The following is a 56,870-nucleotide window of genomic DNA, read 5'->3' as shown; positions in this document are numbered from 1 at the left end:
TGCTGATCCTCGATGTGCCGGGCGCGGTCGGGCTCGCCGCGCTCGTGTTCGTCGGCGCGTACATCCCGTATCTCGGCGCCGTCGTCTCGGGTGGGGTGGCCGTGCTCGTGGCCCTCGCCGACCGGGGAGCCGTGATCGCGCTGTGGGTCCTCGGGATCGTGCTCGCCGTGCAGCAGTTGGAGGGACATGTGCTCATGCCGATGATCCAGAGCCGGACGGTGCAGATGCACCCGGCGGTCGTCATGATCGCCATCACCGCGGGCGCATCGGTCGCCGGCGTCCTCGGCATGCTCCTCGCGGTACCGCTGACCGCGGCGGCCTTCGGAGTCGTCCACGAGCTTCGGGACCGGTTCGCGAAGGAGGGGGTCGCCTAGCGGCGGCCTGGCCGGGACTGTCCGTGCCGGGGCATCCTCGGCCGGGGGCAAGGGGGCAAGGGGGCAAGGGGGCAAGGGGGCAAGGGGGCAGGGGGCACCCGGCGGTGGGGTCACCTCGCCGTCTCGCCCGGCGGGCCCGCCGGCTTCGAGGGCTCGTGGAGTTCGAACCAGATGCTCTTGCCGTCGCCGCGCGGGTCTACGCCCCAGGCGTCCGCGAGCACGTCCATGAGGACGAGACCGCGTCCGGAGGAGGCCAGTTCGCCGGGGCGGCGCTTGTGCGGGAGGTCGTCGCTGGCGTCGGTCACCTCGATCCGCATCCGCCGCTTGCCGCCGGCACCGGTCATCTCGACGACGAGGAGCGCGTCGGCGTCGGTGTGGACGAGGACGTTGGTGAGCATCTCGGAGACCAGCAGGACCGCCGAGTCGACCTGGTCGGGGCAGGTCCAGTCGTGGAGCAGTTCGCGGACCTGCTGGCGGGCCCCGGCGATGCGCTCCGGCTCGGCCTGCGCGACGGTCAGGGCGGTGCGGCGCATGGGAGGCCGTACGCCGACGGTGGCATCGCGGCCGGCACCCTCGGCCGCGCGGGACAGCAGCAGCATCGCTATGTCGTCCTCGCGCCGGTCGGCCAGCGGGCCGGGCGTGTGATGGGACGACGGCCCGTGCACGCCTTGGACCAGCGCGTCGGCCAGTGCCTCCAGCCGCCCGGGAGCGAGCCCGTTCGCCACGGGGAGGTCCCCGGGCAGAGTGACGGAGGTCGGACCGGCACCGGAAGGCGCCGAGTCGGCCACGAGGGAGGCCGCGCCCGCCGCCATGGCCACCGGATCGTCAGCCATGGCCACCGGTTCCACCGCTGCGGTCACCGGTTCGGCCGCTCCGGTCACCGGTTCGGTCGCCACGGCTATCGGTTCGGTCGCCACGGCTGCCGGTTCCACCGCTGCGGTCACCGGTTCGGCCGCTGCGGTCACCGGTTCGGTCGCCACGGCTATCGGTTCGGTCGCCACGGCTGCCGGTTCGGCCGCCACGGCTACCGGTTCGGTCGCCGTCGACGCCGAACGCGCCCCCAGCTCACCGGCCGCTGAGGCCGAGCGGGGCCCCAGTCCGCCCGCTTCCTCAAGGCTCTCCCCCGGCTCTCTCAGCGTCTCCGGGCCCGCGGCGCCCGAACCCGCCGCCCTCGGCACCCCGTTACCCGCGCCGGCACCCCCGACAGCGTTGCCATCCGTCTCGCGCCTGACCCGGACCGGGCCCGGGGCCGGGGCATCAGGTTCCGCGTCCGGGCTCGTGTCGGCGGTCGCGCCCGCGCCGACGTCCGCGCCCGCGTCGAAGGACTCCAGGATCGTCCTGATGCGCCGCCAGCCCGTGTCGAGGTCGTGGCCGCCCGTTTCGATGAGGCCGTCGGTGCACAGGAGCATCGTCTCGCCGGGTTCGAGGACGAGCCGGGTGGTGGGGTAGTCGGCGTCGGGGTCGATGCCGAGGGGCAGGCCGCCCGGGGTCGGCCGGACCAGGACCGTGCCGTCGGCCATGCGGATCGCCGGGTCGGGGTGCCCGGCGCGGGCGATGTCCAGCACCCCGGTCACCGGGTCGACCTCCACGTACAGGCAGGTCGCGAAGCGCAGGTCGGTGTAGGTGTCGCCGGAGGTGTCCGCGGTGACGCCGTGGAGGAAGCGGGACGCGCGGGAGAGCACCGCGTCCGGCGGGTGGCCCTCGGAGGCGTAGGCGCGCAGCGCTATGCGGAGCTGGCCCATGAGCCCGGCGGCGCGTACGTCGTGGCCCTGGACGTCGCCGATGACGAGGGCGAAGCGGCCGCTGGGCAGGGCGATCATGTCGTACCAGTCGCCGCCGACCTGGAGTCCGCCGCCGGTGGGGACGTAGCGCGCGGCGACGCTCATGCCGGGTATCTCGGGGCCGAGCGTGGGCAGCATCGTGCGCTGGAGGCCGTCGGTCAGTTCGCGTTCGGTCTCGGCGGCGCCCGCGCGGGACAGCGCCTGGGCGAGCATGCGGGCCACGGTGGTCAGGACGGAGCGCTCGTCGGGGGTGAAGGTGACCGGGTAGGTGAAGCCGGCCATCCATGCGCCCATGGTGCGGCCGGCGACGATCAGCGGCAGGAAGGCCCACGACCGGCGGTCGAACTGTTCCGCGAGCGGCCAGGCGGTGGGGTAGCGGGACTTGTAGTCCTCGGGGGAGGAGAGATAGACGGCGCGGCCCGTGCGGACGACCTCCGCTGCCGGGTAGTCCGTCTCCAGCGGCATATGGGTGAACGGGCCCTCGTCGCCGTGGTTGTGCCCGTGGTGCCCGATGACGGTGAGGCGGTCGCCCTCCACCCCGAACACGGCGAGCCCGTCCGGGGAGAAGCCCGGCATCGCGAGGCCCGCCGCGACCCGCAGCACCTCCTCCGTGGAGCGCGCCTCGGCCAGTGCCCGCCCCGCGTCCAGCAGGAACGCCTCGCGGGAGCGCCGCCAGTCACCGGTGACGGCCGCCGGGGCGCGCGCCGCGGTCTGCGGCGAGGGTTCGGTGACCTCCTGGATGGTGCCGATCAGCTCCACCGACCTGTGCACCGGATCCAGGGTCGGCTTGGAGCGGCTGCGGACGGTGCGGATCACCCGGCCCTGCTCGTCCATGACCCGGATCCGGACCTCGGCGAGGGTGTCCTCCGCGACGGCGAGCTGGACGACCGAGACGATCTCGTTCCAGTCGACGGGGTGGAGTCTCGAGCGCGCGCCGGCCTGGGTGAGGGTGGTCGGTTCCGGGGGCAGCCCCAGGAGTCGGGCTGCCTCGGCGTCGACGGTGACGGTTCCGGCAGCGCTGTCCCAGGTCCACAGTCCCGTCGCCAGGGCGGACAGGACGTCCTCCACGGTGGGCGGGGGCTCACCAGTGCGCATTGACCCACTCTAAGAACAGCTGATCGGACCGTGCCACCGAAGCTGTGCCGGGCACCGAGCGATGTCCGGAAGTAACCGCGATCGGCGGCGACGGCGGTGACAGCGGTTGACGTTAGCGACAGAAACCGCTTGCGGTCCTGGCTATGGCTGTGACGGTGAGTATCCGTGCGGGGAAAGGTGTCCGCGTCGGGGAGAGCGGTGTCCAGGTGTCCGTAGGACGCGGTTGCCCCCGCGGGCGGCGGTTAATGGTGGGGAGGCGATCTTGGGGTGCCCGGTACCCTTGGCTGTGTTTCACGTGAAACACGGACAGTGAACCCGTGTGACACGGTCCCAGACCCCGATCAGCGAAGACTGGATGAACGACGATGCATCGGTACAGGTCCCACACCTGCGGCGAGCTCCGCGCCTCTGACGTCGGCACCGACGTCCGGCTGAGTGGCTGGCTGCACAATCGGCGCGACCTGGGTGGCATCCTCTTCATCGATCTGCGCGACCACTACGGCATCACGCAGCTCGTCGCCCGTCCGGGCACCCCGGCGTACGAGGCCCTGGACAAGATCTCCAAGGAGTCGACCGTCCGCGTCGACGGCAAGGTCGTCTCCCGTGGCGCCGAGAACGTCAACCCCGACCTGCCCACCGGCGAGGTCGAGGTCGAGGTCGGCGAGGTCGAGCTGCTCGGCGCGGCCGCCCCGCTCCCCTTCACCATCAACGCCGAGGACGGGGTCAACGAGGAGCGGCGCCTGGAGTACCGCTTCCTCGACCTGCGCCGCGAGCGCATGCACCGCAACATCATGCTGCGTACGGCCGTGATCAGCGCCATCCGTCACAAGATGACGGCCCTCGGCTTCAACGAGATGGCCACGCCGATCCTGTCCGCCACCTCCCCCGAGGGCGCCCGCGACTTCGTCGTGCCCTCGCGACTCAACCCGGGCAAGTTCTACGCGCTCCCCCAGGCTCCGCAGCAGTTCAAGCAGCTGCTGATGATCTCGGGCTTCGACCGCTACTTCCAGATCGCGCCCTGCTTCCGTGACGAGGACGCGCGCGCGGACCGTTCGCCGGGCGAGTTCTACCAGCTCGACGTCGAGATGAGCTTCGTGGAGCAGGAGGACGTCTTCCAGCCCATCGAGAAGCTCATGACCGAGCTGTTCGAGGAGTTCGGCAACGGCCGTCACGTCACCTCCCCGTTCCCGCGGATCCCGTTCCGTGAGGCGATGCTCAAGTACGGCTCCGACAAGCCGGACCTGCGCGCCCAGCTGGAACTGGTGGACATCACCGACATCTTCGAGGGCTCGGAGTTCAAGGCGTTCGCCGGCAAGCACGTGCGTGCGCTGCCGGTGCCGGACGTCTCCGGCCAGCCCCGGAAGTTCTTCGACCAGCTCGGCGAGTACGCGATCGAGCAGGGTGCGAAGGGCCTGGCCTGGGTGCGCGTCGGCGAGGACGGTGCGCTGTCCGGCCCGATCGCGAAGTTCCTCACCGAGGAGAACGTCGCCGAGCTGACCAAGCGTCTGTCGCTGGCCGCCGGTCACGCCGTGTTCTTCGGCGCGGGCGAGTTCGACGAGGTCTCGAAGATCATGGGCGCGGTGCGGGTGGAAGCCGCCAAGCGCGCCGGGCACTTCGAGGAGGGCGTCTTCCGGTTCTGCTGGATCGTCGACTTCCCGATGTACGAGAAGGACGAGGAGACCGGGAAGATCGACTTCTCGCACAACCCGTTCTCGATGCCGCAGGGCGGGCTTGAGGCCCTGGAGACCCAGGACCCCCTGGACATCCTCGGCTGGCAGTACGACATCGTCTGCAACGGCGTCGAGCTGTCCTCCGGCGCGATCCGGAACCACGAGCCCGAGATCATGCTCAAGGCCTTCGAGATCGCGGGCTACGACCGTGACACCGTCGAGGAGCAGTTCGCGGGCATGCTGCGCGCCTTCCGCTTCGGCGCGCCGCCGCACGGCGGTATCGCCCCGGGTGTCGACCGGATCGTCATGCTCCTCGCCGACGAGCCGAACATCCGCGAGACCATCGCCTTCCCGCTCAACGGCAACGCCCAGGACCTGATGATGGGCGCGCCGACGGAGCTGGAGGAGGCGCGACTGCGCGAGCTGCACCTCACGGTGCGGAAGCCGCAGCCGAAGTAGGGCAGCGCGTGAGGCGAGCTTGCTGAGGGCAAGTCTGCCGAAAGCTTGAAACGAAAGGGTCCTGAGATCGTCCGCCGATCTCAGGACCCTTTCCTGTGCGGGGAGGGGAACAGGGGGAAAGCCACAGCGCCTTCCCATCGTGCTGACAGTGTCCGTGCCTAACTTCCTCGTCCATGACGGGAAATCAGAACGGACACGACACGGCCCCCGAACTCCGGGGTCCGAAACACAAGAAGGACATGACGCGCCGCAAGGTCATGGTCGCGGGAGCCGGCGCCGTGGCCGCGGTGGCCGCGGGCGGCGCCGTCGTCGCGACCGCGAGCGCGGACACGACCGGAGGGACGAAGGCCACCCCGGCCGGCTCCGCGACGGCGAGCACCGGTGAGGAGTGCTACCGGCTCACCTCGGAGACCACCGAGGGCCCGTACTACATCGACGCCGACAAGATCCGGCAGGACATCACCGAGGACAAGGAGGGCATCCCCTTCACCCTCCGGATCAAGGTGATCGACTCCGAGAGCTGTGCGCCGATCCGGAACGCGGCCGTCGACATCTGGCACTGTGACGCGCTCGGCCTCTACTCGGGCTACGAGAGCCTCTCCGAGGGCGGCGGCACCGCCCCCACCGACGCGCCCTCCGGCACCCCCTCGGACGCACCGTCCGGCGCCCCGACCGGCGAACCCCCGTCCGGGGGCGGCGGGGGCGGCGGAGGCGGCGGCGGGCACGAGGAGCCGACCAGCGACACCCGCTATCTGCGGGGCACCTGGAAGACCGACAAGAAGGGCTTCGTCACCTTCCGGACGGTCTTCCCGGGCTGGTACCGGGGCCGTTGTGTGCACGTCCACACCAAGGTGCATGTCAACGGTGAGTGGACCGACGCCGGTTACGAGGGCGGTACCACCTGCCACACCGGGCAGTTCTTCTTCGACGAGGAGGCCGTGCTCGCCTCCGCCGAGGTCGAGCCGTACTCCACCTCGACGACCGAGCGCACGACCCTCGACGAGGACACCATCTACGACGGGAGCGGCACCCAGGGCGGTCTGCTCAAGCTGAAGTACCGAAAGAACGACATCGCCAAGGGCGTCACCGGGACCATCACGGTCGGCGTCGACCCGGACGCGACGAACACCGGAACCGCCGGCTGACGCGTTCCCGCGTGGCTCGGCGCGAGGCCCGGAACCCCACCCCCTCGGGTTCCGGGCCCTTCGGCGTGCCTGTACGCACTCGGCGGGCCGGGCACCGGGGACGGTCATCAGGGGACGCACAGGTTGCTCGACGGAGGCGCACAGAGGACGCGGGTGTGATGGACGCAGAGAGCGAGGAACCCGTAGGGGACGGAAACGCCGGAGAACCTCGGAACGTGGAGGAGGACATGGAATTCGCCGTGCTGCTCGCACTGCTGCTGGCCCTCGGGGCGGTGGTCGCGGTCATCGCCCTGCGGCTCCATGACGAGGGGCGGGAAGCGCAATCCGACCTGGACGCGGAGGCCGACGCCAACCGCTGGGTGGTCCGGCTCGGCGGTGGCCTGGCCGGGATCGACGTACGGGCGCAGGCCGGGGCGGACGGCGACGCGGCCCGTGCGCTGGCCGACGCCGCCGAGCGCCTCCGTACCGCACGGGCGCGGCTGGCCTCCGCCCGTACGCCCGACCAGTACACGGCGGTCGTCCGCACCGCGACCGAGGGCCTGCGCCATGTGCGGGAGGCCCGCAGGGCGTTGGGGCTGGACCCGGCCGCCGAGGGTGAGCGGAGGGAACTGTCGTACGGGCTCGACGCGTCCTACCGATCATGACCATGTCGTCCGCTGCCTCCGGCCCCGTCCCCACGACCCTCGGTGAGGAGATCCTCCTACTCTCCCTCGACGACTCCACGGGTGAGGCGAAGTTGCCGCTGCGGACGCCGTACGCGATCGCGGCGGCGGCCCTGCTGGAACGGGTGCTCGCCGACGGCCCCGAGGCCGCGGCGCTCCCGGACGACGCCGAGAAGTGGATCAACGACCGGAGGAACGAGGAGTACGAGAAGGCCCTGCGAGGGCTGCTGGACAAGGGCCTGATCCGCAAGGAGAAGCGCCGGCTCCTTCTCGTCTTCCGCACCACCGTCCACCCGGAGGTCGACGGCACGGTGGAGGCCGCGCTGCGCGGGCGACTCGCCGACGTCGTCCTGGAGGGAAGCGAACCCGACCACCGCACCGCCGCCCTGATCACCCTGCTCCACCACGCCGACCTGCGGGAACTGGCCTTTCCCGACCTGGGGAAGGAGCAGGCCGCGGCGGTCGAGCGGCGTATGACGGACATCGCCGAACGCCACTGGGCCGACCCCGCCCTGCGCCGCATGGCCGAGACGGCCGCCGCGACCTCGGCCGCGCTCACCGCCGCGACGATGGCGACCACGGTCGTGATCATCACGACGTTGACCTGAGCCGTGGTTGTGGTCCTCCTGCGAAGGGTGTCCGACTCGTGAGCCGCACCGAAGCCGAGTTCAGCGAGGCGCTGGCCGCCGTGCTGCGGGATCTGCGCGCGCAGTGTTCCGTGCGACCCGAGGTGCGGGAGGACGAAGACGGCTCCGGTGTGGTGCTCTACGCGCCGGACGGGTCGGGCCAGGGGGTGTGGGCCGAAACCGACGGGCGACCGGGGGTGTTGACGGCCGAGGTCGCGGACCAGGTGCAGGGCTGGGCGGTGGAGGCACTGTGGGCGGCCGGGGAGCCCGCGGTGTGGCCGCGCTGCCCGGCGCACCCGGACACGCATCCGCTGGAGGCGGCCGTCGACAGGGGCACAGCCGTGTGGCGCTGCCCGCGCGGCACCGCCACGACCGTCCCCGTGGGGGAACTCGCCTCGACGGACTGACTGGGGGCGCCTCCCGACGCCCAACGCTCAGGGGTGCGGCTGACTACGCCCCGGTGCCCGTGCCGTCGGCTCCCGTACCGCGGGCCTGCGTGCTGTCGGCTCCCGCACCGCGGGCCTGCGTGCTGTCGGGTCCCGAGCCGTCCGCCTGCGTGTCGTCGGGTCCCGAGTCACCCCTCCTGCGGGTCGTTGGCTCCCGAGTCACCCGCCTGCGGGTCGTCGGCCTCCCCGATCCCCGCGCCGCTGCCCGAGTGCCCGGCGTCGGTCTCCCCGCTGCTCGCCTGGACGCCCTCCGCCTCCCCGCTCCCCGGCTTCGTGTGGAGCACCGCTCGGGCCTGTTCCGCCGCGCGGATCGTGTTCTCCCTGACGAAGTCGAGGAAGCGGGCGACGTTCTCCAGGCGGGCGGCGGCCGGGGTCTCGCGGCCGAGGACGCCGACGCCCTGCCGGGCGATCTCGATGACCTGGTTGAGGGCCCGGGCGCTGGCCAGCATCGACTGGTACCAGATGTCGTCGTCGACGACATAGCGCTCACGGCGGCGTTCGTCGCGCTCCCTGCGGACGAACGCCTGGCCCTCCAGATAGGTGATCGCCTTGGAGACGGACGCCGGGCTGACCTGGAGGCGCTGGACCAGGTCGGAGGCGGTGAGGCTGCCCGAGTCGGTGAGCGTGAGGCAGGCCATGACCCGCGCCATCATCTTCGGCATGCCCGAGGCCATCATCACGGTGGCGAACGCCTCCTCGAACTCCCGCACCGCCTCGGTGTCCCGGCCGTACGCCGCCGTGGACGCCGCAGGCCCCCGGGGCGCGGACTGCCTGCGCCGCTGCGCACGGCGTTCGGTGGCGCGATGGGCCAGGTCGGCGCGGTAGCCGGTGGGGCCGCCGTTGCGCATGACCTCGCGGGTGATGGTCGAGGTGGGGCGGTCGAGGCGTCGCGCGATCTCGGCGTAGGCGAGACCGTCGGCCAGCCCCAGGGCGATCTGCTGACGTTCGGGCTGAGTGAGCCTGCCTCCCGGCATGGGGGTCTCCTTCGAGGTGCGCGTGAGGACCCACCATAGCGTTCATCTGCATTCCATTGCAACGATCTCGGTGAGGCGTTGTTGCATTAAGTTCAGCTCCATTGCAATGATTTCCTTGCTTCTACCTGCAATAACGTCAGACACGTGCAACGAACTGGTTGCCGTAACTATGAATGCAACGTAGCTTTTCCCTCGTCGGAAACAACGACCCGCCAGAGGAGAGAACGATGCAGAAGTTCGCCACCCCCGCCCCGATCGCCGCCGTCCTCGACATCCAGGCCGGGCGGGTGCAGGTCATCGCCGCCGACCGGGCCGACACCGTCGTCGAGGTCCGGCCCGTGGACCCCTCCAAGGACCGGGACGTGCGGCTCGCCGAGCGGACCACCGTCGAGTACGCCGACGGCACCCTGCGGATCACCGCGAAGGCGCCGGTCAAGAACCGCCTCGTGGGCCCCGCCGGCTCGGTCGAGGTGACCGTCCAGATGCCCGCCGGCTCGCACGTCGAGGCCACCTCCGCCGGCGTCGAGTTCCGGGGCGTCGGACGGCTCGGGGACGTCGCGGTCGACGGCGCCCTCGGCCAGGTCAAGCTCGACGAGACCGGCCGTGCCCGCCTGGCCGTCCTGGCCGGTGACATCGCGGTCGGACGCCTCGGCGGACCCGCGGAGATCAGCACCCAGCAGGGCGACATCCGCATCGACGAGGCCGTCGGCGGCACCGTCGTGCTCCGCACCGAGTCCGGTGACATCGCGGTCGCCGCCGCCCCCGGAGTCTCGGCCGCCCTGGACGCCGGCACCTCCTACGGCCGCGTCAGCAACGCCCTCAAGAACGACGGCACCACCGCGCTCGACATCCGCGCCACCACCTCCTGCGGCGACATCACCGCCCGCAGCCTCTGACCCTCCCGGCCCCTCGAAGGAGCACATCCACCATGACCACCCCGGCCATCGCGGCGCACGGGCTGCGCAAGTCCTACGGCGACAAGATCGTGCTCGACGGCGTCGACCTGACCGTCCCCGAGGGAACGATCTTCTCCCTGCTCGGCCCGAACGGGGCCGGCAAGACCACCGCCGTCAAGATCCTCTCCACCCTCATCACCGCCGACAGCGGCCAGATCAGTGTCGCGGGCCACGACCTGGCCACCGCGCCGCAGGCCCTGCGCGCCGCTATCGGGGTCACCGGGCAGTTCTCAGCCGTCGACGGGCTCATCACCGGCGAGGAGAACATGCTCCTCATGGCGGACCTGCACCACCTGCCGAGGAGCGAGGGGCGACGGGTCGCCGCCGACCTCCTGGAGCGCTTCGATCTCACGGAGGCGGCGAAGAAGCCCGCCTCCACCTACTCCGGCGGCATGAAACGCCGCCTCGACATCGCGATGACGCTCGTCGGGAGCCCGCGCGTCATCTTCCTCGACGAGCCGACCACCGGCCTCGACCCCCGCTCCCGCCACACCATGTGGCAGATCATCCGCGAGCTGGTCACGGGCGGCGTCACCGTCTTCCTCACCACGCAGTACCTGGAGGAGGCCGACGAGCTCGCCGACCGGATCGCCGTGCTCCACGACGGCCGGATCGCCGCCGAGGGCACCGCCGAGGAACTCAAGCGACTGATCCCCGGCGGCCACGTCCGGCTCCGCTTCTCCGACCCGGCCCTCTACCGGTCGGCCGCCGCCGCACTCCTCCAGGGCACCCTCGCCGACGCTCCCCTCCGCTCGCGCGGGGGCACCGCCGACGACGACGCCCTGACCCTGCGGATCCCCAGCGACGGCTCCCAGCGTGACCTGCGCTCCGTCCTCGACCGGCTGGACGCCGCCGGCGTCGAGGCCGACGAACTGACCGTGCACACCCCCGACCTCGACGACGTGTTCTTCGCCCTCACCGGCGGCACCGACATCCCCGCCCAGGCCAAGGAGGCCCTGCGATGAGCTCCCTCTCCCTCGCCGTCCGCGACTCGACGACCATGCTGCGCCGCAACCTGCTGCACGCCAGGCGCTACCCGTCGATGACGCTGAACCTGCTGCTCACACCGGTCATGCTGCTGCTGCTCTTCGTCTACATCTTCGGAGACGCGATGAGCGCGGGCCTCGGCGGCGGCGCCGACCGCTCCGACTACATCGCCTACCTGCTGCCCGGCCTGCTGCTGATGACGGTCGGATCCACCACCATCGGCACCGCGGTGTCCGTCTCCAACGACATGACCGAGGGCATCATCGCCCGCTTCCGCACGATGGCGATCCACCGCGCGTCGGTGCTCGTCGGGCACGTCATCGGCAGTGTGGCGCAGTGCCTGATGAGCGTGGTCCTCGTCGGCGCCGTCGGTGTGGCCATCGGTTTCCGCTCCACCGACGCCACCGCCCTGGAGTGGCTCGCCGCCTTCGGTCTGGTCACGCTGTTCGCCCTGGCGCTCACCTGGATCGCCGTCGGGATGGGCCTGGTCAGCCCGAACGCCGAGGCCGCCAGCAACAACGCGATGCCGCTGATCTTCCTCCCGCTGATCTCCAGCACCTTCGTGCCGCTGCACTCCATGCCGGGCTGGTTCCAGCCGATCGCCGAGTACCAGCCGTTCACCCCGGCCATCGAGACCCTGCGCGGACTGCTCCTCGGCACCGAGATCGGCCACAACGGATGGCTCGCCGTGGCCTGGTGCGTCGGGCTCGCGGTGCTCGGCTACTTCTGGTCCACCTCGAAGTTCAACGGCGACCCGAAGTAACCGCCGTGGCAGCGCGGGCAGCCACCCGCACCCCGCACCAAGGGCGGCGTACACCGACAGGGCGTCGGAGTACGCCGCCCCGTTCGTGTGTCACTGCTCGCGTCGTGTCACCGCTCGGGCGCGGTGTGTCCGTCGCCGGTGATCGCCACGCCGATGTTGCCACCGGCGGCGATGGCACGGGGGGCCGAGGCCGTCACCGTCACGCCCCGGTTCTCCTGACGCGGCAGCAGAGCCGTCAGCTCGCGTCGCAGTTCCTCGTCCTCGCGCAGGGCCCGTTTGATCTGCTGGCGCAGGGCCGCCGACGCGTCCTCGTCGTCGGGTTCCGCCGCTGCGTCCGCCACGGCCGCGCCCAGCTCGGCCCGCCCCCGCTCGTCACGGTGGTGCCACGCCGCCGTCAGCATCCGGCGGCCGATGTCCGCCGTCGTCTCCACCGCCGCGCGCTCCACCGGGGTCAGCGCCCCGGTGCCGTACACGGCCACGGCCGCCGTCAGATACGGGCCCGCCCGGCCCACCAGTTCGGCGATCTCCGTACTCATCCTCAGCCCCTCCGCATGTCGGGATTCCGGCGGCACGGGCCACATCCCGCAGCCCCCGTAGGTCGGAAACGCCCGGACGCGGGACCCCGGTTCCAGAAACCCTCGGTCCCACCAGCCCTCGCCCCTGGCCTCCGGCTCCACGAGACCCCGTTCCACCGGCGCCCCCGCCCCGTGCGGGCTACCGCCTCAGTGCCCGGTACCGCTTCAGCAGGGCCGACAGCTTCTCCGGGTCCTTGCCGCCGTTCAGCTCTCTCAGAAGGTCGTCGGGGCAGAGTTCATAGAGGTCGCCCCACCAGCCCCGGCGGCGGTGGTCGTAGATGCGGTAGCCGCCGGGGACGCCCCGGGCGACGTAACGGCGTTTGCTCACTCGGCCTCCGGTGGGGGTGTCAACGCCTCCTCCTCCAGCAGGCGTTCGGCGATGTCGGCGGCCCAGGACTGGGCCCACCGGCGGAGCGACATGGTGGCCTGCTCGTCGAGGCCCTGGCGAGCGAATTCCCGGTCGTCGAGCCACTCGGTGGCCTCCAACCGGGACTGGAGGTCGGCGAGATCGAACGTGGAGGCGGTGGCGGAGGTGTGGCGGCGGGCCAGCTCCTCCAGTTCGGGGACGGTCCAGTGGGCGGCGGCCGCGTGGACCGTGACGAGGTCGCGGGCGGTGTTCCGGTCGGAGAGGGCCCGGACCTTCGTACCGACGACGTCCTCCACGGAGAGGGTCGGCCCCAGCGACGTCTCGACCGCGGGGTGCCACAGGGACTCCTTGAGGAGGTCCAGGGTGCGTTCCTCCGCCGTCGTCGGGTCGGTGACGAGAAGGCGGGCGGAGAGCGGGGTGCCCTCCGCCTCCTCCACGAGCCAGCCGCGTCCCGCCAGCCCGGTGCGGACGGCGCCGGCGATCTCGTCCATCGGGGCTGGGTGTTCCGTCGCCATCTCCAGCAGGCGGCCCGGCGGGCGGCTCTCCGTGAGCCCGTGGGCCCGTACCGCGTGGTCGCCGGTCACGGCCAGGGCGTAGGGGGCGCCGACGGCCAGGATGTCGGTGAGGAGATGAAGGACCGGGTCGGGAGGGGCCGGCTCGGGAGGGGCCGGCTCGGGGAGGTCGTTCACGCGCGGGCCTGGGGAAGGGTGGGGGAGGGGGCCATGGACATGGATTATCACGGCTCTCGGGCTCTTCCCCTGTCATCTCCCCGGTTCATCTTGGCCCTGGCCCTTCGAACGCCCTGATGCCGTGACCGGGCGTCGGGTGACCGGTGGGGCCAGACTGGAAGGAGTGGCGGAGCTGCCGGAAGGCCCCGCCCGAGCACTCGTGGAGGTCGGCATGAGGGCGGTCACGCGGACGGACGTACCCGTCGAGATCGAGGGCGACGGCGTCGAACTACGGATGCAGGACATCGGCGGGGACACCGACGTCGCCTTCGTCCGGCTCCCCAAGGGCGCGAACATGGGCCCGGTCCTGAAGGCCGAGCCCGACGGCCTGTGCCAGGTCCCGCACTGGGGCTACATGTTCAAGGGCCGGCTGCTGATGCACACCAGGGAGGGCGACACGACCTACGAGGCGGGCGAGGCCTTCTACTGGGCGCCCGGCCACGTACCGGAGGCCCTGGAGGACTGCGAGTACGTGGACTTCTCGCCCCGGAAGGAGTTCGAGGAGGTCATCGGACACATCAAGGCGAACCTCGGCTGACCCCCACTCACCACCGGCCGAGGAAAGCGCACTTGGAGGCAACTTTTCCCTGAACGGCGACCACCCATGAGTCGGAACTCCCCTCACGGGGGCTCCACACGAACCGCGTGTTCACCCGAACCACGTGTTCACCCGAACCACGTACGTTACGTAAGGACTCATCCGTGGCTTCTGCCTCCTCGCGCCCGTCCCACCGCCGGTCCCTCCGCAAGCGCCGTGCCCTCGTGGTCACCGCCGCAGCCGTGGCCGCAGGTGTCGGCGCCGGCGTCCTCGTGATGAACGCGGGCGCCAGTCCCGCGGACCTCTCCCACCAGGTGCTGCCCGCCAAGGACGGGTGGGCGGCCTCCGGGGCCGGTACGACCGGCGGTACGAAGGCGGACGCGGCGCACACCTTCACGGTCTCGACCCGCGCCCAGCTGGTGAAGGCGCTCGGCGCGCAGACCGACACCACCCCCCGGATCATCAAGGTCAAGGGCACCATCGACGCCAACACCGACGGTGCGGGCAAGAAGCTGACCTGCGCCGACTACGCCTCCGGCACCGGCTACTCGCTCCCCGCGTACCTCAAGGCCTTCGACCCGTCGACGTACGGCAGGAAGGCGCCGTCCGGCACCCAGGAGAACGCCCGCAAGGCGGCAGCCGAGAGGCAGAAGAAGAACATCGTCTTCCGGGTGCCGTCGAACACGACCATGGTCGGTGTCCCCGGCACCAAGGCGGGGATCAAGGGCGGCAGCCTCCAGGTCCAGAACGTCCGGAACGTCATCGTCCGGAACCTGACGTTCGCGGCGACGGAGGACTGCTTCCCGCAGTGGGACCCGACGGACGGCTCGTCCGGCGAGTGGAACTCCGCCTACGACTCCGTCACGCTGCGCGGGGCGAGCAACGTGTGGGCCGATCACAACACGTTCACCGACAGCCCGACCTTCGACAAGTCGCTGAAGACGTACTTCGGCCGCAAGTACCAGATCCACGACGGCGCCCTCGACATCACCAACGGCTCCGACCTCGTGACCGTCGAGCGGAACCTCTTCTCCCACCACGACAAGACGATGCTGATCGGCAGCAGCGACACCGACTCCAAGGGCAAGCTGCGCGTCACCATCCACCACAACGTGTGGAAGGGCATCGTCCAGCGCGCGCCGCTGGCCCGCATCGGGCAGGTCCACCTCTACAACAACGTCTACGACACGACGACGCTCAACGGCTACGCGCCGAGGTACAGCATCGACTCCCGTGCCAAGGCTCAGGTGGTCGCCGAGCGCAACGTGTGGAGGATCCCGGCGGGAGCGAAGCCCGCGAAGCTGCTGAGCGGCGACGGCACGGGCTCCCTCGCCGGGACCGGCAACGTCGTCAACGGCACGGCGACGGACCTCGTGGCCGCGTACAACGCAGCGAACTCGAAGAAGCTGAGGACGACGGTGAACTGGACGCCGACGCTGACGGCGGGCCTGGAGACATCGGTGAAGAACCTCCTGACCGACCTGACCACCACCGCGGGCGCAGGGACCCTCACCTGAACCCACCGAACGTGCCTCCGCCCGGCCACCCTTCTCCGATGGCGGGGCGGAGGCACCGGGGGAGCCGGCGGGCGGTGCGACAGCCGACGCGTCGTGGCTACCCGGCGACGAACTGGGTGAGGATCGCCTGGACCTCGTAGATGTCCACGCCCTTGGTGAACGTCTTCTCGATCGGTTCGTGGCTGCCGGACAGCCAGATCTTCAGCTCGGCGTCGAGGTCGAAGTGACCGGCCGTCTCGACCGAGAAGTGCGTGATGCTGCGGTACGGGACGGAGTGGTACTCGACCTTCTTGCCGGTGATCCCCTGCTTGTCGATCAGGATGAGACGGCGGTCGGTGAACAGGATGGTGTCGCGGATCAGCAGGAACGCGGCGTGGACCTGCTCCCCGTGGCCCAGCAGACGTGCGTAGTCCTGCTGGGCCTTGCCGGGATTGACGGTGTGCGCGTTTCCGAACAGTGCCATGTCCCGAGAGACGCGGGACCAGCCCCAGAGGGTTGCTCCCGGCCACGCACCGCTGTCGACTTCTACCGCTCTGTGAAGATGTCCTCGGCGGCCGGGACGGTGGCGGCACGGCGGAGCCGGCGACACAGGATCTCGGGGTCACCACAGCCGGTGATACGCTCCCGCGCCGCGTTCCAGCTCACTCGCGCACTGCTTTCAGGGCCTCCTCGAGTACCGCGCTCAGCTCACGGAGCGCTTCCCGCGCCACGTCCGGATCTTCATGCTCCAGATTGCTCTCCGCCCGGGCGTACCGGGTGGAGAGGTCGGGGCGGCGGGCGATTTCGATCTCCTTGGCCCAGATCAGGACCCAGCTCCGTACCGGGCTGAGTGATTGCCACTCGACCTCCGGCCTGCCGGAAGAGAACGGGACAGAACGGGCTCAGGAAGTGGTGGAGAGGGCAGCGCCGCAGTCACGGCAGAGTCCTGGGGTCGGTGAGCGGAAGCCACGGTCGCAGCCGTCGCAGTTGTGCATCCGGTACACGACGGTCGGCGCGGGTGAGGGCTCGCGGAACGGTGGCAGGGGTGGGAGCTGGGTGGCCAGGCGATGGGCCAGGAGGGCTGCCGGGCGGTGGAGGGGTTCGTCGGGGAGGTCCGCGGTCAGCGCGTGGCGTACGGCTGTGGCGGCGATGTCGCGTTCCAGCCAGGCGACGACGCCCGGCGCGAGGTGTTCGGCGTCGGTCTCGGAGAGGAGGAGGCGGGGGTCGCGGCGGCGGAGGCCGGCGAGCACGTCGACGGCCGTGGCGAGGAGGTCGGGTGAGGAGTAGGCGGGCTGGGGGACGGCGGGGAGGCGTTTGCGGGGCGGGCGCTCGTCCGGGGAGGTGCGACGGGCGGGCTTCCGGGGTGTGTCGGCCTCTGTCGTCGTGCCGTGGTGGCCTGGCTTGTTGCAGGAGACGGTGCGGGTGACGATCCGGCCGCCGGGGACGCGTTCGCGGGTGCGGCGGAGGTAGCCGTGGGCTTCCAGTTCGCGCAGGGCGGCGGCGATACGGGCCGGGCCCTCGGGGAAGCGGGCGGCGAGGCTCTTGATGTCGGCGGGGGCGCCGGTCGGGAGCGACTGGATGTGCGTGGCGAGCCCGATCGCCAGCAGTGACAGTTCCGGGTGCTGGGCGAGGTGGTTGCCGATCACCGTGAAGCGGGTGGTGTGGCGGGCGTTGTCGTGGATGACGCCGCCTGGGGTCTTTCCGTGGGGGGCGCGGTACCGGTCTCGGTTCGGTTGAGGGCCCTCTTCCGTCTGGCGGGGGTGGATTTTGCCCGCGGTACGGGACTGGGCGCGCGGGGGCGCGCTAGGGTTTTGCGTGTCCATCGGGAAGCCCAATCTTCCTCGGTGGTCAGGCCCTCGCCATTGGGATTGCAGTCCCGGCGGGGGCCGTCGCATGTCTGCGGTTGTTGGTTCGGATGTCCGCTGCGGATGCGTGCTGTTGATGCTCGCTGCGGATGTCCGTGGTTGTGGTGTGCCGCGCTGAGCGTAGGCCAGACAACCGGTCCCGAATCCAGCTGAGTTGGCGATGTTCACTCGCGGGGGTGAGTTTGCGCCGCGTGCGGGAGGGAGGGGTGGGGCTTGGTTGGGTTCTTTCTCTCCCGTGGTCCTTAGGAAAGGGCGCCGACACCACCGAAGCTTGGACCACTGGGTTGCGGTGTCACCTGCGGTTGGGCAGGCAGGAGGGCGATTTCGGCCCACCTCCCGGTTCGTCGAAGCCAGCACCGGGAGACACCCCCACGACGACGCAGGGGACCGGTGACGCCGTACGACGTCGCCGGTCCCCTGCTCTCCGAAGCCTGGAGGAATTATTACGCCGGGGTGCCGCCGAAGCGCTCCTTGTACGCCTCCAGGTCGTCCTCCGTCAGCTTGGCGAAGAGGACGGGGGGGACGGTGAAGGGGGTGCCGGCGGGGATCGAGGTCAGGGACCTGGCCTGTTCCGGGGTGACCCAGGTGGCGGTGTCGTCCTCCAGGGCGAAGGCGCCGCGCATGGCGGCCGAGGAGGTCGGGATGAAGGGCTCGGAGACCACCGCGTAGAGGTGGATGAGGTTCATCGCCGTGCGGAGGGTGAGGGCCGCGGCCTCCTGGTCGGTCTTGATCTCCAGCCAGGGCGCCTTCTCCTCCAGGTAGGAGTTGCCCGCCGACCACAGCGCGCGCAGCGCCGCCGCCGCCTTGCGGAACTGGAGCGCCTCCATGTGCTCCTCGTACTCCGCGAGGAGCCGCGCGATCTCCTCGCCCAGCTTCGCCTCGGCCTCACCGGCCGCCGCACCCGCCGGGACCGCGTCGCCGAAGCGCTTGCGGGAGAAGGACAGCACGCGGTTGACGAAGTTGCCGAGCGTGTCGGCGAGGTCCTTGTTGACCGTGGCGGTGAAGTGCTCCCACGTGAAGGACGAGTCGTCCGACTCGGGCGCGTTGGCGATCAGGAAGTAGCGCCAGTAGTCCGCCGGGAGGACCTCCAGGGCCTGGTCGGTGAAGACGCCCCGCTTCTGCGACGTCGAGAACTTCCCGCCGTAGTACGTCAGCCAGTTGAACGCCTTGACGACGTCGACCTTCTTCCACGGCTCCCGGACGCCCAGCTCGGTGGCCGGGAACATCACGGTGTGGAAGGGGACGTTGTCCTTCGCCATGAACTCCGTGTAGCGCACGTCGGTGTCGACGTCGAACCACCAGGACTTCCAGTCGCGGTTCTCCGGGTCCTGGTCGGACCACTCCTTCGTCGCCCCGATGTACTCGATCGGCGCGTCGAACCACACGTAGAAGACCTTGCCCTCGGCGGCCAGCTCCGGCCAGGTGTCCGCGGGGACCGGGACGCCCCAGTCCAGGTCACGGGTGATCGCCCGGTCGTGCAGGCCCTCGGTCAGCCACTTGCGGGCGATGGACGACGCCAGCTGCGGCCACTGGTGCTCGTGCGCCGCGACCCACGCCTCGACCTCGTGCTGAAGCTTCGACTGGAGGAGGAACAGGTGCTTGGTCTCGCGGACCTCCAGGTCCGTGGAGCCGGAGATGGCCGAGCGCGGCTCGATCAGGTCGGTCGGGTCCAGGACGCGGGTGCAGTTCTCGCACTGGTCGCCGCGGGCCTTGTCATAGCCGCAGTGCGGGCAGGTGCCCTCGACATAGCGGTCCGGGAGGAAACGGCCGTCGGCCGGCGAGTACACCTGGCGGATCGACCGCTCCTCGATGAACCCGTTCTCCTTGAGCTTGCGCGCGAAGTGCTGCGTGATCTCCACATTCTGCTCGGACGAGCTGCGGCCGAAGTAGTCGAACGCGAGGGCGAAGCCGTCGTAGACGGCCTTCTGCGCGTCGTGCGCCTGCGCGCAGAACTCGTCGACGGGGAGGCCCAGCTCCTTCGCTGCCAGCTCCGCCGGGGTGCCGTGCTCGTCCGTCGCACAGATGTACAGGACGTCGTGGCCACGCTGGCGGAGGTACCGGGAGTACACGTCCGCCGGGAGCATGGACCCCACCATGTTGCCCAGGTGCTTGATCCCGTTGATGTACGGAAGGGCGCTGGTGATGAGGTGTCGAGCCATCGGGGGATGCTCCCAGGTCGGTCGATTTCGTAAGGCGTGAGTCTTGAAATCCTAGCCGACATGGGGGTGCCGCCCGCCTCCCGTTTTGCGGGGTGGGAAGCGGACGGCACGGGACGTCCCGGTGAGGGGCGTGATGGAGGGTTACGGGGGGTTACGGGCGCCAGGCGGCCAGGATGCCCTCGTAGACCTCGGCGTCGGTCAGCTCGCGCGGGGTCTCGCCGGCCAGGAAGTGCGAGGCGTTGCCCGTCTTGAGCTTGCGGAGGTAGTCGAACGCCTTGTTCTCCGGGTCGCCGAAGGCGACGAAGGCGAAGTGCACGCCGGGGTGGTTCTTCGCGGCGTCCGTGAGTGCCTGGGTGGCGGGGGTCTTCGCGTCCGGGGCGCCGTCCGTCTGGAAGACGACGAGGGCGGGGGCGGTGGGGTCCGCCGACTTCTGGTGCTGGGCGAGGACCTCCTCGACGGCCGCGTGGTAGCTGGTGCGGCCCATGCGGCCGAGGCCGTTGTGCAGCTCGTCGACCTTGTTCTCGTGCTCGGCGAGGGTGAGTTCGCCGGTGCCGTCGAGCTCGGTGGAGAAGAAGACGACGGGCACGGTGGCCTCGGGGTCGAGGTGGGCGGCGAGGGCGAGGGTCTGCTCGCCGAGGGCCTGGGCGGAGCCGTCCTTGTAGTAGGGGCGCATCGACGCGGAGCGGTCGAGGACGAGGTACACCTTGGCGCGGGCACCGGTGAGGTCGTGCTTCTTCAGGACGGTACCGGCGGTCTTGTAGGCCGTGGAGAGACCGGGGGCGCTGGAGCGGACGCGGGTGGCGGGGGTCGCGGGGAGAGCGGCCGCAGCTTCGGATTCGGCTTCGGATTCGGCTTCGGCCTCGGCGGTGGCTGCGGTCTCCGGGTCGTCTGCGGTCTCCGGGGCGTCCGGGGATGCGACGGCGTCCGTGGATTCGGGGGCGTCGGCGGGTTCGGGGGTGTCGGCGGGCTGCGTGGGCTCACCGGCTGCCGCCACGACCTCGGGGGCGGCCTCGGGCTCGGGTGCCTTCACTGCCTCCGGCTCGGGCGCCTTCTCGGTTTCGGGCTCGGGTGCCTCGACGGCCTCCGGCTCGGACTCCTCCGCGACAGGGGCCGCCTGCGGCTCCGCCTCGGCGGCGACCTCAGGCTCCGAGGGCTTGGCGGCGTCGGCCTCCGCCTCGGGCGCGGACTCGACCTGCGGCTCCGCCTCGGCGGCAACTTCAGGCTCCGAGGGCTGGGCGGCGTCGGCCTCCGCCTCGGGCGCCGCGTCGGCCTCCGCCTCGGGGGCGGCGACCTGCGGTTCCGTCTCGTCTGCGGCCTCGGGCGCCTCGGCCGCCTCGGGCGCGGCGTCGGACTCGACCTCGGGCTCCTCGACCTGCGGCTCGGCGTCGGCCTCCTGCGCGGCCGCCGGCTCCGCCTGGGCCGCGGGCTCACCCTTCGCAACGGGCTCCGCGGCGGACTCCGTCTTCGCCTCCGGCTCACCCTCCGCGACAGGCTCCGCCTCGGCCTCGGTGGCGGTCTCCGTGACCGCCGGCTCCGCCTCCGCGACCGCCTCGGTCTCCCGAGCGGCCACCTTCTCGGCCTCGGCGGTCTCCGTGTCGGCCTCGGCGGTCTCCGGGGTGGCCTCGGCGGTCCCCGGGGCGGCCTCGGGCGCAGCCTCCGCCTTCGGCTCGGCGGCTGCCGCGACGGCGTCCGCCTCGACCTGCGCCTCTTCCTCTTCCTCTTCCTCTTCCTCTCTCTCGGCCTTCTCCGCCGCGACCGGCTCCTCGGTCTTGGCCTCAGCCTCGGGCTCCGCCACCGGCGTACCGGCAACGGCAGCCTCGGGCCCTCCGTCGGCTACCTCGGCAGCGGCCTTCGCGGACCCCGCCTCGGCCACCTCTGCCTGGGCCTTCGCAGACTCGGCTTCGTCCTTCGTCTCGGCCGCCGCACGCTCAGCCTCGGCTTCCTCCGCCTTGGCCTCCGCGGGCTCCGCCTCGACGACCGGCTCGGGCTCCGCGATCACCTCGGCCTTGGCCACGGCCTCGGGCTCCGCCGTCGGCGTCCCGGCCTCGGCCGCCGCGGGCTCCCGCTCCTCCGTCCGCGGCTTCGGCACTGTCACGTTGTCGAAGGCCGCCGAGACCAGCTCGTCGGCGACGGACGAGGCCGGCTTGGACCCGGCCCCCTGGGCCGGAAGCTTCGGCTCGACCTGTTGCGAGGAGCCCCGCTCCTCATCCCGCTCGGCCTCCCGCAGGGAACCCGGCTCGGTGGTGGCTGATTCGGCACTCCCCTGGGGGTCCGTGGTCGTCGGCTCTGTCGGGGAGACCCGCTCCGCCTCCTGCGAAGGGACCGTGTCGCGCCCCTTGCGTGAGCGGGAGAACGCGTTCCGCAGGAGAGAGAGAATGCCCATGTGCGCAACCCTTCGCGTGAGTTGTAGCCCGTCAATCCCTGGCCAGGACGGACACGTAAGGTTAGCCGCCGCGATTGGCGATCTTGGGGTGGGGCGGGAGGTTTCACTAACCCCGCGACTGGGAGCTGTCAATACCGCCCCAACTGCCGTGGGTTCACCTGCCGTTCACTCTCCGTCCCCGTTCTCGAACACACGCGCCCCTAACGTCGCGCTCACACCAAAGGCACATAAGAGGGAGCGCAACGTGCGCAAGCTGCTGCCCATGATCGGCTCGCACCCCGGCGGCCGTTCCGCCATGACCTGTCGGTTCCGCTGTGGTGACGCCTGCTTCCACGAGGTGCCGAACGCCAGCGCGAACGAGTACGTGGGCGACGTGATCGCCTCCGCGCTCAGCCGCCGGTCCGTGATGCGTGCCGCCGCCGTCGTCACCGTGGCCACCGCGGCCGGTACGGCGACGACGCTCGGCACCGCCCCGCAGGCCGCCGCGGCCGGCGCCGGGACCGCCGCCACCACCGCCACCACCAAGAGCACCCCGAAGCCCAAGGCGGCCCGTGGCCTGCGGTTCGACGCCGTCGCGCCCAACACGGCGGACACCGTGACCGTCCCCGGGGGGTACCGGCAGAACGTCGTCATCCGCTGGGGCGAGCCCATCCTGCGCGGTGCCCCGGCGTTCGACCCGGAGAAGCAGACGGGCGCGGCCCAGGCCGGGCAGTTCGGCTACAACAACGACTTCCTCGCGCTGCTGCCGCTCCCCGGCGAGCGCGGCCGCAAGCTTCTCGTGGCCAACCATGAGTACACCGACGAGGTGCTCATGTTCCGTGGCTACGACCCCGCCAACCCGACCCGCGACCAGGTCGAGGTCGCCTGGGCCGCGCACGGTCTGTCCGCCGTCGTCGTCGAGGAGGACCGGCGGACCGGCAAGCTCACCGCCGTGCCCCGGCACCACCTCAACCGGCGGGTCACCGCCACCACCGCGTTCCGGCTGACCGGCCCCGCCGCCGGCTCGGACCTCCTCAAGACCTCCGCCGACCCGACCGGCCGCACGGTCCTCGGCACGCTCAACAACTGCTCCGGCGGCACCACCCCCTGGGGCACCACGCTGCACGGCGAGGAGAACTTCAACCAGTACTTCGCCAACAGCGGCCGGCCCACCGACAAGCGGTACGGCATCGGCACCGGCGCCACCGAGCGCAAGTGGGAGCGGTTCGACAAGCGGTTCGACGTGGCCCAGGAGCCGAACGAGGTGCACCGTTTCGGGTACGTCGTCGAGTTCGACCCGTACGACCCGACGTCCACGCCGCGCAAGCACACCGCCCTCGGCCGCTTCAAGCACGAGGCCGCGACCATCCGGCTCACCGCCGACGGCCGTCCCGTCGTCTACTCCGGTGACGACGAGCGTTTCGACTACTTCTACAAGTTCGTCAGCAGCAAGCGGATGAAGAAGGGGACGGGCCGCGCCGTGCGCGAGTACAACCTCTCGCTGCTCGACGAGGGCACCCTCTACGTCGCCAAGCTCACCGGTGACTCCCCCGCCATCGAGATCGACGGCACGGGCAAGCTCCCGGCCGACGGCGAGTTCGACGGCAGCGGCGAGTGGATCCCGCTGGCCACGGCGACCGCCGAGGGTGCCGTCTCCCACGTCGAGGGCATGACCGCCGACGAGGTCTTCGTCTTCACGCGGCTCGCCGGTGACAAGGTCGGCGCGACGAAGATGGACCGCCCCGAGGACATCGAGCCCAACCCGGTCACCGGCAAGGTCTACGTCGCCCTCACCAACAACTCCAACCGCGGCAAGACCGGCTTCGCCGCCGCCGACGAGGCCAACCCCCGCAACGCCAACAAGCACGGCCAGGTCCTGGAGCTCACCGAGCGCTGGAACCGGCCCGAGAGCACCCGGTTCGCCTGGCTGCTGTTCCTCGTCGCGGGCGACCCGGACGACCCGGCGACCTACTTCGCGGGCTTCCCGAAGGACGACGTCTCCCCGATCTCCTGCCCGGACAACGTCGCCTTCGACCCGTACGGCAACCTGTGGATCTCCACCGACGGCAACCAGCTCGGCTCGCACGACGGTCTCTTCGGCGTGGCGACCAAGGGGGAGCGGCGTGGTGAGCTGAAGCAGTTCCTGACCGTGCCGAGCGGCGCCGAGACCTGCGGTCCGATCATCACCGACCGCCGTGTCCTGGTCGCGGTGCAGCACCCGGGCGAGCTGGACGGGGCGTCCGTCGAGAACCCGCAGAGCACCTGGCCCGACGGCCCCGGCAAGATCGTCCGCCCGGCGGTGGTCGCGGTCTACCGCGCGGACGGCTGCGACATCGGCGTCTGAGCCGGAGGCGGACCCTGTCCGTGCAGATGCGAACGCGGGCCGTCCTCCCGGTGGGGGGACGGCCCGCGGTGCGTCGCCGTGCGGCTCAGGGCGCCAGGCAGCTCACGCCCGGCGCGGCGGCCGGGTCCAGCAGGCCGGCCGGGTCGAGGAGGGCGGCCGGTTGGGCCAGCTCGGCGACACCGGCGGGGGTCTCGGCGAGGCAGGTGACCGTGGCCGCCGGGTCCGGGATCGCGTGGGCGGCCGGGGCCAGGGCGCCGGCGAGGGCGAGGGTTCCGAGCAGGACGGTGGCGGTGCGCCGCATGGCGAACATCCCCTTGTCAGAAAGGAAGTGAATCGTCCGGTTGGACGGATCCGATCATGACGCTTTCCGCCTGCGAACTCTCCTCCCGTCACCCGTGCGGGGCGGGCGTAACGATTCAGCGCCCTGCGCCGGGTTGACCGCCCCGCCCTCGCCGCGCGCCACGACGGCGTCCCGCTCAGTCACGGAACCAGCGCGCGGCGTCCCCGTCGGGCGGTGAGGTGATCGTCCGGGCCGCCGCGACCTCCTGCCGCAGTGCCTCCAGGACGCTTCCCGGCGGACCGCTCAGGTCGGACCGCACCTCGTAGAGGACGTCCGTCCTCCGCAGCCCCTCCGCCAGTTCCCGCAGTTGCAGGGAGACCTGCTCGACCTCGGCGGCGGACGGCGGCCGCGCCCCCTGCTTCACCCGGACCCTGGCCGCCGTCGTCGCGTCGACGATCCGCTCGACCGCCACCACCAGCGGCCACCAGGCCGCGGCCCGCCGCCCCGTCGGCGGCGGTTCGGTCAGGGCCCGCTGGAACTCCGTGCGGATGGCCGACAGGTCCCGGTAGAGGCGGCGGCGCTTCCGGGCACGCCCCGTGGGGTCGTCCGCGCCGGGCCCGAAGACGTGTTCCACGTACGCGGCGGTGTCGGCGACGGCGTCCGCGAGCCGCGCCCCGACGCGGGCGTGCCAGCTCTCCGGCCACAGCAGATAGCCCGCGACGAGGGCGATGCCGCAGCCCACCAGGGAGTCGACGAGACGGGGCACGAGCAGGCCGGTGCCCTGGTGGTTGAGGATGTCGGAGAGCAGCAGGATCACGGGGGTGATGGCGGCGGTCTGGTAGCCGTAGCCGCGGGGGGTGAAGACGGGGATGAGCGGGGCGAGGCACAGCATCACCGGCACGTCCCACCAGCCGCGCGGGACCTCCGCGAGGATCGCCGCCGCGACGACCAGGCCGACGACCGTGCCGAGGGCCCGCAGCAGCGCGCGGGAGAACACCGAGCCGAAGTCCGGCTTCAGGACGAAGGTGATGGTCAGCGCCACCCAGTAGGAGCGGGGCACGGCGACGAGGGAGACCAGCGCCTGGGCGATGCCGATGCACAGGGCGAGGCGCAGGCCGTAGCGCCAGGACGCGGCGGACAGGGCCACGTCGCGGGCGGCCCGTGCGGCGCGCACCCGTAGTGGCGCGGTCCGGCCGAGGTGGTCGTCGGCCCGGGTCAGCGCGTCCGGCGACCCCTCGGTGACGACCTCGGCGGCGTGCCGGAGCGCCTGGTCGACCGCCTTGCCGGTCTCGCTCGTCGGCGTGGGCAGCCGCAGCCCCAGCGGCCCGGTGTAGCCGGTGTCGACGGCCTCGGCAATATGGCGGACGGCGGTGGGGATCTCGGCGGGCAGCGGGCGCCCGGAGAGGCGTACGGCGGGGGCGGCCTCGACGAGCGGGGTGACCGCGTTCAGCTGGGCGAGGAGCCGGACCAGGTCGGGGCTGCGGCCGTGATGGCGGGCGCGGCGGGCGAGGATCAGGTCATAGGACTGGTTGAGGGACTGGGTGACCGCGTGCCGGGCCGTGTCGTAGGCGCCGGTGGTGTCGGCGGTGGTCGCGGCGAGCAGGTCGGCGACCTTGCGGTAGGTGTCGGCGACGGAGGCGCGTTCCGGTACGCCGGCCCTGAGCGGCCAGGCGAGGAGGGCCTGGACGAGGACGAGGAGGCCGCCGCCGGTCATCAGGAGGGGGGCCAGCCACCAGTCGCCCGGCATCGGCAGACCCGCGCCGACCACGGAGTTGAGCAGGAGCAGCAACCCCGACACGGAGGCGACGGCGCCGATCGTCGAGATCATCCCGGAGACCAGCGCGACCCCGGTGAGCGCGGCGACGGTGACCCAGCCGTGCCCGTACACGAGGGAGCCGAGGGTGATGCCGATCGCGCTGAACACCTGGGGGACCGCGATGTTCAGCAGCCGCATGCGGTACGCGTCCGCCGTGTCGCTGATGACGCCCGACAGGGCGCCCATCGAGGCGAGGGCGCCGTACTCGGGGCGCCCGGCGGCGAGGCCGAGGGCGAGCGGCAGGGTCAGGGCGACCGCCGCGCGGGCCACGGCGGGCCGGTTGACGGGCGGCGCCTGCTGGGGTTGGAGATTGCGGACCAGCCAGTCGGGCGGGGTCAGGCCGAGGGCGAACGGGCGGGGCATGCGGCCATTATCACCGCCGGAGATCGCCCGATTATGTGAAGTTTTTGGTGGGCTGGGGACGGCGAGTGCGTGCTGTGCCCCTCGCCTCCCGGGGTCACTTCCGCTGGTGGAGGGTCAGGTCGGCGACCACCGCGTTGTGGTCGGTGCCGCGCAGCTTCAGGAAGCGGGTCTCGCGGGCGGAGAAGTCCTTCGAGGAGACGAGGACGTGGTCGATCTGCGCGCCGAACCTCGGGGTGGTCCGGGAGGGCCAGGTCGCCCGCCGGTCGTCCCCGGTCAGCCGGGCGGCGTCGCCGAGCCCCGTGTCGAGGAGGTCACGGAAGGCCGCGTGGTCCTGGGTGGCGTTGAAGTCACCGGCGACGATGGTCGGGGTCCTGGTGTCGGCGGCCGCGTACGCGCGCAGCGCGCCGAGTTCCCGCCGCCAGGTGCCGACCTGGCCGGCCAGCGGCGGCATGGGGTGCGCCAGTTGCAGCCGTACGCGGTGGCCGTCGACGTCGGCGACGGCGCCGGGCATGCCCATGGTGCCGGGGATGGGGTCGGTGCCCTTGAGGGGGTGGCGGCTGAGGATGACGGAACCGTCGGAGCCGTAGCCCTCGACGGCCCGGCGGTAGGGGTAGGCGGGCTTGTCGCCGCTGAGGTCGCCGAAGGTGTCGCGGAGGGTGGCCGAGCAGGTGGCCTGGCACTCCTCGACGAACACGATGTCGGGGCGCTCGCGCTTCACGGCCTTGACGAGGGCGGCGGTGCCGTCGCCGAAGTGCACGTTCGAGGTCATGACCCGGAGCTGGGCGAGGGCCGGACCGTCGGGCGCGGTCGTCTTCCCGTACGGCTCGATGTACCAGGCGAGCGCGCCCAGCAGCACCACGCCCCAGGTGACGCCGGTCCAGGAGCGGGCCAGGGCGAACAGGAGCAGGGCGAGGCCGGTGGGGGCGAGCAGCCAGGGCAGGAACGCGAGGAGCTGGGGGACCGGGGTGAAGGCGTCGACACCGATCAGCCGGCAGACGACGACCGTGGTCACACCGAGCAGCAGCAGGAAGGCGAACCCCTTCTTGCCGCCGTGGGTGGCCCGGCGGGTGGTGACCGGCTCGGGCCGCTCCATGGTCGTGCTCTCCAAGGCCGGCCTTCCGTTCGCCCGCGGTGGTTCTGTGCTCCTCGTTCAAGGATGCTCCTCGTTCAAGGACGAGGTGGAGGGGCCGAAGGTTGCGCGGGCACCAGGGGCCGGGCGCCCGGCCCCGTCGGGCCGGGGCGGTACGGCGGTACCGGGGGCGGGGTCGTCCGCCGCGTCGGGTCAGGCGCGCCTCTCCTCCGGGGCCGTCGCGAGGGACCACATCACGAAGACCGAGGCGGCGATGACGATGACCGACCAGACGGGCGCGTACGGGAGGAACATGAAGTACGCGATGGCGTAGAGGGACGCCAGGGCGATCCCCACGCCCCGTGCCCAGTCCCGGCCCTGGAGGATGCCCCAGCCGGCGAAGGCGACGACGGCTCCGAGGACGAGATGGATCCAGCCCCAGGTGGTGAGGCTGAACTCGAACACGTAGTCGCCGATGTTGGTGTAGACGTCGTCCGTGGCGATCGCCGCGATGCCGTTGAGGATGCCCAGCACCCCGCCGACCATCATGAGGACACCGGCGAAGACCGTGCCGCCGATGGCCCAGGAGGTACCGGAGTGCCGTCCCTGCGGGGGCGTCGGCGTCGAGATGGTCTGGTGGCTGTGGGCGTTCGAACGCGGCTCGGCGCTGTGCTGGGCCATGGGAGGGCCTCCTCAGAAGGGCGGACAGCTCACCCGCATGCTCACGCGGGGCGGGGGGCGCCGCATGCGCTGTAGGCCGAACGGGTGAGGGGCCCCGGGCTCGGTCAGCCGGGCCGAGCCGGGCCGGGAAGTCCTCCAGCGCTCAGTCCAGCCGGGCCAGGAAGCCCTCCAGGGCCTTGTTGAAGGCGTCCGGGCGTTCCAGGTTCGGCAGGTGGGCCGCGCCGTCGATCACCTGGAGGACCGAGTCGGGCAGGGCGGCGTGCATGGCCTCGGCGTCCGCGACCGGGGTGTACTCGTCGTCGGCGCCGACGACGACCAGCGCGGGCACGGCGACGCGGGTCAGCAGGTCGTTGTAGTCGGGGCGCTCGGCGCGTCCGCGCAGGGCCGCCGCCGCGCCCTCGGGGTCCGTCGCCGTCATCATGTGGTGCACCTGCGCCGCGACCTCCGCGTCCGCGTACGGCGCGACCATCCTGTACAGCACCTCGTCGGCGTACCCGCCCATCCCCTCCCGCAGCAGCCGGTCGGCCGTCGCGTTCCGCGCGCGCCTGCCCTCCTCGGTCTCGGCGGTCGGGAACGTGTCGGCGAGGACGAGACCCCGGACGCGGTCCGGGAACAGCCGGTAGTACTCCATGGCGATCTGGCCGCCCATGGACAGGCCCGCGAGGACGACGTCGCGTACGCCCAGGTCGTCGAGGAGCGCCGCGATGTCCTCGGCGAAGACGGACAGCGGGGTGAGGCCGGGAACGACGGGGGAGGCGCCGTAGCCCCGCAGATCCGGGGCGATGACCCGGCGGGACGCGGCGAACGCGGTGAGCTGGGGCCGCCACATCGTGCGGTCGAAGGGGTGGCCGTGGACGAGGACGAGAGGGAGCGCCGACGGGCTCGCTTCCCCTTTGTCCTCGTATGCGAGGAAGGGTGCCATGCGTTCGACCCTAGGTCGCCCCAACTCCTCGGTGCAATAGGATCTTTGCCCTCGGTGCAATGGGGGCGGCCCACCGAGGGGAGGGAGGGCCCGGACATGGTGAGCGACTACCGGCGGATCGCCGACCGGATCGCGGAGGAGATCGCCGCCGGGCGGCTGCGCCCGGGGGACCGGCTGCCGCCGCAGCGGGTGTTCGCCCGGCGGCGCGGCATCGCCGGGTCCACGGCCGGGCGCGTGTACGGGGAACTGGTGCGGCGCGGACTGGTGGTGGGCGAGGTCGGCCGCGGCACGTTCGTACGGGCGGCGCCGGCGGGGGCGGGGGCCGGGCGGGCGCTGGCGGAACCGGTCTCCTCGGCGCCGGTGAACATGGAGCTCAACTACCCGTCCGTGCCCGGTCAGGCGGAGCTGCTGGCGGCCGGCCTCGCGCCGCTGCTGCGGACGGACGTGCTGGGGGAGGCGCTGGGCCTGGTTCCGGCGAACGGTACGGGCGCGGCGCGCGAGGCGGCGGCCGGGTTGCTCGCGGTGCCCGGCTGGCATCCGGAACCGGACCGGTTCCTCTTCACCGGCAACGCCCGCCAGGCCATCGCCGCGGCCCTCGCGCACCTGGTCCGGCCCGGGGGTCGCGTCGGCGTCGAGTCCCTCACGTATCCGCTGGTCAAGGAGATCGCCGGACGGCTGGGGGTGACGCTGGTACCGCTCGCGACGGACGGGCACGGGCTGCGGCCCGACGCGGTGGCCGCGGCGCACCGGGCGGCGCCCCTGTCGGCGGTGTACGTGCAGCCGACCCTCCACAACCCGACGTCCACGACGATGCCGCACGAACGCCGCGCCGAACTGGCCTCCGTGGTGAGGGAGTTGGACCTGCCGGTGGTGGAGGACCGGATCTGGGCGTTCCTGGCGGGTGCGGGTGCGGGTGCGGGTGCGGGTGCGGGTGCGGGTGCGGGTGCGGGCGAGGGCGAGGGCGAGGACCAAGGCGGTGCTGCGTTGCCGTTGGCGGCGTACGCGCCGGAGCGGGTGTATGTCGTGGACGGGCTGTCCAAGCGGGTGGCGCCGGGGCTGACCGTCGGGTTCCTCGTGGTGCCCGGGGGGCGGGCCGGGGAGGCCGGGGACGCGCTGCGGTCGGGGGGATGGGCCGCGGGGAGGTTCGCCCTGGAGGCGGCGGTGCGGTGGATCTCGGAGGGGACGGTCGCCCGGCTGGTCGCCGCGAAGCGCGAGGACGCGGCGGTCCGGCAGCGGCTCGTGCGCGAGGGCCTCGCCGGGTTCGCCGTACGGGGGGACGCGCGCGCCTACTACGCCTGGTGGGAACTGCCGGAGCCCTGGCGGGCCGACACGTTCTGCGCGGCGGCGGCGGAACGCGGGGTGGCGGTGACACCGGGACCGGCGTTCAGCGTGCCCGCCGTCGCGTCGGGGGCGTCGGTGGCATCCAGGGTCAGCCCCTTCAACTGCGTCCGGCTGGGACTTGCGTCGGTGGGTCCGCGGGAGCTGGCGGAGGCGTTGGCGGTGCTGCGGGACGTCGCCCGAGGAGGCCGGTGAGCCAGGCCGCGGCGGCCACGGTGGCACCGAGGGCGAGGAGGCCCCAGGTGACGGTGCGCAGCGTGGCGGTGAGGGCGTCGTAGACGGCGCCGGCGGCCGCCGGGGAGACGTCCGGCGGCAGGTCGGCGAGGGTGAGATGACGGCCGAGGGCGACGGCGACCCCGAGCAGGGCCCCGCCGAGCGCCGTGCCGAGCCCCGTCGCGCACACCGCGCGGCGGCGCCGGGTGGCGATCAGGATCCCCGCCGTGGCCAGTACGAGCGCACCGACCGGCAACCAGAACGCGGCGACTTCGAGCATGCGATACCCCTTCCGCAGCTGGACGAGTTCCTCCGCCGACAGCACCGTGACCTCGGTGTGCGCGACCGGGATGCGATGGGCGAACGGCACGTGGTCGCGGGCGAGTTGACGCTTGACCCGTTCGCCGACCGGCGCCAGGTCGAGGGTCACCGGTTGCGCCCCGTGCCCGCTGCCGCCGGCGCTCTGCGCGCGGACCGCCCGCAGCACGGCGTCGTGGGCCGCCCGGTTGGCCGTGTCCCATGCCGTGCGGAACGCCTCGGTCCGGGTGAACGACCGGGCCGCGTCGTGCGTGAAGGCCCGCACGGGCTCGCGCAGCGGAGGCCGGACCCGCACCTCGCGCATGATCCCGGTGGTGACCGCGTCCGCGAGGGCCTCCCGTACGTCGGGGTCGGCGGCGAGCGGCGCGGTGACGGCCTCATAGCGGGCCCGGTCGCCGAGCTCGTACGTCGCCCACGCGGCCAGCGCGCCCACCGGGGCGAGCAGGCAGGCGAGCAGGATCAGCGCGGTCGACAGGGGGCCGCGAGCACGAGGGAACACCCCCTCAGGCAAGTCCCCCGGCGGCGCCCGCGCGAGCGCTGACGCCAGGTCTGACTGCGAATGGCCCCCCAGGACAAGCCGAACGGCTGCGGTGGGCCTCCGGCAGCCCAAGGGGGTGGGGGGTGGCTGGTGCGTCGGAGGGTGCGGGCGGGTGGGGGCTGATCGCGCAGTTCCCCGCGCCCCTGGAAAAGCAGGGGCCTGCGGCCCCGTGCTTTTCCGATGAAGGGCGGGCCGCAGGCCCGTCCCTTCAGGGGCGCGGGGAACTGCGCGAGAAACCACGACGAACCCGCACCCGCCGACGAACCGCGCACCCCCGAGCCATGAGGCGCCCCTCACCCCAAGCGGGCGCCTTCCGCGTCCTCGTGCGTGTAGTAGCGGTAGAACGTCGTCACGAACACGGCCGCGGCGATGATCAGGGAGAGCACCGTGGACATCAGGACGCTGTCTCCCCCCTGGCTGTAGAGGAAGCCGAAGGCGCAGCCCGTGAAGGCCGCCCACAGCGCGGCGTGCGGTTCCCGGCGCAGCCGGGGCGCGACGGCCTGTACGGCGAGGTGGAGCACCATGAACACGAACGCGGTCACCAAGCCGAACAGCACGTTCCAGCCGGTGATCGGGCCGGCGTCCCGGTTGAGGGCCGCCGCCCAGTAGCCGTAGACGAGGCCGAGGGCCACGGCCAGGGTCCAGCGCGCGACGGTGTGGGTGCGCGGGCCGAAGACATCAGGGTCGGCCGGGGTCGTCCGCGGCATCGGTGCGGCCGCGACCCCCTGGAGCGGTGTGCCCGGCCTGGGTGCCGTCTGAGCCATGGGAGCACTCCTTCCTTCCCTCCCCCGCGACTGCCCGCCCCCGCTTACCAGGTCACACCTGGGGCGACCCGTCGGCAAGTCGGAGTGAGGGAAAAACCTGGTCACGGGCCGAGGGCCGAGGGCTGGGATGCGCGGGGCGTGGTGGCGTGCTTCGCTGAGGGACATGCGGATGCCGATGCCGCGTGCGCGCCGGGCGCCGGACCCCGTGGAGCGGCAGCAACTGCTGCGGGTGCGCGGCCGCAGCGTCGCCTGGCTTCCGCCGCTAATCGTGCTGTGCGCCGTCCCCGCCCTCGACTGGGTGACCGGCGGTGACTTCCGGGTCATCTCGTGGCTGGTGCTGGTGCCGGGGATCGCCGCCGCGGTCTGCGGGGTGTGGACGACGGCGATGTTCGCGGTGCTGGCGATGATCGCGTACTACCTGGTCGACAACGCCTGGCCGCACCAGTACCGCAGCGGTCTTCCCGACTTCATCCTGCTCGCGCTCGGCGGGGTGATGTCCGTACTGGCCTGCGTGGTGCGGCTGCGCGGGCAGGAGCGGATGCTGCACATGCGGGCCGTCGTCGACACCACCCGCAAGATCCTGCTGCGCCAGCTGCCGCCGCACGTCGGCGGCCTCGACCACGCCGAGGTGTATCTCGCGGCGGACAGCGAGGCCCGCGTCGGCGGCGACTTCTACGACATCCAGCCGAGCCCGCACGGCACGCGCGTCCTCCTCGGCGACGTCCAGGGCAAGGGCCTCGGGGCGGTGGAGGCGGCGTCCGTGCTGCTGGGCACGTTCCGGGAGGCCGCGTACTACGAGGCGGAACCCGGCACGGTGGCCGAACGGCTGGAGACCCGGATGATCCGCCACGTCCGCTACTGCGCCCATGTCGGCCGCGACGACGCGGAACGCTTCGCGACCGCCGTGCTCCTCGACTTCCCCGAGCTGCGCAGCGAACGCACCGACTGGGGCCCCGACATGACGGACCTCGACACCCTCACCGTCGACATCATCAACTTCGGCCACGAACCCCCGCTGCTGGTCTCCCCCGGCGGCGTTCGCGTCCTCACGCTGGGCGACGGACTCCCCCTGGGCCTCAGCGAGTTGGAACCCACGAACCCGACCGGTCCACCGACCGCCGGCGGAGCGGGCTGTGCCGGCATCACCGTGCGGCTCGCCCCCGACGAGTCGTTGGTGTTGGTCACCGACGGGGTGACGGAGGCGCGGGACGGGGACGGGGTGTTCTTCCCCCTGCGCGCCTGTCTGAGCCGGGCGATCGCCGCCGATCCGCGTGCCGCGACCGACCCGGCCGCCCTCGTGCGGCTCGTCCACGACGGGGTCCTCGGCCATACCGGCGGACTTCTCGACGACGACACGACGATCTTCGCGGTGCGCCGCGGCACCGGCACCGGACGTCCCCCCGGCGCCACCGCGGTCCCCTGACCGGAAGGAGGCGGTCCGTTGACCGGAACCTCCCCCGACGGGGGCGGTCCCACCCGGTCCTTTCCCCGTTTGCACGCGCAGCGGTTACGGTGCTGGCTGGCGTACGTGATCGATGGGGAGGGAACCGATGCCCGGAACCGTGCTGCTGCTCGCGGCCTCGCCCGTGGGCAAGGGGTGCCTGGTGGACGCGGCCTCCGTGCTTCCCGTCCTCGCGGCCGTCTCGCCCGAGGTGCTGTCCGGCACGGGCACGGCGAACGTCGTCGAACTCGCCGACCCCCTGGAGCCGCAGGCCGTCCTCACCCGGCTGCGGGCGGCGGCCACCGCGCCCGGCCCGCTCACCGTGTACCTCACCGGGCAGCTGCAACTCGACCGCAAGCAGCGGCTCGTGCATCTCGCGCTGGCCCGCACCACCCCGGCGACCGTGCGCTACACCGCGTTCCCCTGGCACTGGATGGTCGAGGAACTCCGGCTGCGGGCACCCGGATCCACGACCCTGTTCCTCGATCTGCACGCCGACGCCGAGGTGTGGCGGCAACTGGCGGGGCGGCCGCTGCCGGTCGGCCCGGGGGCGAACGTGTACGGGCGGATCGCGCCGCCGCCGTCCCGGCGCGGTGTGGCCGTACCGCAGTACATGAAGGCCCTCGCGACGATACTGCGCAGCGGCCAGCGCCTGCTTCCCTCGGTCCTGCACGAGCAGGTGCTGCTCCGCACGACGGAGTACGGGGACATCCTCCTGGCCCAGGACGCGGGGGCCCCCGGCGGCGGGCCGCGGGGAGAACCGGTCGCCGTCGTGCCCGAGCCGGCCGTGGTCCTGCCGGAGCAGGCCACGGTTCTGTCCGGGCAGGTCATCGTCCTGCCCGAGCCGCCCGCCGGGGTGCCGAAGGCGAGGACCGGGGCCGCGAAGGCGGGGGAAGCCGAGGACGGGGGCGCGGAGTCGAGGGAAGCCGAGGCCGCGGGCGCGGAGGTCGACGATCCTCATCTCGCCATCACGACCGCCGTGCAGGACGGGCGGCACGCCGAGGCCGACGCCCTCGCCGCCCGGTGGGAGGAGGCCGCCCGGCGGGAGTTCGGGGCGGGGACGGCACAGGAGCTGCACTGGCGTGAGGTGCGGGCGGACCTGGCGATGTTCGCCGGCGACGCGGCCCGCAGCTGCGGGACGTGGATGGGCGTGGCCGAGGCGCGGCTGGCCGCGGGGCAGGATGTGCGGGACCCGGCGGTCGAGGCGGCCGTCGACCGGGCCCACCACCAGTGGGGGCAGATCGGCGACCCGCGGCGGGCCGGTGAACTGGGGCTGCGGCTGGTCGAGTTGCGGAGCCGGGTGCCGGGGCGGAGGGAAGGGGCCCTGCACCATGTGCGGCAACACCTGGCCGAGTTGAGGTCGGCCCAGCACGTACCCGGTTAGTCGAGCCGGGCCGATGAGCCGTCGTTCCGTTCGTCGCAGATCGATGAGCCGTCGATCAGAGTGCGCGCCGGGCCGACCTCGGAGGGGGAGTTGTGCGAGGTCACACCGATGATGTGCCCCCGCACGCCGATCACTTAAGCGGGCGCGGATCCGGATCGGATCGAAGCTTGATCAGAGTTTGATCCGAAACCGGTCAAGTCTCGGTAAAAAGCACCTCCCTTTGCCAACCGTTCACACCGCCTCCGCATCAGAGGGGCGCCGGGAGCCGCACCCTGAACCACGCGCCGTCGCCGGAGGGTTCGAGGAGGACCGTGCCACCGTGCGCCGTCGCGATCGCGGTGACGATGCTGAGGCCGAGTCCGCTGCCCGGTGCCTTGGTGGCCTCGCCGCGGACGAAGGGCTCGAAGAGGCGGGCGCGGAGTTCCTGCGGGATGCCGGGGCCGTCGTCCATGACCTCGATGACGCGGTAGCCGTCCTCCGTGCCGAGGCCCAGCGTGGTGGTGGTGCCGGGCGGGGTGTGGACGCGGGCGTTGTTCAGCAGGTTGGCGACGAGCTGGTGCAGACGGAGCGGGTCACCGGTGACGGTGTGGTCGCCGGGCGCGAGGAGCAGCCGTACGGGGTGGTCGGGGTGGCAGTCCCGGGCGGCGGAGGCGGCATCGCGGCAGAGCTGGGCGAGGTCCACGCAGGTCAGTTGCAGGGGTTGGCCCAGGTCGAGGCGGGTGAGAAGGACGAGTTCGTCGATGAGGGTGCTCATCCGGCCGACCTCGGTGGCGATCCGGCCGAGCGCCTCCTGCCGCATGGGTTCGAAGGCGGGGTCGCCCACGCGGGCGAGTTCGGCGTAGCCGGAGATCGTGGTGAGGGGGTTGCGCAGCTCGTGGCCGGCGGCGGCCATGAACTCGCGCAGCCGGCGTTCCGCGTCCTGCTGTTCCCGCCTCTCCCGGCGGCCGAGGCGGCGCGCGCCGAACAGGACGGTGGCGAGCAGGGGGAGGGAGGCGGTGGTCTCGACCTGGACGAGGCGCTCGACGGCGCGGCGGTCCTCGGCCGTCGAGCGGGCGGTGACCACGTAGCTGCCCTCGTGGGTACGGCCGGCCAGGGGGACGCGGACCACCTGGGCGCGGTAGGCCTCACCGAACCCGGAGGGGCCGGTCCGCGCCGCGGACGCCTTGAGGCGGCCGGGGGTGAGGGAGGGGAAGGCGGGCAGGCCCGCGGAGCCGGGGTAGCGCTCCACGACCTTGCCGTGCGCGTCGAGGACGAGGACGAGGATGTTCTCGTCGAGGAGGGAAAGGGTGAGCGAGCCGGGCCGCTCGCCCGCCCGGCGCGCGGCCGGTTCCTGGGCGGCCGGGGCCGCCGGGCCGGCCGGGTCCGACCGGGAGGTGATGGCTGAGTCCGGGTCCGAATCGGACCCGTTCGCCGTGGACGACGTGGACGACTTGGACGACCGTGCCGGGGCCCGGTCCGACGCCGGCGGCGCGGGGGCGGACGAGGACACGGACGTGACACCGGCCGCGGCCCCGGACTCGGCGCCGTCAGTCCCGGACAAGGGGTCAGCCTCGGATTCCGGGTCAGCCTCGGATTCCGGGTCAGCCTCGGATTCCGGGCCCGCCCCGGACTCGGGGTCGGCCCCGGACGACGTCCCCGTGCCGGACGGAGCGTCAGCCGCACTGGACTCGGTGCCGGCCCCGGCGGCGGTCCCGGACTTGGGGTCGGTCCCGGACTTGGGGTCGGCCTCGGACGACGTCCCCCTGCCGGGCTGGGCCTCCGCCTCGGGCTTCGCCCTGGTCCCGGAGCCCGCTCCCGACGTGCTTCCGGTCCCCGTCCCGGACCCGGTCCCCGTCCCGGACCCGGTCCCCGTCCCGGACCCGGCCCCCGTCCTGGACCCGGCCCCCGTCCTGGACCCGCTCTCCCTCTTCGCCCCGGACTCGGACGTCGCCTCGAACGGACACGCGGCTCCCGGAGTCGCCGCGGGAGCCTCCGAAGCCCCTGGAGCAGCCGGCGCCCCCGGTACCGAGCCCGGTGCTGATGCCGACGTAGCGTCCGGCGAGGCGTCCGGTGTCCCACACGGCGCGCCCGGTGCCGATGCCGCCGCCGACCGCGACGCCCCCGCCCCCGACGTCGACTGTCGCGGCGGTGCCGCCGACGGGAAGGCGAGCCGGCTGAACCGCTCTATCTCACGGTCGGTACGGGTGGTCAGATGATGGGCGAGGGTGTGCGCGGAGAGGGCACCGAGGGTGCCGAGGGTAGCCAGCGTGGCGATCAGCCAGAAGGCGACGGTGCGGCCGCCCGCACGGGCGGAACGCAGGGGATGCTCCGACGCGGCGCGGTTCGCGCGGGGAGCGTGCCGTTCGCTCGGCGTGGTCGTCGCGAGCAGTCCGGCGGCCTTGATCGTCTCGCCCAGTCCGGTGAAGCCGCTCATCCGTCCGCTCCTCGCCGGGGGCGTCGCGCTCCGCTCCCGGCAGCTCCACCACCCCCACGGTCCCTACGGCCCCCACTGCCCCTACGGCCCCCACTGCCCCGACGGCCCCCGCTGCCCGGCGCGGCGATTCCGCGTTCGCTCAGTTGGTGCACAGCTGGTAGCCCACCCCCCGGACCGTGCGTATCAGTGACTGGCCGGGTTCGCCCAGTTTGCGGCGCAGATAGTAGATGTAGGTGTCGACGACGCCGGAGCCCTCGTCACGGTGGTTCCAGACGCGTTCCTGGATCTGCCCGCGGGACAGGACACGGCCTGGGTTCTCCATGAGGTAGCGCAGGAGCGCGAACTCCGTGGTGGTGAGGTCGACGGGGCGGCCCGCGGCCCACACCTGGTGGGCGTCGGCGTCGAGCTGGACCTCCCCGGCGCGCAGCCGGTTGCGGTCGGGGGCGGGTGGGGCGCCGCCCGCGCGGCGGAGCAGCGCGCGCACCCGGGCGGCGACCTCCTTCAGTTCGAAGGGTTTCGTGACGAAGTCGTCGCCACCCATGTCGAGGCCGCGCACCCGGTCGTCGACGCCGCCGAGCCCGGTGAGGAAGAGCACCGGTACCGCGTTGCCGCGTTCGCGCAGCGTCCGGCAGACCTCGAAGCCGCCGAGGTCGGGCAGGTTGACGTCGAGGAGGATCAGATCGGGGTCGTGGCGCGTGACGGCCTGGAGCGCCTGGCGCCCGGTGGCCGCGGGGATCACCTGGTAGCCGAGGAACTCCAGGGCCATGGTGAGCATGGAACGGATCCCCTCCTCGTCGTCCACGACGAGAAGGCGGCCCGTGTCCGAAGAGACAACAGAGGGCACAGGGGCGGTCATGTCCTGTTCCTTTGCGACCGTGACCTCAGATTGAGATCTCAAGTTTTCGGCAGGGTCCGCGTATCCTCACACGTACCGGCAGGTAAGGGAGAGCGCTTTCGAAATGATTCGGAATGACTCGTTCCTCACAGTGGTCACGGGAACCTTGCCGCACCCTCATCCGTCCCCAACGACCGCGAGCGCGCCCGGAGTTGAACCGGACGCGCTCGGGTGGTGATCGAAGCCGACGGGACGTCAGCTGGTGAAGATGAAGTACTTCCAGCTGCCGTACGTCGTGGTGTTGACATTGTCGCCGGAGGACGTGTCGATATACGCGGAACGGATCCGGAAACGGACGCCCGTGCTCGGGGTTCCGGTCAGTTCGACCGCGCCCACGCCGCCCGATTCCAGGGCGAAGTACTCCTTGCCCGTGGTGTGCCAGGCACCCTGGTAGTAGCCCTGTATCTCGACCCGGTACTTGCGGCCCGGGTAGGAGGTCATCCGCGTCGTGAACAACGGGTCCACGGACTTGCGGAAGTAGTAGTAGGTGTGGCTCCAGGCGTAGTTCGTCTTGTAGTGACGGCTCGGGGTCGTCGACACGCTGACCTTGGTGTAGACGCGGCTCGTCGCGCTCACCGGCTTGTAGCGGGCGTCGCCCGCGAACTTGGCCGTGAGCTTGGTGTCACGGGTCAGGTCGAGGGTGACCGACAGGTTCCCCGAGGAGTTCACCGTCCCCGACTTGACCAGCTTGTCGGGCTTGTCGGAGCCGTAGGGGTCGGCCCAGATCTCGACCGTGCGGTTCTTGTACGTGGTGCCGAGGTGCGCCGTGAACGAGACGTCCGCGCCGTACGCGTACGTGCTGCCGTTCTTGTTGAGCGTCAGCGTGGACGTGGCACGGGAGACCTCGACGGTGTCGGAGGCGCTCGCGGCGGTGTGCTTGGTGTCGCCCGCGTAGGAGACGGCGTACGTGACGGAGCCGCCGGCCGGCGGGGTGTCCTTGAAGGCGTACGTGCCGTCCGCGGCGACCGTGACCGGGGCGAGCGCCTTGCCCGACGGGGACTCCAGGTCGGTGCGGGTGACGGTGAGGGTCGTCCCCGGGGCGAAGGCCGTGTCCGAGGTCAGCTTGCCGGTGACCGTCAGCTCCTTGGCGCGGGTCGCCGTCGCGGGCGCGTTCACCGAGAGGGTCGTGGGCGCCGGGACGGTGTCGTCGAGGTCGCGCAGCGCGTAGCCGCCGGAGCTGGTGGCGACCACCGCGAACAGGTGCGACTCGTCGGGCGCGAAGGCGAGGCCGCCGGGCACGAGGGTGCCCGCGCCGGTGCCGTCGGCGGTGTCCGTGAAGTCGTAGACGTGCTCGGCGCTGGTGGTGCCCGGCTCGTAGACCCACACGTCCGGCTCGTACACGCCGTCGATGCCCGCGGCGACCGTGCCGTCGGGGGCGATGTCGACGGCGTTCGGGTACGCGTCGGTCGGGTACTTGCCGTCCGGCGTCAGGTCGGACGTCCTGTACACCTGCTGGTAGTACGGGGCGCCGCTGGCCACCACGAGGTGGGAGCCGTCCGGGGTGAGGGCGAGGTCGCGCAGGTTGCTCGCCACGTAGTCGTTGGTGTTCGGGCCGGTCGCCGTCTTCGTCGCCGTCCCCGACGACACGTCGTAGACGGCCACGGTGGCCGGGCTCACGCCCTCGACGCCGGCCGCCAGGGTGTTCGGGGCGCCGGGCGTGGAGGCCAGCATGGGGGCCGTGTACCAGCCGCCGGCCTGCTTGAGGGTGACCACGGGGTCGGAGCCGGACACGTCGAGCGAGCCAATGTTGCCCTGGGCGGCGGGGCCGTAGCCGAACCACAGCTTGCCGCCGGCCCACGCCGGGTACTGCGGGTCGGTGCCCTCGCCCGTCGGGTACCGCTTCGCCTCGGTGACCGTCGCGGTGTCGATGGCCACGAGGGAGTCGTCCCCCGGCACAGCCGCGTACAGCGTGCCCGAGTCGGGGGACAGCTCCAGACCCTTGGCACCGGGCAGCGAGGCCACGGTGCCGACGACGTTGCCCGCGTAGTCGGTGGCGACGACCTTGCCGCCGACCGGATCGGAGACGAAGACCCGCTGGTGGGCGCCGTCGACGACGATGTCCCCGGCCGACTGCACCGGCAGCGGCGTACTGGTGTCGGCGACGGCGGGCGTGGCCCCGGTGACCGCGAGCGCGGCCGAACTGAAGAGGACGGCCAGCGCGGTGGCCGTCGGAAGGGTGCGTCTGCGCACGGTGATGCCTTGCTCTCGTGTGGGGCGGTGCCCTCAGCTGGTGAAGATGAAGTACTTCCAGGCGCCGTACGTCGTGGTGTTGACGTTGTCGCCGTTCCTGTCGTGGTACTCGGAGCGGAAACGGAAACGGACGTTCGGGGACGGGGTGCCCGTGAGCGTGACCGCGGAGACACCGGACGTGGAGAGCGGGAAGTACCGCGCGCCCGCGTCCCGCCAGGAGCCCTGGTAGTAGGCCTGGAGCTGGAGGAACTGCTCGCGGCCCGGATAGTACGTCATCGTCGTCTTCAGGACGGGGTCCTTGGACTGGCGGATGTAGTGGTAGGTGTGGTTCCACACCGACCGGGTCGTGTAGTAGCCGCTGACCGAGGTCGAGATCCTGACCTTGGTGTGGATGGTGCTCGTCGCCGTGACCGGCTTGTAGTGGGCGTCGCCGGCGAACTTGGCGGTGAGCTTGGTGTCACGGGTGAGGTCGAGGGTGACCGACAGGTTGCCCGAGGAGTTCACGGTCCCCGACTTGACCAGCTTGTTGGGCTTGTCGGAGCCGTAGGGGTCGGCCCAGATCTCCAGCTTGCGGTTCTTGTACGTCGTTCCGAGGTGCGCGGTGAACGAGATGTCCGCGCCGTACGCGTACACGTTGCCGTTCTTGTTGAGCGTCAGTGAGGGCATGGCGCGGGAGACCGCGACGGTGTCTGAGGCGGAACTCGTCGTGTGGTCGGCGTCGCCCAGGTAGGAGACCGTGTACTTCACGGTGCCCCCGGAGGACGGGATGTCCTTGAAGGAGTACGTGCCGTCGGCCGCGACCGGCACGTCCGCGAGGGCCTTGCCCGCCGGGGACTCCAGGTCGGTGCGGGTCACCGCGACGGTGGTCCCGTCGGGGAACGCGAGGTCCGAGCTGACCTTGCCGGTGACTGTCAGTTCCTTGGCACGGGTGGCCGTGGCCGGTGCGTCGACCGAGACGGTTGTCGCCGCCCTGGTGGGGTCGGTCAGCACGCGCAGGGTGAAGGAGCCGTCCTCGTCCGTGGTGATCACGAACAGGCGGGACTCGTCGGGTGTCCAGGCCAGGCCGCCGGGCACGACCCGGCCGTTGCCGGAGCCGTTGCTGCTGCTGAAGGTGTGCGTGCGGACAGGTGTGCTCGCCTGGGGTTCGTAGAGGTAGACGACCGGGTCGCTCCAGTGGTCGACGCCCGCCGCGATCGTGCCGTCGGGTGCGATCTCGACGGCCGTCGGCCAGTAGGTGCTCGGGTAGATGCCGTCGGGGGCCAGATCTGACGTCCTGAACGCCTGGTGGTGGAACGGCGACTCGCCGGCCGTGACGATCTGGGAGCCGTCGGCGCCGAGCGCGAGGTCCCGCAGGTTGCCGCCGACGGGGTCGACGGCGTTCGGGCCGCTCGCCGTGCGGGTGGCCGTGCCCGTGGACACGTCGTAGACCGCCAGGGAGAAGGGGCTGACGTCCTTGACGCCGGCCACCAGTGTGTGGGGCGCGCCCGGGTGGGTCGCCAGGACCGGCGCCGCGGACCAGGGGTGGTTCGGGTCCTGGTTCAGTGTGATCACAGGGGAGACCGCGGACGGATCGAGCAAGCCGATGTTCCCCTGATCGGCGGTGCCGTAGCCGAACCACAGCTTGCCGCCGGCCCACGCGGGGTACTGCGGGTCGGTGCCCCCGCCCGTCGGGTAGCGCTTGACCTCGGTCAGGGTCGACGTGCTGACGGCGACGATCGCGTCGGCGCCGGGCACAGCCGCGTACAGGGTGCCTGAGTCGGGGGACAGCTCCAGGCCTCTGACACCGGGGAGCGAGGGCACGGTTTTCACTGTCCTGCCCGCGTAGTCGGTGGCCACGATCTGGCCGCCGAGCGGGTTGCTGACGAAGACCCGCTGATGGACCGCGTCCACCACGAGGTCACCGACCGACGTGACCGGCAGTTCGGCGGAGGCCGCCGCAGGAGAGGCCGACCCCATGGTCAGCGCGGCCGAGCTGAAGAGGACTGCCAGTGCGGTGGCAGCCGGAAGAGTGCGCTTACGCACGTGTTCGAACCCCCCGGAACGCGGAACGAGAGAGCGTCGCGTGTTCCTGTGCGGTACACGGGCTCATGGCGCGAAGACTAGATCAAGCCACTGGCCGGGGCTTCGGAGGGGGCCCGCAGGGGTCGCTGCGGAGTCCGCCTTCGCCCTCGGGTCCGTCATGAACTGCGGTTTCCGCCCTCGCGGTCATCGATTCAGGCCGGTCCTTCGTGGCTGTCTCAGGAGGCATTTCGAGACATCGCCGGGACTCTTCGTGAGCCGTCGGCGGCCCATGTCCCTCCATTCGCAAGCCGGTTCGGGCGCACAGGCAACCTACGGATTCCGTTTCGCCTCCTTCGGGGCGTGAGGCGCTTCCGGTACGGGTGGGGCGCCCGCGTGCGAAGTGTGGGGAGGGACCCTTGATCCATGCCCGGCGAACAGGTGTCGCCGCCGTGGTCGTGCTCGCGGCTCTGGCGGGAGCACCCGGGTCGGCACAGGCCCAACCGCCGTCGGTGACCGCGGCATCGGTGACGGCCTCGGACGGCGGGCTGCCGCCGGGGTGGCGTGTCACCGGTGAAGGGGCGGAACGGGAGCTGGTCTGGCGGTCCCGGCGGACGGTGCCCATGGGCGACGCCCGGGTCGAGTTCCACGCCGGCGACCGGCTGCTCGGCGTACCGAGGGCGGCGGCGGACGGGCGTACGTTCCGGCTCGCCCTCGACCAGGACACCCCGCTGGAGGACCTCCGGGTGCTCGCGGCCGGGCGCCGACTGGACGCCGAGACCGGCAGGGCCGACGGCTCCGGTGACAGCGGCGGCGCCGGTGGCGGCGGGAGCGCCGCGCCGGACGAGGGGCGGCTTCCGGCCCAGCCCCCGGCGAACGCCGTCGACCCCGGCAAGCCCGGCCCGTACGGCACGGTCTCCGGCGAGTACGACCTCCCCCCGGTGAAACTGCCCGGCTTCGCCGCGCCCGTCGAGATGCAGGCCGTCGTCGTCGCGCCGAAGGGCGCCACCGGCAAGCGGCCGCTCGCGCTGTTCCTGCACGGCCGGCACGGCACCTGCTACAAGCCGGGTGGCGACGGTGACGACGTGAGCGGCGACTGGCCCTGCCCGGCAGGCCAGAAGGCGATCCCGAGCTACAAGGGCTATCTGCGCGACCAGAAACTGCTCGCCTCCCAGGGCTACATGACGGTGTCGATCTCGGCGAACGGCATCAACGGCCAGGACGGGGAGGCCGAGGACGGCGGCGCGCAGGCCCGTTCCTCGCTGGTACGGCAGCACCTCGCGAAGTGGGCCGACTGGACCGCCCACCGGGGCGGCGCCCCGGCCGTGGTGCGCGACGCGCCCGAGACGGACCTCTCCCGTGTCCTGCTCGTCGGCCACTCGCGCGGCGGCGAGGGCGTCAACCGCGCCGCGATGGACAGCCTCTACCCGGCGCCCGCCGCGCAGGACGGCTACCGCGGTCCCGTCAGCTGGAAGATCCGCGGCACCGTGCTCATCGGGCCCACGATCTTCGGCCACAACCCCGTCGCCGACGTCCCGTCCGTGACCCTCCTGCCCGGCTGTGACGGCGACGTCGCCGACCTCCAGGGCCAGGTGTACGTGGACGGCACGCGCGGCGTCAGCAAGGGCGGCGCCCTGCACAGCGCCGTGTACGTCGTCGGCGCCAACCACAACTTCTTCAACAGCGAGTGGACGCCCGGCCAGGCCGAGGCGCCCGCCGACGACGACTTCTGGGAGGACCCGGACAGCCACGCCCGGGACAAGGTGTGCTCCCCGCGCAGCCGTACCCGGCTCACCGCCGGGCAGCAGCAGAAGGCCGGCGCCACCTACACGGCCGCCGCGGCCCGGCTGTTCGTGGCCGGCGACGACCGGGTCCGCCCGCTGCTCGACGGCTCGAACCGGCGCGCCCCGTCCGCCGACCCGGCCAGGGTGCTCACCCACGCCGTCGGCGCCCGCCGCACCGGCGGGTTCCTTCCCGACAACGGGGTGAAGGTGACCGGTGGCCGACTGTGCGCGGCGGTCGACCCGTCCGCCACCAAGGCCTGCCTGAGCAGGAAGGTCAAGGGGGCGTCCCCGCACTTCGCCTGGTGGCAGACGCCGAAGGAGGCCGGGCGCGGCGCCGTCGCGCTGAAGTGGTCCGCGGCGGGCAGGGCGACGAAGGTCACCCCGGCCAAGCCGGTGTCCCTGTCCGGCGCCACGCACCTGGCGCTGCGGGTGATCGTGCCGCCGAACACCTCCGGCACCAAGCTGGACGTGTCCGTCACCGACTCCGCCGGACGCCGCGCGAAGCTCGGCCGCGTGAAGGTCGACGGGCTGCCCGGCACCGAGCGCACCGCGTCCTACTGGGCGCGCGAGATACGGGTACCGCTGACCGCGGCCGGCCGCGGCGGACTCGACCTCAAGCACGTCACGTCCCTCGCCCTGACTCCGCGTTCACGGTCCGGGCAGGCCTGGATGATGGACGCCTGGGGCTGGGCGCCGGGCACCCCGGCGGTCACCGCCGCCGCCCTGCCGCGTGTCGACATCGGCCGGCTCAGGGTCAAGGAGGGCGACTCCGGCACCCGCACGTACCGCGTCCCGGTCACGGTCTCCGGGCACGGCAGCGGCAAGGTCCGCTTCTCGGTCCTGGACCGGGACACCGGACGCACCGTGGACAGGACGGTCACCGTACGGCCCGGGGTGAGCCCCGTCGACGTGCCGATCGTGGTCAAGGGCGACACCCGCTTCGGTGACGAGGAGCGCCACTTCCTCCTCGCCAAGGCCGTGCGTGGCGCGGTCGTCGGCTCGTACGCGGGCGGGGTCACCGTGGAGGACGACGACCCGGCGCCCGTGATGAAGCTGAAGCCGGTCGCCGGCCGGGTGACCGAGGGCAGGAAACTGACCTGGCGCGTGACGTTCTCGGCGCCGGCCGAGGTGGACGTCCGCCAGGTGGTCCGGGCGCTGCCGGTCACCGAGGGCGTCGAGCTGTCCACCAAGGACGTGGACCCGCGCTGGCTGGAGAGCGTCGGTGAGCGGCCCAACCCTGAGCGCCCGCTGTCGCAGGCGGGCCTGTGGATCACGTTCGACGTCCGGGCGGGTCGCACCACCGCCGACTTCACCGTCCCGACGGTGAAGGACCGGGTGACCGAGCCGGCCGAGTCGCTGCGCCTGGCACTGACCGACTGGGACGGCGAACCGCTGCCGGGCCTGGAGTCGACGGGGACGGTCGTGGACGCCTCGTAGGACACGCCTCGCAGGACGCGCGCCCGGAACGCGGAGGGGGCATGGACCGATGACGGTCCATGCCCCCTTTGCCGTGCCCGGCCCGCGGACCGGGCGTGGCGCGTCAGCTGGTGAAGATGAAGTACTTCCAGGCGCCGTACGTCGTGGTGTTGACGTTGTCGCCGGAGGTCGTGTCGTGGTACTCGGAGCGGAACCGGAAGCGGATGTTCGTGGTGGGGGTGCCGGTCAGGGTGATGTCGGACCCGCCGGACGTGCCGAGCTCGAAGTACTCCGAGCCCGCGTCGCGCCAGGCGCCCTGGTAGTAGGCCTGGAGCTGGAGGCGCTGCTTGCGGCCCGGGTAGTACGTCATCGTCGTCTTCAGGACGGGGTCCTTGGACTTGCGGACGTAGTGGTACTTCTGGCCCCACGCCGTCTGGGTCTTGTAGGAGCCGCCGATCGAGGACGAGATCCTGACCTTGGTGTAGACGGTGTTGGTGACCGTCCTCGGCTTGTAGCGGGCGTCGCCCGCGAACTTCACGGAGACCTTGGTGTCACGGGTCAGGTCGAGGGTGGCCGACAGGTTGCCCGAGGAGTTCACGGTCCCCGACTTGACCAGCTTGTTGGGCTTGTCGGAGCCGTACGGGTCGGCCCAGATCTCCAGCTTGCGGTTCTTGTACGTCGTGCCGAGGTGCGCGGTGAACGTGACGTCCGCGCCGTACGCGTAGGTGTTGCGGTTCTTGTTCAGCGTCAGCGTGGGCGTGGCGCGGGAGACCTCGACGGTGTCGGAGGCGGAGCCCGGCGCGTGGTCGGCGTCGCCCGCGTAGCGCACCGTGTACTTCACCTTGCCGCCGACGGGCGGGGTGTCGGAGAAGGAGTACGTGCCGTCGGCCCCGACCGTCACGTCCGCGAGGGCCTTGCCCGACGTGGACTCCAGGTCGGTGCGGGTCACTGTCAGCTTCACCCCGGCCGGGAGGGCCGCCTTCGAGGTGACCTTGCCCGTGACGGTGAGCTTCTTGGCGCGGGTGGCCGTGGCCGGCGCGTTCACGGTGACCGAGGTGGTGGCCCTGGTGGGGGCCTCCAGCACGCGCAGCGAGTACACGCCCTCGTCGTTGTAGGTCACCGCGAACAGGCGGGACGCGTCCGGTGCCCAGCCCAGGCCCGAGTCGGGCAGCTCGTCACCGCCGCTGCTGCCGCCGGTGTTCGGGAAGTCGTACTCCCGGACCGAGGTGGTGGAGCCCGGCTTGTAGACGTAGATGTCCGGCTCGTAGATGCCGTCGATTCCGGCCGCGACGGTCCCGTCGGACGCCACGGCGACCGAGTTCGGGTAGGTGTCGCTGGCGTAGGTGCCGTCCGCCGTCAGGTCGGAGGTCTTGAACACCTGGTGGTGGTACGGGGCGCCGCTGGCCACGATGACGCGCTGCCCGTCCGGGGTGACCGCGAGGTCGCCCATGTTGGAGCCGCCGGTGTCGACGGCCGCAGTGCGGCTCGCGGTGCCCGAGGAGACGTCGTACACGGCGAGCTTGTTGCCGCCGGTCTCGCCCGCGACCAGGGCGCCGGCGCCGGGCGCCGCGTCCAGGATCGGCGCGTAGTACCAGAGGTGTGTGGTGTCCTGGTCGAGCGCGACCACGGGCTCCTCACCGGACAGGTCCAGCGAACCGAGGTCGCCGCTGCCGGCCGCGCCGTAGCCGAACCAGAGCTTGCCGCCGGCCAGCGCGACGCTCACCGGGGCGTCGCCCACGGGGTAGCGGGCGGACTCGGTGTTCGTCGCCGTGTCGACGGCCACGACGGCGTCCGCGTCCCGCACCGCCGCGTACAGCGTGCCGGAGTCGGCGGACAGCTCCAGGCCCTGCACGCCGGGCAGGTTCGTGAGCTGCTTGACGACGATGCCGTGGAAGTCGGTGACGACGATCTTGCCGTTGTGCGGGTCGCTGATGAAGACCCGCTGGTGGACGCCGTCCACCGCGATGTCCGCGCTCGACGCGACCGGAAGGACCATGGTGCTGTCGGCCGCCGCCGGGGCGGCCGTCCCGACCGCGAGCGCGGCCGAGCTGAAGAGGACTGCCAGCGCGGTGGCAGCGGGAAGAGTGCGCATACGCACGTTTCGAACCCCCCGGAACGAAAAGCGAGAGAGCGCCGCGTATGTCTGTTCGACTCGCGGGCAAGTGAGCGAAGACTAGGTCACGCCTCTGACAGAAGCGCGGCGGGGGTCCTTCCCGTTTCGGCCACGCGCCCGTGTTTGCATGATTACGCTCGGTGCATGTCGAACGTACGCCGACTGGATCCCAGTGCCTCGCCGTTGGACTACTTCGGCTCGGAGCTACGCCGCCGAAGAGAGGAAGCGGGCCTGACGCAGGGGGAGCTGGGCTCAGCGATCTTCTGCACGGGTTCCTTGGTGGGGCAGATCGAGACGGGCGCGAAGGTTCCGAGCCGAGACCTTGCCGAGCGCCTTGACGCGGCGCTGATGACGGACGGGTTCTTCTCGCGGTTGGTGGGGCTGGTGCTGCGCAGCCAGTTGCCGACGTGGTTCCAGCCGTTCGCGGAGATGGAGGCGAAGGCGACGTACATCGCCTCGTATCAGGCGCAGGTCGTCTACGGCCTGCTGCAAACGGAGGCTTACGCGAGGGCGCTATTGAGCGTCGGACAGCCGGATCGGCTCGACGACGTGGTGGCCGCACGGATGGAGCGGCAGCGTGTGCTGCTGCGCGATCAGCCGCCGGTCCTGTGCGTCGTGCTCGACGAGGCGGTGTTGCACCGCGAGGTCGGTGGACCAAAGGTCATGTGCGACCAACTCGTCCATCTTTTGCGCTGCTTCGACAAGCCCGAGGTCGTGCTTCAGGTTCTGCCGTACTCAGTCGGCCAGCACACAGGAATGATCGGTGCGTTCACGCTGCTGCGCTTCGACAGCGACCCTGACCTCTTCTACGCCGAGGGCTACGACTCCGCCCATATGACGGCCAATTCGCAGGTCATCAGGGAACGTGTCCTCGGTTACGCTCGCCTTCAGGCCGCAGCCTTGTCTGCGGAGGACTCGGCGGCACTGATCGCGCGGATGATGGAGGAGCGTTATGAGCGGCATCCAGGATCTGGCAGCGTCGCGGTGGCGTAAGTCCTCGTACAGCAGCACCAATGGCGGTGAATGTGTCGAATGCGCCCCCCTCGGCACCGCCCAGTGGATCAAGTCCTCCCACAGCGGCAGCAACGGCGGCGAATGCGTCGAAGTGGCCCCCCTGACCCCCCACATAGCCGTCCGCGACTCCAAGAACCCCGGCGGCGGCACCCTCACCCTCTCTGCCGCGGCCTTCTCCGTCTTCCTGGACCACGTGTCGTCCGGCGGTCAGCAGCCGTAGCCGCAGCCGTGGCTGCGGTCGGACGGGGAGCGGGCCGCCCGCGTCGTCGCGGGCGGCCCGCTGCTCGTCAGTTCGCCTCGCCCGCGCGGCGCCTGCGCGCGAAGTAGACCGCGGCCGCACCGATCGCCACGACCGTGGCGCCCGCACCCGCGATCAGCGGCGTGCTGCTGGACCCGCCGGTCTCGGCGAGACCGCCGTTCGTCTTCGGGTCGTTCGCCCCCTCGCCCTTGTCCGAGTCGCCGTCCGTGCCGGTCTCGGGCGTGGCCGGCTCGGTGGGCGTCGGGGACGCGTCCTCATCGGGGGTGTCGTTCTTCGTGAGCACCGCCGCGAACGCTCCCGCGATCACCTTGTGGCCCTCGGCGTTGGGGTGCGGGTCCTTCTTCGTGCACGCCCAGGTCAGCTGGCAGATCTTGGCCACGTTCGCCGGCACCTCGCCCACGCCGGGAACGTTCACCTGGGTGGTGAAGTCGTCCGAGGAGAAGGCCGTGGCGACGTCCGCCACCTTGAAGCCGGTGGACTTGTACACCTGGGTGATCCCGGTGTTGGCGGCCTTGATCAGGGGCGCCGACTCCTTGGCGGCCTGCTGCCCCGCCGGGCCCTGCGCCCAGGCAGCCAGGAACGGGTTGTGGTACGTCGCGCCCACGAACTGGGTGTTCTTCCCGCCGGCCTGGTGGAGCGCGCCCGCGATCTGGGCGAGGTTCTTCGCCATGCTCTGGCTGCGGCTGTTCAGGCACGCGCCGTCGAGCGCGCCGACCGGGCTGACGCAGTTGAGGAGGATGTCGTTCGCGCCGACGCTGAGGGTCACGTAGGCGACCTTGCCGCGGTGCTGGGCCATGGCCTTCAGCGCGGCGTCCAGCTGGGACTTGGCGTTCGGGTAGTCGCACTTCCCGCCGCTGATCAGGGACTCGGTGGTCTCAGCGGTGCAGCCGAGACGTATGTGCTTCAGCCCGGGGGTCTGCTGCTTGAGCTGCGTGTACAGCTGGTCGGTGTAGGAGACGTCGGTGTCCTTGTCCACGTCCGGCTGGTACCCCGAGGCCAGGGAGTCGCCGAGCGAGATGTAGTACGTGGCGTCCTGGTTGTCGCTCGCCTCGTCGGCGGCGGCGAGTCCGGGTGTGCCCAGCGCGATCGTCATGGCGGCGACGGCCAGAGGGGGGCCGAAACGCTGAAGGGATCTCTTCACTTGCGTGCGCTTTCTAGTGATGGGGGGTGAATACCCGAGGAGCGGAGTGAAGCTCGCCGGAAGGCAGCGAAACTCGGCCGCTACGGTTTTCGGGCACCCAGATGTGGCCTTCTTGTGAAGGTGTTGGGGGGCTGTCTCCATGGGTTGTATGCCTGTTTGGCGGCACCTCGAAGACGCGGCGTCAATCTAGCAGCGATGACGGGGAATTCGGTATGGGGGGCTGACAAATCGATGGTCTTCACGACACGTGTAATCAGCAGAAAGGCTCGACTGTCCGGGAATTGGTGACCGGACCCGTTGGTAGCCATTCGCTGAGTGATCGCGGGGTGGCGCCAGCCCCCCGATCGGTCCGCCACCTGCACGGGAGCCGAACTGCCCCGGGATCGACGAGGCCTTACGCGCGGCGGTTGGCCTGTTGTTCGACAAGTCGACTAAAGCGAGGCCTGCCTGTTCGGCGGGTCGAATAGAGCTCCCGAACGGGGAATGCGGAACGGCTGTCAAGTCGCCGCGTGCCAGCGTGAATTGTGGCGCATAACAAAAATCCTGACCTCAGTTTCGCTCGCCTCGGGAAGGGCAGGCGGGCTGCCCTTAACCGGTGAACTGATCGAGCAGCCACGTGAGACCGGCGCGGGCGATCCCGGCGGTGAGTCCTCCCAGAGCGGCTCCGGCGAGACGGAGACGTTCACGGCGGGTCGGTCGCGGCCGGTCCACGCGACGGTCGGTACGGGGTGAGGTGGCACGCGGAGTCTGGTGAGGGTTCGTCATGTCTCGACGGTGGGTCTTCCCGGGCAGACCTACCGCATGAGGCGACCGACCTCCGCTCACATCCGACTCCCGGCACACGGTCGCGAACGCCACCGAACGGGCCGTCGGTGCGGCGCAGTTCGCTGTCGTTCGGTGTCGTTCGCCGCAGGCGTCCTGGCAGATGGCACTTCGGGGAGGGGTGAACACCTTGGCCGAGCAGAACGAGGGGAACCACCCGGTGGCTTCGTACGCCGAGGCGCTCGACGCGCAGGGACGCGCGTTGAGGCAGTTGCGGGCGGAGCGCGGCGAGACGTAGGCGCTAGGTAGGTTCTCCTCTGTCCAAGTGAAGGGGGAAACATATGCGTGGTGCCGTGGTGACGGGGGCCGGGGACCGGATCCGGTGGGTGGAGTGGGCGGGGGACGAGCCCTGCCGGGTGTATGTGCACGGGCTGGGGGCCGCTTCGGGGCCGTACTTCACGGCCGTGGCCACGCATCCGGCGCTCGCCGGGCGGCGGTCGCTGCTCGTCGACCTGCTGGGGCACGGGATCAGTGACCGGCCGACGGACTTCGACTACTCCCTGGAGGCGCACGCCGACGCGCTCGCCCGGGCGCTGACGGCGGCGGGGGTCACCGGCGCCGAACTGGTCGCGCACAGCATGGGCGGCTCCGTGGGGATCGTGCTGGCGTCCCGGCACCCGGAGCTCGTGTCGAAGCTGGTGATGATCGACTCCAACCTCGATCCGCTCACGCCCGCCCGCGGCGTCGTCGGGAGCAACGGCATCGCGGCCTACTCCGAGGAGGAGTTCCTGGCCGGCGGCTGGGCGGAGTTCGCCGAGCTGGCCGGGGCCGAGTGGTGGGCGACGATGCGGCTGGCCGGGCGGGAGGCGCTGTACCGCAGTGCCGTCCGGCTCGCCCGTGGCACCCGCCCCACCATGCGTGAGCTGCTCCTCGACCTGAAGATCCCCCGTGCCTATCTCCATCCCGAGGCGGACGGCCCGCTGCCCGGCGCCGACGCCCTCACCGCGTCCGGCGTGAGCGTCGTCCCCGTCCCGGACTGCGGCCACAACGTCATGCTCGACAACCCGGAGGCGTTCGTACGGGCGACGGCGGCCGCGCTGGCCGGTTGACGGGCCCGCTGACCGGCCCGCTGACCGGCCCGCTCCCGGTCAGGCCGTGGACCTCGGCCGGGGCGTGCCGCCGCCCCGCGCGCGCAGCTCCTCGTTGATGCGCAGGGCCTCTTCCAGTTGGTCCTCGAGGATGACGATGCGGCAGGCGGCCTCGACGGGGGTGCCCTGGTCGACGAGTTCACGGGCCCGGGCGGCGATGCGCAACTGGTAGCGGGAGTAGCGGCGGTGACCGCCCTCGGAGCGCAGCGGGGTGATCAGACGGTGTTCGCCGAGGGCACGCAGGAAGGCGGGTGTGGTGCCGAGCATCTCGGCGGCCCGGCCCATCGTGTACGCCGGGTAGTCGTCGTCGTCGAGATTGTCGGTGAGACGGGAGCGGGCAGGGGGCACAGACCTCTTCTTTCGCGGACACGTCGGGGGGCCCGGGTGCCGTACGGCACCCGAGCCCCGAGCTTCTACCACCATCTACCGGCGCGCTGCGCCGGGCTTCTGTATCCGCAGGGTCCGTCCGGGAGGACGGGGCTGCGGGGATCGCGAATGCGTGACCGGGGACCACCTTCCAATCCGGGGTCTGCGGCGTCCCGGGCGGATGTTGTCCTCGCCCGGGCGGATCCTGATGGCGTCTGCTCCTTACCTTCGATGATGCGGTCGTTCTTCCTGGATGACGCGGTACTGCTGGACTTGCACGCACGGCAGTTCATGTCTGCCGTGCCCTCATCGACTTCCGGGTTACAGGAAAAACGGTAGCTCGCACACAGGGCAATGTCTACTGCGGCCGCTATAGATTTACTCGCGGAGGGCCGGGGTGGATTTCTGTCGCACGTGTGTCCGAGGAGGGCCGCTGGGCGCGGAGCCGTGACGGCACACTCGTTCGAGTGAATGGCTCCGGATTCCCCGTGTGCGCTTCCGGTCTACGCTGAGAGCGTCGCGCTGAGCGAAGGAGGTCTGTCATGGCGACGGCGGAGCCGATCATCATGCCGGGGTACCAGGGCGAGGCCATCTACGGTCCGTACGACGACCCTGACGGCGACAGCGGCGCGGACAGCGGTGTGCCCGACTACACGGGCGCGAGCGTCGAGCAGGTCTTCGAGCTCTTCAGTGCGACGGCTCCCAAGGGCTGGCGCGTGGAGCTGATCGAAGGAGAGATCTGCGTGACGCCTCCGGCGAACGGGGAGCACGAGGAGATCGTGTCCGAACTCAGTGGGCAGGTCCGAGACCATGACAAGGGGCTGGGCCGCTACACCGGCATCGGCCTCGACGTGCCCGGCGCCTCCGGGACCGGCCATGTCGTCCCCGACCTGGTCATCGCCCCGAAGGGCAGTTTCAGTGACAGCGAGGAGTGGCACGACGCCTCCCCGGTCCTCCTCGTCGCCGAGGTCACCTCCGACAGCACCGCCGAGCGTGACCGGGAGAAGAAGATCCACGGCTACGCCCGCGCCGGGATCCCCCTCTACCTGCTGATCGACAGGGAGGCGGGCGAGGCGGTCGTCCACTCCGAGCCCTCGGCGGACGCGTACGCCAAGAGCTCCCGGTGCAAGCTCGGGCTCACCGTGTCCCTGCCCGCGCCCCTCGGGTTCGAGCTGGACACGGCGGAGTTCTGAGGGGCCGGAGTGCGCCCTTCGGCCCCGTACCCCATCCGGCTCAGCGCGGGACGGCGCCGGCCAGGGCCATCAGGGCCGCCACCGCCAGCAGCGCGGCGACCAGGGGGCGGGTGTGGCGGGAGAGGAGTTCTCGGAACACGGCGACCTCGCAGCGGCTGCGGCGACAGCGGGGGTGGCTGTCGGCGATGGGCTGTGGCGGAGCGGCGGAGGAGACGAGGGGCCGAACGCGTGGTCGGACGCGTACAGCGCGTCGCTCAAGGTAAGGCTTTGGCCTACCAACGGCAAGAGGATCGTCGCCTGTTGAGGTAAAGCGGCCGGCGTAAGCGGGCTTACTGGCATGCTTACGTCATGGCAGGTATGGCCGAGCGTGACGACCCCGAGGTCATAGGGCGCAGAGTGCAGCAACTGCGGACGGAACGCGGCCTCACGCAAAGGCAGTTGGCGGAGCCCGCGTACACCCCCGCGTACATCTCCACCCTGGAGTCCGGTCGCGTCCGCGCCTCGGAACCCGCCCTGCGGCATATCGCCGAGCGGCTCGGCATCGGATACGAGGAACTGGCCACCGGACGGCCCGCCGGCTTCGCCACCGAGCTGCGGCTGCGGCTCACCGGCGCGCAGCGCACCCTCGCCACCGGCGCCACCGAGGCCGCCGCCGAGGGCTTCGCGTCCGTGCTCGCCGAGGCCGACGAACACGGTCTGCTCGCGGAACAGGCCGATTCCCTGCTGGGCCTCGGCGAATGCGCCCTGGAGACCGGCGACCTGGAGACCGCCCGGCTCCGCTTCGAACAGGCCGAGCAGCGGCTCGGCGACGCCCCGCTGCCCGCCCGCGTCCCCGCCCTGCGCGGCCGGGCCGTCGCCCACTACCTCGCCGGTGAACTCCGCTACTCCTGCTACCTCTTCGAGTCCACCCTCGACGAGCTCAACCGCAACGGCCTGCACGACCCCGACGCCCTGCTCCTCCTCTACACCGGCGTCATCGCCCCCTACATGGACATGGGCGCCCACGCCCGCGCCGCCCAGGCAGCCGAGCTGGCCCTCGCCCTCGCCCCGCGGTCCGGCGACCCGGTCCTCGTCGCCCGGATGCACCGGTCCGTCGCCCGCACGATGATCGCCGAGGGGCGTATCGCCGAGGCGGACGCCTCGCTCGCCAAGGCCTCCGAGCTGTACCGGCAGCTCCAGATCCGCACCGAGCTGGCCAACTGCCACTGGATGCGCGGCTACCTCCACGCCCAGAACGGCGCCTACGACCGCGCCGAGGCCGAGCTGCGCGAGGCCCGCCGCATGCTCTCCGCCAAGCGCGCCGCCCTCTACACCAGCCAGGTCGCCGTCGAACTCGCCGATGTCCTGCACCGCCGCGGCAAGTCCGACGAGGCCGCCGAGCTGCTCCAGGAGGTCCTCGCCGACCTCAACTCCGAACGCGGCGCCCTGCACTCCGCCGCCGCCCACCGCCTCCTCGGCATCATCGCCGAGGACACCCGCGACACCGACGCCGCCGAGGAGCACTACGTCCGCGCCCTGAGCCTGCTGGAGCGGGCCGGAGCGGCGGGCGACCTCGCCGACCTGTGCCGGCTGCTCGGCGACCTCTTCCGCCGTACCGGCCGGGTCGAGGCCGCCCTCGACGCCTACCGCACCGGGCTCGGGCACCGTACGGCCCCCGGCACGACCACCCTCGGCCCCGCCCCCGCGCAGCCCCCTCTGTGACGGGGCCGGGGCGCCCGCGCCGGCCCGCTCAGCTCTTGAAGTCCATCTCCGCGATCACCTCGTCGTCGCGGTCGTAGACGGTGACCTTGTGCACCGGGTCCTCGAAGTCCAGGGAGCGGGCGGTCTCCTCGGGCACCTTCACCCGGCCGTACCAGACGCCCCAGCTGGTGTTGCCCCGCAGCCGCAGGACCGTGCCGTTGATCGCGGTGCCGTCGTAGGCCCTGATCTCGACGCGGGCGGCGGCGGTGCGGACGCCGTAGAACAGGCCCGAGACGAGGTAGCCGCCGCCGGCCGTGCCGGAGCCCTGGAGGGAGACACCGGGCTCGGAGGTGTCGAGGTTGCCGTCGACGACGCTGCGGAACTCCTCCATCGGGGTCACACCCGGCTCCGGTTCCGGGGTGACCCAGTGCTTGCCCTCCCGCGTGAGCCAGAACTCCGAACCGTCCTCGGCGGTCACCCGCTCGCCCGGCGCCAGGACCCGTACGTTCCCGGCGGGCGGCCCGGACGGGGGCGGCTCGGACGGGGCCGGTGAGGACCGGGTCGCGACGGGGGCCGACGCGGGCGGCGCCATCGGCCGGACGGACTCCGCGGGGCCGTCGGGGCGGAAGGCCAGGACGAGGAGCGGGAGCAGCAGCAGGCCGCAGCCGGTGCTCAGCACGGCGGCCCGGCGGCGCAGCAGCCGCCGGCGGCCGTCGCGGCGGATGGCCTCCAGCGGCAGCGGCGGCGGGGCGATGTCGTACGCGGCCTCGGCGAACACCTCGCGCAGCCGCCGCCCGGTCTCCGCGGCGGCGTCGCCGCCGTCGGCTCCGGCACCGGCACCGGCACCGGTCTCGGCTTCAGCACCGGCTCCGGTCGGGTCGTCGGTCCCGGCGGTCGGGTGGTTCATGAGCGGGCTCCGGGGACGGGCGAGCGGGGTGACGGGGGGAACGGGGAGGCGGCGGACCGGCCGCCTTCGGCGGGGGCGGCTGCGGACCGGCC

At 71.8% G+C, this 56,870-nt stretch carries 46 protein-coding genes and 1 pseudogene (1 of these 47 running past the window's edge); 22 read left to right on the top strand and 25 right to left on the bottom strand.

The annotated features are described in order from the left end of the window. A protein-coding gene (locus tag SMA5143A_RS12060; protein ID WP_107462953.1) for an AI-2E family transporter crosses the window boundary here: on the top strand, window positions 1-374 show its final stretch. 667 nt of this gene lie to the left of the window's left edge; 374 of the gene's 1,041 nt are visible here — the last part of the coding sequence; the start codon falls outside the window, past its left edge; it ends in the stop codon at window positions 372-374. 110 nt (window positions 375-484) lie between these two features. On the opposite strand, the gene SMA5143A_RS12055 is transcribed toward SMA5143A_RS12060, so the two are convergent. Next, entirely contained in the window at window positions 485-3,250 is a 2,766-nt protein-coding gene (locus tag SMA5143A_RS12055) for a SpoIIE family protein phosphatase (RefSeq protein WP_258193484.1), read from the bottom strand. Between the two features lie 365 nt (window positions 3,251-3,615). Here SMA5143A_RS12055 and aspS point away from each other — a divergent pair, with 365 nt between their 5' ends. From aspS to SMA5143A_RS12030, 5 genes are all read left to right on the top strand, one after another. Further along, window positions 3,616-5,379 carry an aspartate--tRNA ligase gene (gene aspS, locus SMA5143A_RS12050; protein ID WP_107462951.1) on the top strand — a complete coding sequence of 588 codons (1,764 nt, stop codon included), beginning with the start codon at window positions 3,616-3,618 and terminating at the stop codon, window positions 5,377-5,379. 173 nt (window positions 5,380-5,552) lie between these two features. Continuing rightward, window positions 5,553-6,524, top strand: a complete 972-nt coding sequence (locus SMA5143A_RS12045) for an intradiol ring-cleavage dioxygenase (RefSeq protein WP_107462950.1) — start codon at window positions 5,553-5,555, stop codon at window positions 6,522-6,524. A gap of 227 nt (window positions 6,525-6,751) precedes the next feature. Further along, on the top strand, window positions 6,752-7,168 hold the full coding sequence (locus tag SMA5143A_RS12040; RefSeq protein ID WP_146193898.1) for a hypothetical protein: 417 nt from the start codon (window positions 6,752-6,754) through the stop codon (window positions 7,166-7,168). Beyond that, window positions 7,165-7,794 carry a GOLPH3/VPS74 family protein gene (locus SMA5143A_RS12035; protein WP_107462948.1) on the top strand — a complete coding sequence of 210 codons (630 nt, stop codon included), beginning with the start codon at window positions 7,165-7,167 and terminating at the stop codon, window positions 7,792-7,794. Before SMA5143A_RS12040 ends, SMA5143A_RS12035 begins: the two co-directional genes overlap by 4 nt. 38 nt (window positions 7,795-7,832) lie before the next feature. Further along, window positions 7,833-8,219 carry a hypothetical protein gene (locus SMA5143A_RS12030; RefSeq protein ID WP_107462947.1) on the top strand — a complete coding sequence of 129 codons (387 nt, stop codon included), beginning with the start codon at window positions 7,833-7,835 and terminating at the stop codon, window positions 8,217-8,219. Between the two features lie 167 nt (window positions 8,220-8,386). On the opposite strand, the gene SMA5143A_RS12025 is transcribed toward SMA5143A_RS12030, so the two are convergent. Beyond that, window positions 8,387-9,232, bottom strand: a complete 846-nt coding sequence (locus SMA5143A_RS12025) for a GbsR/MarR family transcriptional regulator (protein WP_107462946.1) — start codon at window positions 9,230-9,232, stop codon at window positions 8,387-8,389. Between the two features lie 227 nt (window positions 9,233-9,459). On the opposite strand from SMA5143A_RS12025, the gene SMA5143A_RS12020 reads away from it, so the two are divergent. From SMA5143A_RS12020 to SMA5143A_RS12010, 3 genes are read left to right on the top strand one after another with little or no spacing between them, the layout of a single operon-like run. After that, window positions 9,460-10,128, top strand: a complete 669-nt coding sequence (locus SMA5143A_RS12020) for a DUF4097 family beta strand repeat-containing protein (protein WP_107462945.1) — start codon at window positions 9,460-9,462, stop codon at window positions 10,126-10,128. Between the two features lie 32 nt (window positions 10,129-10,160). After that, window positions 10,161-11,153 carry an ATP-binding cassette domain-containing protein gene (locus SMA5143A_RS12015; RefSeq protein WP_107462944.1) on the top strand — a complete coding sequence of 331 codons (993 nt, stop codon included), beginning with the start codon at window positions 10,161-10,163 and terminating at the stop codon, window positions 11,151-11,153. Continuing rightward, the gene (locus tag SMA5143A_RS12010; protein WP_107462943.1) at window positions 11,150-11,938 is read left to right on the top strand and encodes an ABC transporter permease; all 789 of its coding nucleotides are present in this window, start codon (window positions 11,150-11,152) and stop codon (window positions 11,936-11,938) included. The genes SMA5143A_RS12015 and SMA5143A_RS12010 overlap by 4 nt, the downstream gene beginning before the upstream one ends. Window positions 11,939-12,045: 107 nt before the next feature. Here SMA5143A_RS12010 and SMA5143A_RS12005 read toward each other — a convergent pair whose 3' ends face one another. From SMA5143A_RS12005 to SMA5143A_RS11995, 3 genes are all read right to left on the bottom strand, one after another. Continuing rightward, window positions 12,046-12,474: a hypothetical protein gene (locus tag SMA5143A_RS12005; protein WP_107462942.1), complete on the bottom strand. Its 429-nt coding sequence runs from the start codon at window positions 12,472-12,474 to the stop codon at window positions 12,046-12,048. 178 nt (window positions 12,475-12,652) lie between these two features. After that, complete coding sequence (locus SMA5143A_RS12000; protein WP_055538270.1) at window positions 12,653-12,841, bottom strand: hypothetical protein; 189 nt, start codon at window positions 12,839-12,841, stop codon at window positions 12,653-12,655. Further along, window positions 12,838-13,497, bottom strand: coding sequence for a nucleotidyl transferase AbiEii/AbiGii toxin family protein (locus tag SMA5143A_RS11995; RefSeq protein ID WP_375136482.1), 660 nt, complete (start codon window positions 13,495-13,497; stop codon window positions 12,838-12,840). The genes SMA5143A_RS12000 and SMA5143A_RS11995 overlap by 4 nt, the downstream gene beginning before the upstream one ends. Window positions 13,498-13,780: 283 nt before the next feature. Between SMA5143A_RS11995 and SMA5143A_RS11990 the strand changes: the two genes are divergently transcribed. Both SMA5143A_RS11990 and SMA5143A_RS11985 read left to right on the top strand, forming a co-directional pair. Next, on the top strand, window positions 13,781-14,146 hold the full coding sequence (locus SMA5143A_RS11990; RefSeq protein ID WP_107463146.1) for a hypothetical protein: 366 nt from the start codon (window positions 13,781-13,783) through the stop codon (window positions 14,144-14,146). A gap of 164 nt (window positions 14,147-14,310) precedes the next feature. Continuing rightward, the gene (locus SMA5143A_RS11985) at window positions 14,311-15,663 is read left to right on the top strand and encodes a pectate lyase family protein (protein WP_107462940.1); all 1,353 of its coding nucleotides are present in this window, start codon (window positions 14,311-14,313) and stop codon (window positions 15,661-15,663) included. Between the two features lie 97 nt (window positions 15,664-15,760). Here SMA5143A_RS11985 and SMA5143A_RS11980 read toward each other — a convergent pair whose 3' ends face one another. The 5 genes and pseudogenes from SMA5143A_RS11980 to SMA5143A_RS11960 form a co-directional block, all read right to left on the bottom strand. Further along, entirely contained in the window at window positions 15,761-16,126 is a 366-nt protein-coding gene (locus SMA5143A_RS11980) for a PH domain-containing protein (RefSeq protein ID WP_107462939.1), read from the bottom strand. Between the two features lie 178 nt (window positions 16,127-16,304). Further along, window positions 16,305-16,508, bottom strand: a pseudogene (locus SMA5143A_RS43815) (hypothetical protein); the annotation flags it as partial. 36 nt (window positions 16,509-16,544) lie between these two features. Beyond that, entirely contained in the window at window positions 16,545-17,465 is a 921-nt protein-coding gene (locus SMA5143A_RS11970; RefSeq protein WP_107462938.1) for a helix-turn-helix domain-containing protein, read from the bottom strand. Window positions 17,466-17,950: 485 nt separating this feature from the next. Continuing rightward, window positions 17,951-19,666, bottom strand: coding sequence for a methionine--tRNA ligase (gene metG / locus SMA5143A_RS11965; RefSeq protein ID WP_107462937.1), 1,716 nt, complete (start codon window positions 19,664-19,666; stop codon window positions 17,951-17,953). 151 nt (window positions 19,667-19,817) lie between these two features. Further along, window positions 19,818-22,049: a VWA domain-containing protein gene (locus SMA5143A_RS11960; protein WP_107462936.1), complete on the bottom strand. Its 2,232-nt coding sequence runs from the start codon at window positions 22,047-22,049 to the stop codon at window positions 19,818-19,820. Window positions 22,050-22,293: 244 nt separating this feature from the next. Here SMA5143A_RS11960 and SMA5143A_RS11955 point away from each other — a divergent pair, with 244 nt between their 5' ends. Next, entirely contained in the window at window positions 22,294-24,372 is a 2,079-nt protein-coding gene (locus tag SMA5143A_RS11955) for a PhoX family protein (RefSeq protein ID WP_107462935.1), read from the top strand. An 85-nt stretch (window positions 24,373-24,457) separates the two neighbouring features. Here the strand turns inward: SMA5143A_RS11955 and SMA5143A_RS11950 are convergent, their stop codons facing one another. From SMA5143A_RS11950 to SMA5143A_RS11930, 5 genes are all read right to left on the bottom strand, one after another. Then, the gene (locus tag SMA5143A_RS11950) at window positions 24,458-24,673 is read right to left on the bottom strand and encodes a hypothetical protein (RefSeq protein WP_107463145.1); all 216 of its coding nucleotides are present in this window, start codon (window positions 24,671-24,673) and stop codon (window positions 24,458-24,460) included. A 175-nt stretch (window positions 24,674-24,848) separates the two neighbouring features. After that, on the bottom strand, window positions 24,849-26,831 hold the full coding sequence (locus SMA5143A_RS11945) for an FUSC family protein (RefSeq protein ID WP_107462934.1): 1,983 nt from the start codon (window positions 26,829-26,831) through the stop codon (window positions 24,849-24,851). Window positions 26,832-26,925: 94 nt separating this feature from the next. Continuing rightward, window positions 26,926-27,924, bottom strand: coding sequence for an endonuclease/exonuclease/phosphatase family protein (locus SMA5143A_RS11940; protein ID WP_107463144.1), 999 nt, complete (start codon window positions 27,922-27,924; stop codon window positions 26,926-26,928). 189 nt (window positions 27,925-28,113) lie between these two features. Then, window positions 28,114-28,581: a DUF7144 family membrane protein gene (locus SMA5143A_RS11935; protein ID WP_099966695.1), complete on the bottom strand. Its 468-nt coding sequence runs from the start codon at window positions 28,579-28,581 to the stop codon at window positions 28,114-28,116. Between the two features lie 142 nt (window positions 28,582-28,723). Next, window positions 28,724-29,503: an alpha/beta fold hydrolase gene (locus SMA5143A_RS11930; protein WP_107462933.1), complete on the bottom strand. Its 780-nt coding sequence runs from the start codon at window positions 29,501-29,503 to the stop codon at window positions 28,724-28,726. Between the two features lie 99 nt (window positions 29,504-29,602). Here SMA5143A_RS11930 and SMA5143A_RS11925 point away from each other — a divergent pair, with 99 nt between their 5' ends. After that, window positions 29,603-31,036, top strand: a complete 1,434-nt coding sequence (locus tag SMA5143A_RS11925) for an aminotransferase-like domain-containing protein (RefSeq protein ID WP_107463143.1) — start codon at window positions 29,603-29,605, stop codon at window positions 31,034-31,036. Here the strand turns inward: SMA5143A_RS11925 and SMA5143A_RS11920 are convergent. Both SMA5143A_RS11920 and SMA5143A_RS11915 read right to left on the bottom strand, forming a co-directional pair. Continuing rightward, window positions 30,942-31,871: a hypothetical protein gene (locus tag SMA5143A_RS11920; RefSeq protein ID WP_107462932.1), complete on the bottom strand. Its 930-nt coding sequence runs from the start codon at window positions 31,869-31,871 to the stop codon at window positions 30,942-30,944. The two genes, SMA5143A_RS11925 and SMA5143A_RS11920, sit on opposite strands and share 95 nt — an antisense overlap. A 332-nt stretch (window positions 31,872-32,203) precedes the next feature. Beyond that, window positions 32,204-32,674 (bottom strand): hypothetical protein, encoded by a 471-nt coding sequence (locus tag SMA5143A_RS11915; protein WP_107462931.1) that lies wholly within the window; start codon window positions 32,672-32,674, stop codon window positions 32,204-32,206. Window positions 32,675-32,837: 163 nt separating this feature from the next. On the opposite strand from SMA5143A_RS11915, the gene SMA5143A_RS11910 reads away from it, so the two are divergent. Further along, on the top strand, window positions 32,838-34,097 hold the full coding sequence (locus SMA5143A_RS11910; RefSeq protein ID WP_107462930.1) for a PP2C family protein-serine/threonine phosphatase: 1,260 nt from the start codon (window positions 32,838-32,840) through the stop codon (window positions 34,095-34,097). 127 nt (window positions 34,098-34,224) lie between these two features. Then, the gene (locus SMA5143A_RS11905) at window positions 34,225-35,499 is read left to right on the top strand and encodes a hypothetical protein (RefSeq protein ID WP_107462929.1); all 1,275 of its coding nucleotides are present in this window, start codon (window positions 34,225-34,227) and stop codon (window positions 35,497-35,499) included. A 247-nt stretch (window positions 35,500-35,746) separates the two neighbouring features. Here the strand turns inward: SMA5143A_RS11905 and SMA5143A_RS11900 are convergent, their stop codons facing one another. Then, a complete protein-coding gene (locus SMA5143A_RS11900; protein ID WP_258193483.1) occupies window positions 35,747-37,039 on the bottom strand; it encodes a sensor histidine kinase in 1,293 nt (430 codons plus the stop codon). Between the two features lie 175 nt (window positions 37,040-37,214). Between SMA5143A_RS11900 and SMA5143A_RS42555 the strand changes: the two genes are divergently transcribed. Next, on the top strand, window positions 37,215-37,694 hold the full coding sequence (locus SMA5143A_RS42555) for a hypothetical protein (RefSeq protein ID WP_146193897.1): 480 nt from the start codon (window positions 37,215-37,217) through the stop codon (window positions 37,692-37,694). 357 nt (window positions 37,695-38,051) lie between these two features. Here the strand turns inward: SMA5143A_RS42555 and SMA5143A_RS11890 are convergent, their stop codons facing one another. The 3 genes from SMA5143A_RS11890 to SMA5143A_RS11880 form a co-directional block, all read right to left on the bottom strand. Further along, on the bottom strand, window positions 38,052-38,768 hold the full coding sequence (locus SMA5143A_RS11890; RefSeq protein WP_240496680.1) for a response regulator transcription factor: 717 nt from the start codon (window positions 38,766-38,768) through the stop codon (window positions 38,052-38,054). A gap of 234 nt (window positions 38,769-39,002) precedes the next feature. Then, the gene (locus SMA5143A_RS11885; protein WP_107462927.1) at window positions 39,003-40,997 is read right to left on the bottom strand and encodes a YncE family protein; all 1,995 of its coding nucleotides are present in this window, start codon (window positions 40,995-40,997) and stop codon (window positions 39,003-39,005) included. 33 nt (window positions 40,998-41,030) lie between these two features. Further along, a complete protein-coding gene (locus SMA5143A_RS11880; protein ID WP_107462926.1) occupies window positions 41,031-43,019 on the bottom strand; it encodes a YncE family protein in 1,989 nt (662 codons plus the stop codon). Between the two features lie 395 nt (window positions 43,020-43,414). Between SMA5143A_RS11880 and SMA5143A_RS11875 the strand changes: the two genes are divergently transcribed. Beyond that, on the top strand, window positions 43,415-46,216 hold the full coding sequence (locus SMA5143A_RS11875; protein WP_107462925.1) for an alpha/beta hydrolase family protein: 2,802 nt from the start codon (window positions 43,415-43,417) through the stop codon (window positions 46,214-46,216). A gap of 103 nt (window positions 46,217-46,319) precedes the next feature. On the opposite strand, the gene SMA5143A_RS11870 is transcribed toward SMA5143A_RS11875, so the two are convergent. Next, a complete protein-coding gene (locus SMA5143A_RS11870) occupies window positions 46,320-48,287 on the bottom strand; it encodes a hypothetical protein (RefSeq protein WP_107462924.1) in 1,968 nt (655 codons plus the stop codon). A gap of 165 nt (window positions 48,288-48,452) precedes the next feature. Between SMA5143A_RS11870 and SMA5143A_RS11865 the strand changes: the two genes are divergently transcribed. Both SMA5143A_RS11865 and SMA5143A_RS11860 read left to right on the top strand, forming a co-directional pair. Further along, the gene (locus SMA5143A_RS11865; protein WP_107462923.1) at window positions 48,453-49,301 is read left to right on the top strand and encodes a helix-turn-helix domain-containing protein; all 849 of its coding nucleotides are present in this window, start codon (window positions 48,453-48,455) and stop codon (window positions 49,299-49,301) included. Then, window positions 49,261-49,542: a DUF397 domain-containing protein gene (locus SMA5143A_RS11860; RefSeq protein WP_107462922.1), complete on the top strand. Its 282-nt coding sequence runs from the start codon at window positions 49,261-49,263 to the stop codon at window positions 49,540-49,542. Before SMA5143A_RS11865 ends, SMA5143A_RS11860 begins: the two co-directional genes overlap by 41 nt. A gap of 67 nt (window positions 49,543-49,609) precedes the next feature. On the opposite strand, the gene SMA5143A_RS11855 is transcribed toward SMA5143A_RS11860, so the two are convergent. Then, on the bottom strand, window positions 49,610-50,674 hold the full coding sequence (locus tag SMA5143A_RS11855; protein ID WP_107463142.1) for an SGNH/GDSL hydrolase family protein: 1,065 nt from the start codon (window positions 50,672-50,674) through the stop codon (window positions 49,610-49,612). Between the two features lie 1,151 nt (window positions 50,675-51,825). Between SMA5143A_RS11855 and SMA5143A_RS11850 the strand changes: the two genes are divergently transcribed. Beyond that, window positions 51,826-52,593, top strand: coding sequence for an alpha/beta fold hydrolase (locus tag SMA5143A_RS11850; protein ID WP_107462921.1), 768 nt, complete (start codon window positions 51,826-51,828; stop codon window positions 52,591-52,593). Between the two features lie 39 nt (window positions 52,594-52,632). Here the strand turns inward: SMA5143A_RS11850 and SMA5143A_RS11845 are convergent, their stop codons facing one another. Then, window positions 52,633-52,980 carry a MerR family transcriptional regulator gene (locus tag SMA5143A_RS11845; RefSeq protein ID WP_107462920.1) on the bottom strand — a complete coding sequence of 116 codons (348 nt, stop codon included), beginning with the start codon at window positions 52,978-52,980 and terminating at the stop codon, window positions 52,633-52,635. A 560-nt stretch (window positions 52,981-53,540) separates the two neighbouring features. On the opposite strand from SMA5143A_RS11845, the gene SMA5143A_RS11840 reads away from it, so the two are divergent. Both SMA5143A_RS11840 and SMA5143A_RS11835 read left to right on the top strand, forming a co-directional pair. Next, the gene (locus SMA5143A_RS11840) at window positions 53,541-54,191 is read left to right on the top strand and encodes a Uma2 family endonuclease (RefSeq protein WP_107462919.1); all 651 of its coding nucleotides are present in this window, start codon (window positions 53,541-53,543) and stop codon (window positions 54,189-54,191) included. Window positions 54,192-54,548: 357 nt separating this feature from the next. Beyond that, window positions 54,549-55,892 carry a transcriptional regulator gene (locus tag SMA5143A_RS11835; RefSeq protein ID WP_107462918.1) on the top strand — a complete coding sequence of 448 codons (1,344 nt, stop codon included), beginning with the start codon at window positions 54,549-54,551 and terminating at the stop codon, window positions 55,890-55,892. Window positions 55,893-55,920: 28 nt separating this feature from the next. Here SMA5143A_RS11835 and SMA5143A_RS11830 read toward each other — a convergent pair whose 3' ends face one another. After that, entirely contained in the window at window positions 55,921-56,778 is an 858-nt protein-coding gene (locus tag SMA5143A_RS11830; protein ID WP_107462917.1) for a hypothetical protein, read from the bottom strand. Window positions 56,779-56,870: the final 92 nt, after the last annotated feature.

Origin of the sequence: Streptomyces sp. MA5143a (assembly GCF_900290235.1) — a bacterium.
Classification (GTDB): domain Bacteria; phylum Actinomycetota; class Actinomycetes; order Streptomycetales; family Streptomycetaceae; genus Streptomyces.
The sequence above is the reverse complement of the archived record's forward strand: the minus strand, read 5'-3'. Positions and strand labels throughout refer to the sequence as shown.

Bases quoted from the DNA above. Each gene is read 5' to 3' on its own strand.
- SMA5143A_RS11830 (WP_107462917.1), bottom strand. From the start codon at position 56,778: ATGAACCACCCGACCGCCGGGACCGACGACCCGACCGGAGCCGGTGCT.
- SMA5143A_RS11870 (WP_107462924.1), bottom strand. From the start codon at position 48,287: ATGCGCACTCTTCCCGCTGCCACCGCGCTGGCAGTCCTCTTCAGCTCG.
- SMA5143A_RS11865 (WP_107462923.1), top strand. From the start codon at position 48,453: ATGTCGAACGTACGCCGACTGGATCCCAGTGCCTCGCCGTTGGACTAC.
- SMA5143A_RS11835 (WP_107462918.1), top strand. From the start codon at position 54,549: ATGGCCGAGCGTGACGACCCCGAGGTCATAGGGCGCAGAGTGCAGCAA.
- SMA5143A_RS12040 (WP_146193898.1), top strand. From the start codon at position 6,752: ATGGAATTCGCCGTGCTGCTCGCACTGCTGCTGGCCCTCGGGGCGGTG.
- SMA5143A_RS12010 (WP_107462943.1), top strand. From the start codon at position 11,150: ATGAGCTCCCTCTCCCTCGCCGTCCGCGACTCGACGACCATGCTGCGC.
- SMA5143A_RS11940 (WP_107463144.1), bottom strand. From the start codon at position 27,924: ATGGAGCGGCCCGAGCCGGTCACCACCCGCCGGGCCACCCACGGCGGC.
- SMA5143A_RS12025 (WP_107462946.1), bottom strand. From the start codon at position 9,232: ATGCCGGGAGGCAGGCTCACTCAGCCCGAACGTCAGCAGATCGCCCTG.
- SMA5143A_RS11915 (WP_107462931.1), bottom strand. From the start codon at position 32,674: ATGGCTCAGACGGCACCCAGGCCGGGCACACCGCTCCAGGGGGTCGCG.
- SMA5143A_RS11945 (WP_107462934.1), bottom strand. From the start codon at position 26,831: ATGCCCCGCCCGTTCGCCCTCGGCCTGACCCCGCCCGACTGGCTGGTC.
- SMA5143A_RS11980 (WP_107462939.1), bottom strand. From the start codon at position 16,126: ATGGCACTGTTCGGAAACGCGCACACCGTCAATCCCGGCAAGGCCCAG.
- SMA5143A_RS12055 (WP_258193484.1), bottom strand. From the start codon at position 3,250: ATGCGCACTGGTGAGCCCCCGCCCACCGTGGAGGACGTCCTGTCCGCC.
- metG (WP_107462937.1), bottom strand. From the start codon at position 19,666: ATGGCTCGACACCTCATCACCAGCGCCCTTCCGTACATCAACGGGATC.
- SMA5143A_RS11970 (WP_107462938.1), bottom strand. From the start codon at position 17,465: ATGGACACGCAAAACCCTAGCGCGCCCCCGCGCGCCCAGTCCCGTACC.
- aspS (WP_107462951.1), top strand. From the start codon at position 3,616: ATGCATCGGTACAGGTCCCACACCTGCGGCGAGCTCCGCGCCTCTGAC.
- SMA5143A_RS11930 (WP_107462933.1), bottom strand. From the start codon at position 29,503: ATGGCACCCTTCCTCGCATACGAGGACAAAGGGGAAGCGAGCCCGTCG.
- SMA5143A_RS12005 (WP_107462942.1), bottom strand. From the start codon at position 12,474: ATGAGTACGGAGATCGCCGAACTGGTGGGCCGGGCGGGCCCGTATCTG.
- SMA5143A_RS12020 (WP_107462945.1), top strand. From the start codon at position 9,460: ATGCAGAAGTTCGCCACCCCCGCCCCGATCGCCGCCGTCCTCGACATC.
- SMA5143A_RS11910 (WP_107462930.1), top strand. From the start codon at position 32,838: ATGCGGATGCCGATGCCGCGTGCGCGCCGGGCGCCGGACCCCGTGGAG.
- SMA5143A_RS11855 (WP_107463142.1), bottom strand. From the start codon at position 50,674: ATGACGATCGCGCTGGGCACACCCGGACTCGCCGCCGCCGACGAGGCG.
- SMA5143A_RS12035 (WP_107462948.1), top strand. From the start codon at position 7,165: ATGACCATGTCGTCCGCTGCCTCCGGCCCCGTCCCCACGACCCTCGGT.
- SMA5143A_RS11890 (WP_240496680.1), bottom strand. From the start codon at position 38,768: ATGACCGCCCCTGTGCCCTCTGTTGTCTCTTCGGACACGGGCCGCCTT.
- SMA5143A_RS11960 (WP_107462936.1), bottom strand. From the start codon at position 22,049: ATGGGCATTCTCTCTCTCCTGCGGAACGCGTTCTCCCGCTCACGCAAG.
- SMA5143A_RS11905 (WP_107462929.1), top strand. From the start codon at position 34,225: ATGCCCGGAACCGTGCTGCTGCTCGCGGCCTCGCCCGTGGGCAAGGGG.
- SMA5143A_RS11950 (WP_107463145.1), bottom strand. From the start codon at position 24,673: ATGCGGCGCACCGCCACCGTCCTGCTCGGAACCCTCGCCCTCGCCGGC.
- SMA5143A_RS11850 (WP_107462921.1), top strand. From the start codon at position 51,826: ATGCGTGGTGCCGTGGTGACGGGGGCCGGGGACCGGATCCGGTGGGTG.
- SMA5143A_RS12015 (WP_107462944.1), top strand. From the start codon at position 10,161: ATGACCACCCCGGCCATCGCGGCGCACGGGCTGCGCAAGTCCTACGGC.
- SMA5143A_RS11860 (WP_107462922.1), top strand. From the start codon at position 49,261: ATGAGCGGCATCCAGGATCTGGCAGCGTCGCGGTGGCGTAAGTCCTCG.
- SMA5143A_RS12045 (WP_107462950.1), top strand. From the start codon at position 5,553: ATGACGGGAAATCAGAACGGACACGACACGGCCCCCGAACTCCGGGGT.
- SMA5143A_RS11840 (WP_107462919.1), top strand. From the start codon at position 53,541: ATGGCGACGGCGGAGCCGATCATCATGCCGGGGTACCAGGGCGAGGCC.
- SMA5143A_RS11990 (WP_107463146.1), top strand. From the start codon at position 13,781: ATGAGGGCGGTCACGCGGACGGACGTACCCGTCGAGATCGAGGGCGAC.
- SMA5143A_RS11935 (WP_099966695.1), bottom strand. From the start codon at position 28,581: ATGGCCCAGCACAGCGCCGAGCCGCGTTCGAACGCCCACAGCCACCAG.